This window comes from Burkholderia sp. ABCPW 11 (assembly GCF_001523445.1).
GTDB lineage: Bacteria > Pseudomonadota > Gammaproteobacteria > Burkholderiales > Burkholderiaceae > Burkholderia.
The window spans coordinates 171,378-219,599 of sequence record NZ_LOVM01000059.1 but is presented as its reverse complement, the minus strand read 5'-3'; the positions used below and the strand labels follow the sequence as shown (position 1 = coordinate 219,599).

Sequence of the window (48,222 nt, the reverse complement as noted above, 5' to 3'; positions counted from 1 at the left end):
AGGAGAAACTCATCCCCCATTGATGACTCGTTCTTTGTCGGCCCGACTACCTGTCAGATCAAGTCCCGGCTAATACAGATTAGTTAATGGGGTAAGCATCCCGATTCACGAGCCCGATGGCAACATCTTGCTCGTCAATCTCGCAAGCCCTTCACCGGAGATCAAGACAGAGGTCAATTTGCGGCTCGCAAGCCTCATTAGCGCATTGTTTCATCAAGAACTGAATCGATTGGCTCGCCCGCGCTGTGTCGGCCCCTTGCCCAAGCTATCCCCGCGCCAAAAAGAATGTCTTGCGTGGGTCGCGCGCGGCAAATCATCATGGGAGATCGCAGGCATTCTCGGTATATCGCCCCATACGGTTGACTACCACATCGACGAGGCAAAGAGGAGCCTGCGCATCAATAGCCGAACCGCCGCGGCCGTGTATGCGGCCGCCCGCGGATTGATTCTGGTCTGATCGGCAGTTCATTCGCCCGGCGCGCCGTATCATCTCACGCGCCATCTCGCGCATGCCTTACGCTGTCGGAATACCCGATGCCTCTCGCGCACACACGTCGCCGCGACACCTAACGTTCGCAATCCCGTGTGCGCACCCGCACGCGCATTTTGCGACCTGCACCCTCCCTATATCACTAGTTCCGTTCAGACTGCCTGCTTGCTAGCGTGACACGGTTTCTTGAGTGCGAGGGAAAAACCGTGCAATCGATCTTTGCAGGCAGGCTTGTCGATATACCCGCCCCGTTGCGCCATGGCCTTGGCGAGTTCCGATATGAAGTCTTCGTTAAGCGTCTCGGTTGGCAGTTGCCCAATGCCGATGCCCTCAGCGCCACCGAGTGGGACCACTTCGACCGAGGAGATACGATTCACGTCGTGTTACTGGATCCGATGGAACAAGTCTGCGGCTGCGCGAGGCTGATGCCAACGACCAAACCGTATTTGCTCCAGACGCTGCACGCACATTCACCGAATTGCGTATTGCCCGTCTCCCCGACCGTATGGGAGCTATCTCGGTTTGCCGCCAGCATCCGGCCCGTTCGGTCAATGGGTCGCTCGAACGGGATGCAGTTCTTCCCACCGGTCCTTGCGATCGCGGCTTCATTAGGAGCAACGCGCATTATCGGCGCGCTCTCTTACGCGATAGCGCGCCTTTACCGACGCGCCGGGCTTGAACTCGAAACCCTGCCAATCGCCGAACGTACGAATGCGGCGAACTATCTCGTCTGCGCCATCAATCTCCGCGCTTCGACGTTCGAGCGTTTGGGCTGCGATGCCAGCGCGTTGCTACGCCATGTGACCTGGCTCAGCCCGTGCTCTGTCGCCTCGTTTGCGAGCTCGGTCGGTCATACCCCATCCCCTGATCATTGAGCGTACAACCGTTCGCAAAGCGGCCAAACCCGTTGAACGTGGTGCTCGGTGTCGGCCTTAGCTTGTGCGGCCATTTTGCATCCGGAACGCGAGTCCGTGGCCGGCTCAGTGTCGCTGCCCGTGACGATGATGTCGGCGATCCGCGTCTTTGACCCAATCGGGACGAATTGCCGACGCGTATGCCTGGCCGCTTCGAGACGCTTCACCGTTAGTTTGAGCGGCCAGCCCCAGGCGCGCATCGATCGCATGCGCGACAGCAGAGGATTTGGGTAAGCGCTGAGGATCACAGTCAGCCCAGAATTCGAACATGCTATCGAACAACACGGACAGAATACTGGTTATATATGGCAGCTTTACAGTGATGAGACTATCCGACGAATCAACATTGACGAAGGCGTTGGAATTCGCTATTGCGCTGCCGCACACGCCTGTGCGCGCCGCGTCGAGCTCGCGTTGCAACCTTGTCTCAACATCACAATGAACAATCGAGAAATTGACGATAACCCGAGTCAACCTGTCAAGCTCCTGGGTCTTGAGCCCCAGGCAGTTTTGCAACCGGCCGATTTCCAGTTCCGCAAGCCGCAGCCGCTCGCGCAACACCGCGCATTCGTCAGTCGGCAGCGTGCACGCCACCTGCTCGTCGGATTGACACGTATTCTCACGTTGCTCCATGGATTTACCTCAATCTGAATGCGAACATTCTCGAGTCGGATCGGCACTCGCTCATCGCGTACCATTTCGCTCGAGACGGCCCGCGTGCGCCACATGCCCATTTGACTCTACTGCCGCCCGTCCATATCGCAGTCACCATCGAAAGTCGGGGGCTTGCCTCGGCATTGTTGGTTCGTGTATTGCGGATCGTCAACTACCAAACTCGGGAGGATAGAGGCGTTAGATCTTCGTGACAAAATGTCATTCGCACGTATCACACATCATTCTTGAAAACTTATTACAAAAATTTCGCTTGATATTTCTTAAATTGAAACGATTTCTTGATATTTTACGATGCCGTTGCAAATTTTTCATGTAGCACCGGCCGATACCGACTAATTCATGTGGGCAATTGAAATTTAAACTTATGTAGCCACATCGTATTGCTCGCGCTTCACGTTTTTGAGTGTGACATTACCGTCTATAGTCGCAGTACATCCAACAGGAGGAACTTCGATGGCAACGTATCTCGAGCTGAAAGCCCAAGCGGAACGACTGATGCAGCAAGCGGAGCAAGCACGACAAGCGGAGCTTGAAGCCGTCCTTCAGGAAGTGCGCGCCCGCGTGGCCGAATATGGGATAACGCCTGAGCAAGTCTTTGGGCGTCGCCGGGCGGCATCTGGCACACGTGCAGCTCAAAACAGCGTGTCACCCAAATATCGCGATCCAAAGACAGGCGCAACGTGGAGCGGTCGCGGACGCGAACCGGGCTGGATTAAGGGTAAAAGGCGTGAGCGGTTTCTGATCGAGCAGGAGTAAGCACGCGATGCATGCGTACGGTTCGCGCGGGTTGCCGACCACGTTGTTCCCCAACGCGAAAGGAGAACTCGGCGAATCGCATATGGGCGAGCTGACCGTCGCACGGCTGAAGGAGACCGTCACGCAACGTTTCGGGCCGTAACGTCCGCAACGGCGGAATCAGACTCGTCCGATAGGCTCTGCGATACACGGTCCGTACACTCGGGCGCATGATTTCGCTGATCCGGTCCTCCTTCGATACGGCGCGCGATGCCGTCGCACATGTCGCACGCCGCCCTTCGTTCCTGCGCAAGCTCGACATCGCGGTGCTCGCGCTCATCGTCGCGAGCGTGCTCGTCGTGATGGCCGACAGCGTGCACGACCTGCACGAACGATACGGCCACGCGCTCTACGCGGCCGAATGGGCGTTCACGCTGCTGTTTTCCGCCGAGTATCTGCTGCGCCTTTGCACCGCGAAGAAACCGGCCGCTTATGCGCGCAGCTTCTTCGGCATCGTCGATCTCGTCTCGGTGCTGCCCACCTATCTCGCGTTCTTCTTCCCCGGCCTGCACGCGCTGATCGACGTGCGGTTACTGCGTCTGCTGCGCGTGTTCCGCATCCTCGGGCTGTCGATCTATCTCGAGGAAGGGCAGATGCTGATCCGGGCGCTCACGCGTGCACGGCGCAAGATCTTCGTGTTCATCGGCGGGATGTTCGTGCTCGTCGTGATTCTCGGCACCGTGATCTTTCTGGTCGAAGGGCCGGAGCACGGGATCACGAGCATTCCGGTGGGCGTCTACTGGGCGGCGGTGACGATGAGCACGACCGGCTACGGGGACCTAACGCCCGTCACGCCGCTCGGCCGGTTGATCACGTCGTGCGCGATCCTGCTCGGCTACGGGATCATCGCGTTCCCGACCGGGATCATGGGCGCGGAACTGGTTGCATCGGCGCTGGAGCGCACCCGGGCGAACACGCGGCCCGCCGACGGCGACGGGCCGTGCTGCCCGCATTGCGGCGTCGCGCTCCCCGTGCAAGCGGCGCCGGATACCGACGCGCGCGGCCGCGTGCCCGCCGAAGGCCGACGCGACGCGCGATAGGCGCCGCAAGAATAAGCCCCGTCCTATTCAGCTTCCCTCCCGACTCGCCGACACTTGACGCATCGAGCAGTTCGGCCGCGACCGACCGCCTGGGCCGTCACCGCCCGCGCATCGGTCGCGATCGTCGGCGGTTTTCATGAAAGCTCGCATGAAGCCGCACGTGCGATGCCCCGCTCGCATCCCGTCATTTCATTGAGGAGTTCACATGATCATTCGCGCTACCCTGGCGACGCTCGTCGCCGCCACGCTGACGACCGCCGCTTCCGCGCAGGTGCTTCAGGAAAAAAACCTGCCGCTGAATCTCGCCACCGACATCGCGCAGCAGACGATCCAGGCCTGCTCGGCCAGCGGCTACAACGTGACGGTCACCGTGGTTGACCGCAGCGGTATCGAACGCGCGGTGCTGCGCGGCGACAACGCGGGGCTTCATACGGTGGACGCATCGAAGCGCAAGGCCTATACCGCGCTGTCGACGAAAACGCCGACCGCCACGCTGGCCGCGAACCTGCAGAAGAACCCGGCCGCCGCGCAGATGACGGCCATCGACGGCTTCCTGGTGCTCGGCGGCGGTGTGCCGATCAAGGTCGGCGACGAGGTGATCGGCGCCGTGGGTGTCGGCGGGGCGCCGGGCGGGCATCTCGACGAAGCCTGTGCGCTGCAGGGGATTGCGCGGGTACAGGCGAAGCTGCTGTAACGCGACGGGCCGCTCCTTGATGGAGCGGCTTTTTATCGAGCGCCGGCACGGGCCGCGACACGCCCGCCTGTCACCCCGCCTGCCCGCCCAGCATCTGCACGAACGCGGCCAATCCCGTCAGCATGATCTGCACGCCCACGCACAGCAGCAGGAACGCGGACACGCGCATCGCGACCTTGGTCCCTTCGCTGCCGAGATAGCGCGCGAGCGTGGTCGCGCGGCTGTAGATCTGCCAGATCGCGAACGCGACGAGCGCCGCAACCGCCACCGACACGACACCGGACAACAGGTAATCGCCCGCCGTATGCGCGCGATTGGCATGCAGCGCGATGCCGGCCGCGATCGAGCCGAGGCCGATCGTCAGCGGCACCGTCAGCGGAAAGAACGCGCGCGACATCAGCTTGTGCAGGCCGTCGCCGTGCACGGCGGCGTCGCCGCCGGCCGGTACGTCCGGCGCATTCAGCATCGACCAGCCGGCCACCGCCACCGCGAAGCCGCCGCCGATCCGTAGCGCTTCCATTGAGATCCCGAAGAAATTCAGCACCGGCGCGCCGGCGAAGAAAATCACGATCAGCGTGAAGAACACGTTCGTCGCGAGCCGTTTCGACAGGATCGCGCGTTCGGCTTCGGTCAGCGACTGCGTGCGCTCGAGGAACACGAACGCCATGCCGAACGGGTTGATGATGCCGATCAGGCCCGTGAAGCCGAACAGGATTTCAGGGATCAGGCGATCGATCTGCATCGCGGTCGTACTCTCCGGTAACGAACGGGAACAAAAAAGCGGCCAGTCGAGAAGACCGGCCGCGAAAAGGAGATATCTCCATGATCCGGCACGCGTTCGCGTACCGGGTCGCAGAAATCCCATTGTCACGAAAACGAATGGCGCTGAAAATCAGTCGCGTCCGATTCTGCGTGCCTGGTGTGCGCGGCATGCGGCGAGCGCCGTCGACCCTGCGCGGCGACCTGGCGCGACGTCGCGATTGCGTGCCGTCGGCCACACGATGCAGGCAAAAAAATGCGGCCGGTCTGAAGGAGCGGCCGCTCAAGCGAGGAGAATTTTTCGCACGTGATTCCGGCGCCGTCGCGCGCATGCGCGGCCTGCCGGGAATCGACGCGTCACTGCCCGGTCAACCGCGTATGACTCGGCAGCTCGACCGAGAGATCGGGGCCGCCCGCGACTGACCGCGACGTATCGCGCGTCGCGGCGAGCCATTGCGCGAACTCGGCGGCCGTCATGCCGACGGCCTGGGCGGAGCTGGATACCGGCGCGGCCGGCGGCGTATCGGCCGCTCGGGCGGCCGGCTGCGCATGCGGCGTCGCGGTCGACGCACGTTGCGCGACCGACGCATCCGCCAGGGCGCGACGCGCCGCCTTGCCGCGCGATGTCGCGATGGATTTCGCCGCCGGGCGCGCGGTCTCCGCAACCGGATCGCGCGCCGACGATCCACGCTCGACGCGCGGCGCGGCAGCTTCCGCGACGATGGCATTCGACGCGACGGCCATCGCGACCGCCACCGGTTCCTCCGCCGCCCCGCTACCCGCGACGCGCAACGCGCGCGCTTCCGCGGACGCGGTTTCCGCCACCACCGTCGCGGCAGCCGTCATCTGCGCCTGCGAGGGTGCCGCACGATCCGCCCGTACGATCGCGACTTGCGCCGGGTGGCCGGTCGCCCGCGCGACTTCCGTCGCCGCGACGGCCGCCGTCGGCGCGGCCGCGATCGCCGTCGAATGAGCTGCGTCGTGCTCCGCCGCGTGCTGGCGCTCGTCGACCAGATGCGTCGCGACGATGCACGTCGTGCCGAACAGCGCGCAGGCCATCAGCGTGAGCCGCCAGCGGCGGCGCAGCGGATGCGGGCGCACCCATGCGCGGTTGTCGGAACCGAAATCGGCAGCGCGAACGACCTTGACGGACCGTGCGGCCCTGGCGACGTTGCCGCCGTCCGCCGCGGGCGCCGGCACGCGGGGTGCGCCGTGGATATCGAACACGAGTTGCCGCGCCCGCCGGCTCGCCACGAACGGCCGGCGTCGCCGGCCGTACGGCGGCGGCACATCCGAGAACGGATGCGCGAGCGGAATCGCGTAATGCCCGGTGATGTCCTGCATGCTCATGATGTCGACGACGCATTGCGCGACATCCGCCGCAGCAATCCGTGCTCCCGTAGTTGAACGAATGACTTCGAGTATCGCCGCCGTACCCGTTCCGGTAAATCGGACGGCGTCACCTTTAGTCCGACCCGGCGGTCAGCCTGGTCCTATTGCTGACCGAGCGATCGAGCGGACGGCGCCCGCCGCGCGAGCGCTCTGTCGCCCCCGCGCCCCCGCGTCGCCCGTCGACCGTTCAACTGCCGCGATACGTCGATACGTACCACGGCGAACACAGCAGCGGCACGTGGTAGTGCTGCGCAGGGTGGGTCACCATGAAGCGCACCGGCACGACGTCCAGCAACGCATCTGCCTGCATGAAATACTCGCCGAGATGAAACCGCAGCTCGAAGTCGCCGCTGCGCGCGAGATCGCCATCGAGCATCGGCGCGTCGTTGCGGCCGTCCGCGTTGCTGGTCGCGCGCGCGACGAGCAGCGGCGGCGTCTCGCCCATGTCGTAAAGCTCGATGCGCACGCCGGTCAACGGTTTGCCGCTCGCGATATCGAGCACGTGCGTGCTGATGCCTGTCATGTCGTGTCGTGTCCTGTCGCGGTGGCGCGATCGCATGCGTCACGTGCCGCGATACACCGTGTAATTCCACGGCCCGAACTGCACCGGAAGATGCAGCCGTTCGTCGCCGCGCGCGATCCGGAAGCGGATCGGCACGACCGTGAGAAACGGCGACTGCACATTACGTGCGCGGAAGTACTCGCCGACATGCAGCATCAGCGTGTACGTGCCCGCGCGATAGGCGTCGCCGGCCAGCAGCGGCGCGCCGGTGCCGCCGCGCGCATCGACGACGGCGGTGCGCAGCGGCACGTCGTGCGCGCCGTCGGCGCGCGACAGCTCGACGCGCATCCCCTCGGCCGCGACGCCGTGCAGCATGTCGACGATCCGCACCGTCAGGTCGGGCGACGTCTCGCACCGCACGCCGGGCGCGCTGCCCGGCGCGGGTTGCGCGTCAGCCGCCCACGCGGGCACGGCGGCCAGCGCGGCCGTCGCCAGCACGAGCCTGCGCCGCCGCGAATCGATCGCATCCTTCATGCCATCAGCCTCCTCGCGCGAGCCGGCCGACGGCCCGCCCGTTCGCGCGTCCATCAGAACCGGCCACGCAGGCCGATGAACACTTCGTTCGACGACAGCTTCGACTTCAACTGTTCGTCGCGCGCGTTGATGCGGTTCGCGAACGTGTTGAAACCCGTCTCGATATTGCCCATGTCGACATAGCGATACCCGAGGTCGATCGAGAAGCGCTTGTTGATCGCGTAGCTGACGCCCGCGCCGGCCGAGTACGCGAGGTTGGTCTGCGTCTTCGACGCGAAGCGGCGCGTATCGTTGGTCTGCCAGCCGTCGGCCGACACGATCGCGACGCCGATGCCCAGCGTGCCGTATACGGAGAAGCCGCGGCCGAGGTCGAAGTCCTTGTAGCCGTTCAGCATCAGGCGCTGCGCGGACACGTGGAATTCGTTCGCGTTCGCGTCGAACGGCGCCCAGTAGCTGGTGAAGTTGTTGGTGCGCTTGAACACGTATTCGCCTTCCGCGCGCCAGCCGTTGCCGAACTGGTAGCCGAGGCCGAGCGAGCCGGTGACGTTCGAGCCGGTCTCCGGGCCGCCGACGCGGCTCGCGACGCGCGGGCTCGTCAGCTCCATGTTCACCGCGTTGTCGAAGGCGCCGATGACGCGGCCCGTCGCGTAGTAGCCGGCGTCACTCGCGTCGGCGGCCTTCTTCGTCTCCGGCACGGCGACGGTATCGGCAAAGGCGGCGCCCGAGAACAGCAGGGCAAGCGTGGACGGCAGGGCAAAGCGCTTGATCATGATGAATCGAATCCTTGACGATGAATGACTTGTCGGAGAAGCCGTCATCGTAGGAATCGCGCCGCGATCGTTGAACCCGTTCGGCTACGGGTTGCGCCTCCGTAGCGCTACGGAGGCGAGCCGCCCGCGAGCGCCGCGTAGTCGCGCACGAGCTCGACCAGCGACGCGGCCTGCAGCTTGTCGAACACGTTCGCGCGATAGGTCTCGACGGTGCGCGGCGACAACCCGAGTTCGCGCGCGATCGCCTTGTTGCTCCCGCCGCGCACGATCCCGTCCAGCACCTCGCGTTCGCGTGCGCTGAGCGTCGCGAGGCGGGCCGCGCGGGTCTGGTCGGCGTCGTCCTGGCCGCGCTGCGCGGCGTGCCGGCGCAGCGCCTGCTGCACCGCGGCGATCAGTTCGTCGTCGTCCACCGGCTTGCGCAGGAAATCGAGCGCGCCGCGCTTGAACGCGCGCCGGCACGCGTCGACGTTGCCGTGACCCGTCATCACGATCACCGGCAGCTCGCGCCGCGCACGCAGCACGTCGAGCGCATCGAGGCCGCTCATTCCCGGCATCCGGATGTCGAGCAGCACGCAGCCGAGCGCCGTGTCGTCCGTATCGGCGAGAAACGCCGACGCGTCCGCATAGCAGCGCGTCGCCACACCGACCGTGCGCAGCAGCAATGCGAGCCCGTCGCGCACGGCTTCGTCGTCGTCGACGATCGCGACAACGGACGCGTCGCAAGCCGCACGCGGTCGAAGCGAATCGTTCATGCGCCCTCCCCGGCCAGCGGCAGCAGCAACGTGGCCTCCACACCGCCCGACGGCAGATTGCGCACCGCCAGCGTGCCGTCCTGCCGCTGCGCGAGCGTGTCGCACAGCGGCAGCCCGAGACCGAGACCGCGCTCACGCGTCGTGAAGAACGGCTCGAACAGGCGCGGCAGCACGTCGTCCGGCACGCCGGGGCCGTTGTCGGTCACGGTGAATCGGTAATGCCGGCCGACGCGCACGCCGCTGATGCGGATCTCGCCGCGCGATGCGACCGTGCCGACTCCCGCGCCGGCCAGCGCGTCGCGCGCGTTCTGGATCAGGTTGTGCAGGATCTGCTCGACCGCGATCGGCTCGGCGAACGGCCGCTCGCGCGCCGCCGCGTTGTGCCAGCCGAGCGCGATGTGCTCGCGCGCGCAGTCGTCGCGATACAGGAACAGCAACGTGTTCACGATCGCATCGGGATCGAGTGGGCGACGCTCACCGCCATGCGCGGTGGTCACCGCTTCGCGCATGCGCTCCAGGATCGCCGCCGCGCGTTTCGCCTGCACGACGCTCGTCTGCAGCGCGCGGCGCACGCTGTCGCGCTCGGCCGGTTGATCGAGCATGCGTTCGGCCGCCCGCGTATGGCTGACGATCGCGGCCAGCGGCTGATTCAACTCGTGCGCGAGGCCGGCCGCCATTTCGCCGAAGGTGTCGAGCCGGCCGAAGCGATCCAGGCGCGCACGCGTATCCGCGCGCCGCCGCACCTCGCGCAGCCGCCACGCGCCCAGCGCGCCCGCCGCAAGGAGTGCTGCCACCGCGTTCCACAGCGCGATCGGCAGCCACGGCAAATCGGCGGCCGTCAGCGTGCGCGTGGTGCGCAGCACGAACGCTTGCGGCTGCGCGGGCAGATGTTTCTCGAGATGCATCGTCCACAACGGCGTCGCGCCGTCGGTCGCGCGCTGCAGCAGCTCGACGCGGCGGTCGCGCAATTCGAGCGCCGCCGACGAAATCGCCGTGGACCAGTCGCCCGGCTGCAGCATCTGGCCCGGATCGACGCGCACGGCCCAGCCGGTCCCGGCGATGAGCCAGTACGCGGCGGGCCCGTCGAACGCGAGCATGAACGGCTTGCCGGGCCGCTGCTGCGGCAACGCGTCGGGAACCGGCCCGCCGTCGGTCTGCCACCCTGCGCCGGGCCGCCAGTAAGCGAGCCCGCCGAGCTGCGGCATCCGCTCGCGCAGGTTGTCGAGCATGTGCGCGGGCGGCGCGGCCAGCGACGACGCGCCGAGCGTCGCGAGAATCGCCTCGTGCTGCGCGGCCTTCTGCGCGAGCAGCCGGATCGTGATGCTCGAATCCTGGAAGAAGCGGCCGTACGCGTCGGACACGGCGCGCGAGACGACGAACGCGGTGCCGGCGAGGCTCAGCGCGAGCCAGGCGGTCAGTGCGGCGATTCGGAAGGATGGTTTCATGTTCGATGGCAAGCCGGAAAGCGCGCCGGCGCACGACACGAAACGATTGCCGCACCCGGAGCGGGTTGCCGTCATTGTCGGCAAATCGACACGGCTCGTGGTCCGAATCCGGTCATGCCGGACGTCAGCCCAGTCCCAAACCGCTGCGGCTTCGATTGCGCGGCGCGAATTTCAGACTGGGCTGATGTTCTTCATGCTCCGAACCGCCCAGAATCGGCTTGCTTGTTCTCCGTTGCCTCCTGGAGTACAGGCTCCATAGTCGATACTTTTCCCGCCCTCCCCGGCGGGACTTTTTTTGGACGGCGTCACGCCGCTAGCTGCCCGGAACCTGTCCGGCCATGATCCCGCCTCATTTCGCCCGACCGCGTACGCACGCCGCACCCGCGCCGCACCGGCTTCGCCCGCCCGTATCGTGACCGACGCCCCTTCCACCGCCATCGCGATCCTGACGATCGACCATCCGAGCCGCGGCACGTTCGACGACCGGCTGCGTCGCGCCGGATACGGCTACGACCGGCTGCGCATCGACGACATCCTGCGCCGCGCCGGCTACCGGCCGTCGCGCTTCGAGTACCTGCCCGACCTGCTCGCGGCGTGCGACACGCGCGCGTTCGATCTGTTCGTCGTCCAGTGCGAAACGGCCTGCCGGCGCACGACGGACGCGATCCGTGCGCTGCGCGCGCGTTTCGCCGGCACCGTGGCGATCGTGTCGATCAGCCAGCGCGATACGGAGCTCGCGCGATCCGCGTGTTTCGTCGCCGGCGCGAACGAGCATCATCCGTACGTCGTGCCGCCGGACACGCTGATCGCCAGCATCGCGACCTGGCTGCGCTGGTCGCATCATCGTGCCACCCATCATCGCCACTGGCGCATCGGCGCGTTCGAATTCGATACGGCGACGCGCTGCGTGAACGTGGCCGGCCGCGAGCACGTGCTGACCGAGAAGCACTTCCAGATCGCGACCGCATTCTTCCTGAACATGGGCCGCGCGCTCGACCGCGCCCATGTGAGCCAGCTCGTGTGGGGCTCGCTCGTCGCCGCGTCCAGCCGGCGGCTCGACACGCACGTCGCGTATCTGCGCGACCGGCTCGAGCTCGACGGCCGGCATGGCGTGAAGATGATGACGATGTACGGCTTCGGCTATCGGCTCGTCACGTGCGAGCCGGGTGCGCCGCCCGACGACGACGAAGCGGCGCCGCGATAGCCGGCCCGATGGCGTGATCGCCGTGCCGCCGGACAGCCCGCCGGCACCCGGCAACCCTGACAGGCCCCATTGCGCGCCGATCGGACTCCATTATCATGGGGGCACCCTGGCCGACCGCCCCGCTCCCGATGGACCACCGCGCCGCACCCGATCCCTCCCGCTCCGTCGCCGCGCACGCGTCCGTCGCGCCGACCCGCGTCGGCCGTCGCCAGCGCGCGCTGCTGTATGCCGGCGGCGCGGCCGTGACGGTCGCGATCCTGCTCGCGAGCGGGCTGATGCTCTATACGATGGTGCGCGAGGCGATCCAGGCGCGCTATACGACCTTCGCGGTACGCCAGTTCCTCGTCCAGATCGAATTCAAGATGCGCACCGCGGGCATGGACACGCTCGTCACGCACGACGAAGCCGTGTGGAACACCCGTGCGACCGATCCGGCTCGCGTGGCCGCTCTCGCGGCCGGCCGCGGCCGGCTGATCATCCAGGGCAGCCCGGCCTTTCCGCCGACGCTCGTGCTGGCCGACCTGTCGCCCGCGCACCCGGCCGACAGCTACGCGCACGACTTGGCGATGGCGAGCGACATGAGCTATCGCGTCGGCGCGTACGTCGCGAAGCACGATGCCGATCGCGCGATCGCCGGCTATGCGTATCGCCCCGACCGCAGCTTTGCGGTCGTCATCCCGGAACCGGTGCCGGCCGATCCGCTCACCGCGTCGCCCGCCACTGATGCGGCCACGCTCGTCGCCCAGGTCGCCGCTGGCATCGCGACGCCGCCGCCCGGGCAATACGAATGGCATCCGCCCGTCTACGATCCCGTGCAGCGGCGCGACGTGTTCCGCATCGCCGGCGCCGTCTACGACATGCAGGTGCCGCGCGCGGTGTTCCTGTCGACGCTGCCCGTCGACGTGCTGCGCACGCGCCTGTCGACGGGCGACACGTCCGACGCCGCGATCGTCGTCGACTCGCATGGGCGCACGCTGCTGCGCGCGGACACCGCGGCCGGCGACGATGCCACCCGCGCGGCCGTCGAGCGGCTCGGCGCGCGCACGCGCGACGCCGTCCGCGGCGGCGGCCCGCGCACCGCGTTCGGCGACGGGCTGTTCTCGCTGAGCCAGCCGATTCCCGAAACCGGCTGGACGCTCGTGCAGGCGTTCACGCTGCGCTCGCTGCTCGCGACGATCGGCCTGCGTGCAGGCTGGTACGTCGCGATCATGCTCGCGGTGATCGCGCTCGTGTGGTGGCTGCTCGTGCGCTTCGACCGCCGCGTGCTGAAGCCTGACGACGCACGCACGCGCCGCGTGATCGACAGCGAGAACCTGAACCGGACGATCGTCGAAGCCGCGCCGTCCGGCATCGCGCTGCTGTCGCTCGCCGATGGCGCGGTGCTGCTGCAGAACGACACGATGCGCGACTACGATGCGCGCCGCGCGGGCGAACCTTCGTTGCCGGCGAGATTGCTCGAACGCTTCGACCGCTCGCCTGCCGCTGCCGCGTGGCAACCCGATCTGCACGTGACACTGCCCACCGCCGGCGGCGAAGCCGTCGACCTGCTCGTCAATCTGGTCCGAACGCGCTTTCGCGACACCGACGTCGTGCTGTGCAACTTCTCCGACATCACGTCGCAGAAGAACGTCGAGCGCCGGCTCGACGAAGCCGCGCGCGCGGCCGATGCGGCGAACAACGCGAAATCGGCGTTCCTGGCCACGATGAGCCACGAGATCCGCACGCCGCTGAACGCGATCCTCGGCAACCTCGAGCTGATCGGCCGCGAGCCGCTGGCCGACACGCAGCGCCAACGGCTGCACACCGTCGAAGGCGCGTCGTCGGTGCTGCTCGACCTGATCAACGACATCCTCGACCTGTCGAAGATCGAGGCCGGCCAGATGACGATCGAGGCGATTCCGTTCGACCTCGCGGACACGATCCGGCAGACCGGCGCGATGTTCGAACCGCTGGCCGCCGCCAAGGGCCTGCAGTTCGACGTGTTCGTCGACGATGCGCTGCCCGCGCGCCATCTCGGCGACCCGACGCGCATCCGGCAGATCGCCGCGAACCTGCTCGGCAACGCGATCAAGTTCACCAACCATGGCGAAGTCACGCTCGAGGTGTATCTGCGCGACGACACGAACCCCGATTCGCCGATCGCGATCGGCGTGAGCGATACCGGCATCGGGATGACCGACACGCAGCGTGCGGCGCTGTTCCGCCCGTTCACGCAGGCCGACACGTCGATCACGCGCCGCTACGGCGGCACGGGCCTCGGGCTCGCGCTGACGAAGCAGCTCACGCAGATGATGCACGGCACGGTCGACGTGAAGAGCGAGCCGGGCAAGGGCAGCACCTTCGTCGTCACGCTGCCGCTGCCGGCGGCCACCGACGCGCAGGTGGCCGAACACGCCGCCACGCAGGCCGACGATGCCGCGCTGCTGCCGGCCGTCACCGCGCGCGTGCTGGTGGTCGACGATCATCCGGTGAACCGCACGCTGCTGCAGGGGCAGCTCGTCACGCTCGGCTACGCGGCGGACGCGGCCGAGGAAGGCGCGGCGGCGCTGCGACGTTGCACGGATACGCGCTATGACCTCGTGATGACCGACCTGAACATGCCGGGGATGGACGGCTACACGCTCGCGCGGGTGCTGCGTGCGCAGTATCCGGCGCTGCCGGTCGTCGCCGTCACCGCGCACGCGAGCGCGGCCGAGCATGCGCGGTGCGCGGAAGCGGGAATCGTCGCGGTGCTGGTGAAGCCGGTGCTGCTCGACACGATCGACCGGACCGTGCGGCGGTATGCGCATGCCGTCGCCGGGCGGGCACCGGCGCGGCGCGCGCTCGTCGATCTCGCGGAAGGGCCGCTGCCGGCCGACGTGCATGCGCTGCTCGAAGCGAGCCTCGTGCAATCGATCGCGGCCACGCGCGACGCGATTGCGCACAACGACATCCCCGCGCTGCGTCACGAATTGCATTCGCTGCGCGGTGCATTCGCGACGATCCACGAGCAAGCGGTGGCCGACGCGGTCGGGGAACTGCAGGCCGTCGTGCACGGCGGCGACCTGACGTTGTTCGATGCGCGATTCGCCGAGGCGATCGCCCTCGCGCGCGCGGCGCTTCAACGACGCGCGACGCAGGCGCCGGCTGCCTGAATGCGATACGGTCGGCGCACTGCCGGCCAGCCTTCCCGACTCGTTTCGTTCTCCCTGCGGAGCATGCCCGCAGCGCGTCTTCGCGCGAGTAGGACTGGGCCTACACGTGCGCCATCTCGAATCAGTCCAGGACGACTGATTAGGACGAGGCCGATCCCTACCATCGGTTTGTGAACTGACAAACTGAAAGGAGTAGGACCATGAACAAGACTTATCGCAACGTTTGGAATGCGGCCACCAACACATGGGGGGCCGCATCGGAGTTGGCCAAGGGACGCAAGAAGAGCAGCAAAAGCGCAGTGACACTCGCTGTGGTCGCGCTGTTGGCACTCCCGGCAAGCGCAGTGTTTGCAGCCGATGATGCCGAAGAAGACAACTCTTTCGAGCCCAATATAGTCGTTCTTGATGCCGCCGGTGCAATTCGAACAATGGGCGTGATGAGTAGCGGCACAGCGGTCACGTCGGGCCCCGGCGACTATGTCGCGGGAGGAGGGTCGATCGACGGCAACGTCACTGGCGGCAACAACACCGCGATTGGCGCCAATTCGGTTATCACGCGGGGCGGCTACACCGGGGACGTTACCAACTCCGTCGCCATTGGCGGCGCTACGGTCAACAACGGCGGCGGCGCCGCGCCGATTTCGGGAACCATTGGCATCGGTGCCGGTGCAACCGCGTGGGGCAGTGGCACGATTGCCATTGGTCGGGGAGCGTCCAATAACAATAACAACGCAGTGGCCATCGGTACAAACAGCTACTCAGGTGGGGGTACGGGAACCGTCGCATTGGGTACCAACGCAAGCACAACCGCCAGCGGCGCAGTCGCGATCGGCATGTATAGCCGTACCACCGGCGCCAATTCCGCCTCGCTCGGTGCGAATACCGGGACGAGCCGGGTCAATGCATTCTCTGTTGGTAACGACATCACGACGGCGAACGCGGACGGATCAGCTCGCACGGCCTTCACGCGCCAGATCGTCAACGTGACCGCCGGTACAGCAGACAACGACGCGGTGAACGTGGCGCAGATGAACGCCGGCCTGTCGACCACGAATGCCGCAATCGCCGCGACGAATCTCAACGTCTCGAGCCTGAGCACCGGCTTGTCGACGACGAGCAGCACGGTTGCCGGTCTGAGCACCGGCCTCTCGTCGACCAACAGCACCGTTGCCGGCCTAAGCACCGGCCTGTCGTCGACCAAAAGCACCGTCGCTGGCCTGAGCACCGGTCTGTCCACGACCAACAGCACGGTTGCCGGCCTGAGTACCGGCTTGTCGTCGACGACCAGCACCGTCGCTGGCCATACCAAGCAGATCGGGGACCTCGACGACAAGCTGAGCAAGCTCGAGAGCGGAACCAGCGGTCTCGTCCAGCAAGCCAATCCGGGCGACGACATCACGGTCGGCGCAAACACCGGCGGTAACGCGGTGAACTTCACCGGCACGGCCGGTGCGCGCACGCTCACAGGTGTCGCGGCCGGCGACATTTCCGCCGCCAGTACCGACGCCGTCAACGGCGCGCAACTGCATGGCGTGTCGGACAGCGTCGCGTCGGCGATCGGCGGCGGCTCGACCGTGAATCCGGACGGCTCGATCTCCGCGCCTTCCTTCACCGTCGGCGACGGCAGCGGCGGCACGAAGATCGTCAACTCGGTCGGCGACGTCGTCACCAACCTCGACGGGCGCGTGACGACCAACGAAGGCGACATCAAGAAGCTGGCCGACGACATCGGCAGCGGCACGCTCGGCCTCGTCCAGCAAGCGACTCCCAACGACGACATCACGGTCGGCGCGAACACCGGCGGTAACGCGGTGAACTTCAGCAGCAAGACCGGTGCACGCAAGCTCACGGGTGTCGCGGCTGGCGACGTCTCGGATGCCAGCACCGATGCCGTCAACGGCTCTCAGTTGCACGGCGTCGCTGACAGTGTCGCGTCCGCGATCGGCGGCGGCTCGACCGTCAACCCCGACGGCTCGATCTCCGCGCCTTCCTTCACCGTCGGCGACGGCAGCGGCGGCACGAAGATCGTCAACTCGGTCGGCGACGTCGTCACCAACCTCGACGGGCGCGTGACGACCAACGAAGGCGACATCAAGAAGCTGGCCGACGACATCGGCAGCGGCACGCTCGGCCTCGTCCAGCAAGCGACTCCCAACGACGACATCACGGTCGGCGCGAACACCGGCGGTAACGCGGTGAACTTCAGCAGCAAGACCGGTGCACGCAAGCTCACGGGTGTCGCGGCTGGCGACGTCTCGGTTGCCAGCACCGATGCCGTCAACGGCTCTCAGTTGCACGGCGTCGCTGGCAGTGTCGCTTCCGCGATCGGCGGCGGCTCGACCGTCAACCTCGACGGCTCGATCTCCGCGCCTTCCTTCACCGTCGGGGACGGCAGCGGCGGCACGAAGATCGTCAACTCGGTCGGCGACGCCGTCACCAATCTCGACGGCCGCACGACGGCCAACGAAGGCGACATCAAGAAGCTTGCCAGCGACATCGGCAGCGGCACGCTCGGCCTCGTCCAGCAAACGAGCCCGGGCGGCGACATCACGGTCGGCGCAAACACCGGCGGCGCAGCCGTCGACTTCGGCGGCACCGCAGGCACGCGCAAGCTGACCGGCATCGCCAACGGCAGCGTGACCGCGGGCAGCACCGACGCGGTGACCGGCGACCAGTTGCATGCGACGAACCAGGACGTCGCAAAGAACGCGTCCGACCTCGCGAGCCTGGGCACGCAGGTCACGAGCATCGACGGCCGCGTGACGAGCATCGATGGCCGCGTGACGAGCAACGAAACGTCGATCACGCAGATCCGCAACGACATGAGCAGCGGCTCCATCGGTCTCGTCCGACAAGATCCGAGCTCGGGCGCGATCACGGTTGCCGCAGCGTCGGGCGGCGCATCGGTGAACTTCGCCGGCACCGGCGGCGCGCGCACGCTGTCCGGCATCGCGAACGGCGTGAACAACGATGACGCCGTGACGATCGCCCAGTTGAAGGCTACTGGCCTGATCGACTACACCGGCAAGGAAATCGGCGCCGTCACTTACGACGACGGCATCGAACTCGACTCCGTGACGTTCGGCGGGAAGTCGGGCACGACGCTGCACAACATCGCGCCGGGCCTGATTGCGGCCGGCAGCATGGACGGCGTCAACGGCGGTCAGTTGTATGCGATGCAACAGGAGTTCGCGAAGCAGTATGGCGACCTGAACAACCGGGTCGGCGATCTCAGCGGCCGTATCGGCGAACTCGAAGCGGGCGCCGGCGGCCCCGGCGACGGTGGCGGCACGCCGGGCTATGGGCCGGGCACCGGAACGGGCGGCGAAGGCTCGCTCGTCGTCGGTGGCGGCGCGGACGCATCCGGTTCGAACGGCACGGCGATCGGTCAGGGTGCGGGCGCGTCCGGCTCGAACGGCACGGCGCTCGGCCAGGGTTCGGTCGCGTCCGGCTCGAACGGCACGGCGCTCGGCCAGGGCGCGATCGCGTCGGGCGAGAACAGCACGGCGCTCGGTCAAGGCGCATCGGCCACCGGCAGCGGCTCGGTCGCGATCGGCCAAGGCTCGGTGGCGACGGAAGCCAACACGGTGTCGTTCGGCAACGGCACGGAAGAAGGCAACCGCCGGCTCGTCAACATCGCGGACGGCATCAACGCGTCCGACGCGGCGACGAAGGGCCAGCTCGACCGCGCGATGGAATCGGTCGACGCACGCTTCAACGACACGAACCGCGCGATCAACGACGTCGCGAAGAACGCGTACGCCGGTATCGCGGCGGCGATGGCGATGCCGAACATGACGCCGTCGCAGCCGGGCAAGACGGTGGTGGCCGTCGGCGCCGCGAACTTCAAGAGCGGCTCGGCGATTGCCGCCGGCGCCACCTACCGGTCGCGCAGCGGCAACTGGCTCGTTAACGGCGCGACGTCGATCACGTCGGTCGGCGACGTGGGCGTGCGCGCCCAGGTCGGCTACGAGTTCTGACCGGCGGCTCCGCGCAAGCGGAACATCGCCCGGAAGCGGGGGGAACACCCCCGCTTTTCGGCCGACGGTCAGTGGCAATTCGTGCGAGTTGCCACCGGCCGTCGGCGCGACAGGATCGCGCCTGCCACGCGTACCGCACGCGATCGTGCCCTTGCGCCGACTCCAATCCAGCCTCGAAGACGCGTACCGCGGCATGCCTCATCACTGCGCGACGCGCACCATCAACATGACCAGAACCTTCCCCATTCGCATCGCCATCGCCGACGACCATCCGGCGGTCGTCATCGGCGCCCGCTACGAGCTGGCGGCAACGAACACCGTGTCGGTCGTCGCGACCGCGCACAACTCGACGGAATTGATGGCAGCGCTCGCGAACCATCCGTGCGACGTGCTCGTGTCGGACTACGCGATGCCCGGCAACGAATACGGCGACGGCCTCGCGCTGTTTGCAGGCATCCTGAAGCGCTATCCCGGCCTGAAGATCGTCGTGATGACGATGATGGAGAACGCGGTGGCGCTACGCGCGCTGATCGATATCGGCATCGCATGCATCGTCAGCAAATCGGACATGCCGAATCATCTGACGATGGCGATCCACGCGGCTTACACGAACGGCCGCTATCTGTCGCCGTCGATGGACCGGATCCTGCGCAACACGGGCAGCGTCGGCGGCAAGGCGCCCACGCTGTCGGTGCGCGAAGTCGAGGTGATTCGCCTGTTTGCATCGGGGCTGTCGGTCAACGAGATCGCGGAGAAGCTGAATCGCAGCAAGAAGACGATCAGCACGCAGAAGAGCTCGGCGATGCAGAAGCTCGGCATCGAGCGCGACGTCGATCTGGTGCGCTACGCGATCGCGTGCGGGCTCGTGACCGACTACGGCTATGCGCCGCCCGCGCGTGGCGACGAAGCGGGCGAATGAAGCCGCGACCGTGAGCTGAAAGCAAAAAACCCCGGCAGCCGCGGGGCGCCGGGGTTTCGATGCGTCGGCATGGGCCGGCGCGCGCCCTTGCGTGATTGCCGCCATCCGGCGCGGCCGGCGCCGTCGCGCCTGCCTTCAGGCCGGATCGACGCTGCCTTGCGCCGATGCGTCGCCGCCGCGCCCTTCGCTGGCCGACGCGGCGACGATCCCGTGCTCGATCGCGTAGCGCAGCAGGTCGATGTCCTTCTCGATCCCAAGCTTTTCCATCGCGCGCGCCTTCTGCGTGCTGATCGTCTTCTTGCTGCGGCTCAGCTTGTCCGCGATCTCGTTGACCGTGAGGCCCGACGCATAGAGCCGCACGACCTCGAGCTCGCGGTCGCTGAGGCCGCGCTTCTGGTCGGTCGCGCGCGCGCTCGAATGCGATGTCAGCGTGCGCACGACCTTCTCGACCGACGGCGAGAAATACGAGCCGCCCGTGGCCGCTGCGTGAATCGCGGGAATCAGATGATCGATCGTGTCGGACTTGCTGACGATGCATTCGATGCCGAGCCGCGTCAGCGCGCCGATCACGGCCGGGTTGTCGAGCATGGTCAGCACGACCAGCTTCACGGCCGGATGATTGCGCTGGAGATAGGAGAACAGCGTGATGCCGTCGCCGTGCGCGCTGCCCGGCATCGCATAGTCGGACACCACGACGTCGCACCCGCCCGCCTCGACGAGCCGGATCAGTTCGGTCGAATTGACGGCCTTGCCGATCAACTGGATCGTCGGCACCGGCGACAGGCCGTGCTCGACACCGACCAGCATCGCCGGGTGATCGTCGGCCAGTACCACGCGTATCAGATAGCTTCCCATAGTCGTCCAGATTTGCGCGGCAATCGTCGCGGCCGGATCGCCGCCTGGCGGGCGGCGACGGCGCGCATCGCGGCGTCGTGGATCGTAATTGGGCGCTATCTTCGCATGAAACCGGGGGCATCAGCCATCGGCCCGGCCGGCGTGGGGCCCGAGCGTGGCGCATCGCCATGAAAAAACCGCCGGCTCGTGACGAGCGGGCGGTTCGGGGTACATGGCGGGCGGGGGAGCGTCCTTCCGTCGGCTCAGTGCCGGGTGGATTCCCGCGCGTCCGGTGGCGCGCCATCCGTCGCGCGTTACTTCGCGTCGATCCGGATCTCGACGCGGCGGTTCTGCGCACGGCCTTCCTCCGTCGCGTTGGACGCGACCGGATCGGCGGCGCCGAGGCCCTCGGAAACGAACGACTGCGCCTTCAGGCCGTTGCTGCGCAGGTAGTTCATCACGTTGCGGGCCCGCGAAGCCGACAGCGCCAGGTTGTGCGTCTTGCTGCCCGTCGAATCGGTGAAGCCCGTGATCGCCACGCGGCGGAACTCGATCCCGCTGTTGATCTGCACGAAACGGTCGAGCTGGCTGCGCGCCTCCGGCGTGAGCGCCGCGCTGTCGAACGCGAAGTTCGCGTCGCCCTGCAGCAGCACCTGGCGCTGCGGGACCGGCTGCGGAGCCGGTTGCGGAGCCGGTTGCGGCGGCGCGGCCTGCACGACCGGCTGCGGCTTGCCGCACATGAACGTGATCTCGCGCGGATCCTTCATCGGCGCGCGGCTGTACACGCGGTCGATCATCTCGAGCGGCGTGAAACCCTGCCCCTGGCAGAACTCTTCCGCCGCGCGGGCACAGGCGTTCGCACTGCCGAGCAGCCCGTCGCAGCTCACGCGGAACACGTTGTCCGGCTTGCCCGGCATCGACACCGCGCGGATGTCATAGGTGAGGCCCGAGTGCGTCGTGCACGCACCGAGCGCCATCGCGATTGCGCCGATCGACGCGGCGCGCAACAACAAGGTTTTCAGGGTCATGGTGAAACGTCCGCCGCGAAGGCGGGCGCGTGAAAAAGTTGAATGAGGGAAGTCGGGGCGGGGCAAGCTGCCCCGCCCCGCGCGTTACCACTGATACGAAGCGCCCACGCCGACCGTATTGCCGCCGCTCGACATACCCACGCCGGCCTTCATCTTCAGGTTCTGCGTGATGCGGGCTTCGCCGCCGAACGCCACGGCCTGATAGCCCTTGTAGGTCGCGCCGCCGATACCGAACGAGATCGTCTTGCCCGGATCGACGCCCGGAATCATCGTCAGCGCGGTGGCCGCGGCGATACCCGAGTACGCGTTACGCGACAGTTCGTTCACCTGGCCCTGCATGCCGCCTATGGCCCGGTCGAGCTGCCCCTTCGTCGCGACGTCGGTCGCGTTCACGCCATCCGAGACGTTCGAGATCGTGCGGGTCCGGTCGATCGAGCCGACCGACACCGTGTCGTCACCGTATGCCGTCGAGCCGGCACCCAACGCCACCGAGTTCGAACCCGACGCATTCGCGCCCGAGCCGATCGCCACCGACTGGCTGCCCGATGCATTCGAGCCGCTGCCGATCGCCGTGGCGCCTTCGGCCGCGCTCTTCGCGCCGGAGCCGATCGCGACACCGTTGCTCTGCGACGCGCCCGCGTTCGAGCCGATCACCGTGGCGTTGTTCGCGCCCGTGCCGATCGTCGCGCCCGACCCGGCGGCCGTGTTGCCCGTGCCCGCGCCAGCGTTGGCCGGCGTCGTGCCCGCCCCGCCGACGTCGGTGCCGGCGAAGTACTCGTTGCCCGAGCCACCGTCGCCCGGACCGCCGCTGCCCGGAGGCAACTGCTCGAGCGCGCCGACACGATCGTCGATCCCGCCGATACGGTCGCTCAGCTCGCTCAACTGGCCGAAGTTCACCGCGTCGTACCGGCTCGCGCCGTCCGCCACGTTCGTCAGTCGCACCGGCGCCGCGCCCGTGCCGCCCAGCGTCACCGAACCGTAGTTCGGCGTGCCGTCGCGATTCAGGTCGTAACGCACCGCGAGCGAATCGGTCGCGCCGTACTGCGCCGCGGCCTGCACGGCTTCGGCCACGGTCTTGTACTTGTTGCCGTTCACCTCGATCGACGTATCCGCGAGCTTGCCGTCGGCATCGACCGTCGTGCCGCCGCCGATTACGTCCGCCACGCTTTGCGCGGTGCCGTGCAGTTGCGAACCGTTGATCGCGTCGACGCTCGTCGCGCTCACCGCGCCCGCCGCCACGCCGGTCAGCACACGGTTGCCCGCCGTGCCCGCGAAGTTCACGGTCGTGCCGTCCGTGTCCTTCGCGACCGTGATGTCGCGCGTCGCATCGTCCTGCTGAACCAGGCCGATCGAGCCGTGGACGAGGCTGTTCGAGATGTTCTCGATCGCGTCGCCGACGTTGTCGAACGTCTTGTCGCTGACCTTGTACGACGGGTTCGTCACGTTGCCGTCCGCGTCGACGCTCGCGCCGCCGCCGAGCGACCGCGCGACGCTCTGCGACACGCCGTGCAACTGCGCGCCGTTCACCGCGTCGGTGCTGGTGGCCGATACCGCGCCCGCCTTCACGTTCGTGATCGTCGTGCCGTTGGCGCCGGCCAGCGTGACCTGGTCGAAGTTCGCCGAGCCGTCGGCGTTCTTGCCGTACGTCACTGCGAGCGAAGCCAGACCCGCGCCCGGGTTGGTCGGATCGACCGGCGCCACCAGGCCTGCGTCCTGCAACTGACCGAGGTTGATCGCGTCATGACGATCCGTGCCGTCCGCGACGTTCTTCAGCGCCACCGGAGCCGTTGCGCCCGCGCCGCCCAGCGTCACCGAACCGCGGTTCGGCGTGCCGTCAGCATTGCGGTCGTACGTCACCGCGGCGATCGACTGACCCGTCACCGGATCGACCAGACCCGAATCGCCCAGCTGCTTGTTGATCACGGTGATGTTTTCCGTGTTCGTCGACGTGCGGCCATCGAGGTTCGACAGAGCGTCGCCCACGTTGTTGTACGACTTCGACTTCGATGCGTCCGTCGGGTCGGCCAGCGAGTACGACGGGTTCGTCACCTTGCCGTCCGCGTCCACCGTCGAGCCGCCGCCCAGCGAATCGGCCACGCTTTGCGCCGTCGCGTGCAGCTGCGAACCGTTGATCGCGTCCGTGCTCGTGGCCGTCACCGCGCCCGCCTTCACGTTCGTGAGCGTCGTGCCGTCCGCGCCCTTCAGCGTGACCACGTCCTTCGCCACGCCGTCATACGCAACAGCCAGCGACGTCAGGCCCGCACCCGGGTTGGTCGGATCGACCGGTGCAACCAGGCCCGCGTCCTGCAGCTGACCAAGGTTGATCGCGTCATGGCGGTCCGTGCCGTCCGCAACGTTCTTCAGTGCGACCGGCGTCGTCGCGCCCGCACCGCCCAGCGTCACGCTGTCCTTCGCCGCACTGTCGTACGTCACCGCCATCGACGTCAGGTTGCCGGACGCGTCTTCGCCCACCAGGCCTGCGTTCTTCAACTGACCGAGGTTCAGCGCATCGCCGTCGTCCGTCGCGTCCGCGACGTTCTTCAGTTGCGTCGCGCCCGTGCCGTTGCCCAGCGTCACCGAACCGTAGTTCGGCGTACCGTCTGCGTTGCGGTCATACGTTACCGCCGCGATCGGCTTACCCGTCGACGGATCGATCAGGCCAGCGTCCTTCAGCTGCGATACGTTCACCGCGTCCATGTCGGCCACGCCGGCCTTCACGTTCGACAGCGTCGTGCCATTCGCGCCCTTCAACGTGACCGTGTCCTTGGTCGCGCCGTCGTATGCGACGGCCAGCGACGTCAGGCCCGCACCCGGGTTGGTCGGGTCGACCGGCGCCACCAGGCCCGCGTCCTGCAACTGGCCGACGTTGATCGCGTCGTGACGATCCGTGCCGTCCGCGACGTTCTTCAGCGCCACCGGAGCCGTCGCGCCCGCACCGCCCAGCGTCACCGAACCGAGGTTCGGCGTGCCGTCCGCATTACGGTCGTACGTCACCGCCGCGATCGACTGGCCCGTCACCGGATCGACCAGACCCGAGTCCGCCAGCTGCTTGTTGATCACGGTGATGTTTTCCGTGTTCGTCGACGTGCGGCCATCGAGGTTCGACAGGGCATCGCCCACGTTGTTGTACGACTTCGACTTCGATGCATCCGTCGGGTCGGCCAGAGAGTACGTCGGGTTCGTCACCTTGCCGTCCGCGTCCACCGCCGAGCCGCCGCCCAGCGAAGCGGCCACGCTCTGTGCCGTGCCGTGCAGTTGCGCACCGTTGATCGCATCCGTGCTGGTTGCCGTCACCGCGCCCGCCTTCACGTTCGTCAGCGTCGTGCCGTCCGCGCCCTTCAGCGTGACCACGTCCTTCGCCACACCGTCGTATGCGACGGCCAGCGACGTCAGGCCCGCGCCCGGGTTGGTCGGGTCGACCGGTGCAACCAGGCCCGCGTCCTGCAGCTGACCCAGGTTGATCGCGTCATGACGATCCGTGCCGTCGGCAACGTTCTTCAGTGCCACCGGAGCCGTTGCGCCCGTGCCACCCAGCGTCACCGTGTCCTTCGCCGCGCTGTCGTATGCCACGGCCAACGGATTGCCGGCGCTGTTCTTGTCGAGCGCATCGAGGGCGTCGCCCACGCTGTGGTAGTCCTGGCCGCCGACCGAGTAGGTCGGGTCCGTGATCGAACCGTCCGCGCCGACGCCCGCGCCGCCGCCGATCTTGTCCGCGACGCTCTTCGACACGGTGAACAACTGCGAGCCGTTGACCGCGTCGTTGCTCGTCGCGCTCACCGCACCGGCTGCGACGTTGTGGATCGCGACCGGCACGCCGGCGTTGCCCAGCGTCACGCTGTTCTTCGCGGCGCCGTCGTACACCACCGCCAGCGACTCGCCCGTCGTCGGATCGATCACGCCGCCCTTCTCCAGCGAATCCTTCAGGTCGCCGAGGTTCTGGTTCGTCGCGAACAGTTGCGAACCGTTCACCGCATCCTTGCTGTCCGCCGCGAGCACGCCGTCGGCCACGTTGTGCAGCGCGACCGGCGTGGTCGCACCCGCACCGCCCAGCGTCACGCTGTCCTTCGCTGCATCGTCGTACGTCACCGCCATCGACGTCAGGTTGCCCGACGCGTCTTCGCCGACCAGGCCTGCATCCTTCAGTTGGCCGAGGTTCAGCGCGTCGCCGTCGTCCTTCGCGTCCGCGACGTTCTTCAGTTGCGTCGGACCCGCGCCGTTGCCCAGCGTCACCGAACCGTAGTTCGGCGTGCCGTCCGCGTTACGGTCGTACGTCACCGCCGCAATCGACTTGCCCGTCGACGGATCGATCAGGCCCGCGTCCTTCAGTTGCGAAACGTTCACCGCGTCCATGTCGGCCACACCGGCCCTCACGTTCGACAGCGTCGTGCCGTCCGTGCCCTTCAGCGTGACGACATCCTTCGCCGTACCGTCATACGTCACTGCAAGCGACGTCAGACCTGCACCCGGGTTGGTCGGATCGACCGGCGCCACCAGGCCCGCGTCCTGCAGTTGGCCAAGGTTGATCGCATCGTGACGATCCGTGCCGTCGGCGACGTTCTTAAGCGCCACCGGAGCCGTGGCGCCCGCGCCGCCCAGCGTCACGCTGTCCTTCGTCGCGCCGTCGTACACCACCGCCAGCGATTCGCCCGTCGTCGGATCGATCACGCCGCCCTTCTCCAGCGAATCCTTCAGGTCGCCGAGATTCTGGTTCGTCGCGAACAATTGCGAACCGTTCACCGCATCCTTGCTATCCGCCGCGAGCACGCCGTCGGCCACGTTGTGCAGCGCGACCGGCGTGGTCGCACCCGCACCACCCAGCGTCACGCTGTCCTTCGCTGCATCGTCGTACGTCACGGCCAGCGACGTCAGGTTGCCCGAGCCGTCGTCGCCGACCAGGCCCGCGTTCTTCAGCTGCCCGAGGTTCAGCGCGTCGCCGTCGTCCTTCGCGTCCGCGACGTTCTTCAGCGCGACCGGCGTCGTTGCGCCCGCGCCGCCCAGCGTCACGGTGTCCTTCGCCGCGCTGTCGTACGCCACCGCATTCGGATCGCCGGCGCTGCGCGACGCGAGCGCGTCCAGCGCGTCGCCCACGTTGTGGTAGTTGCTGCCGTCGACCGTGTACGTCGGCTTCGTGATGCTGCCGTCCGCGCCAATCGCCGCGCCGCCGCCAAGCGAATCCGTCACACCCTTCAGCTGGCTGACGTTCACCGCATCGGTCGCTTGCGTGCCTGCCGCGACGTTGACGATCTGGCGTTCCGCGCCTGCACGGCCGATCGACAGCGCGTTCGCGCGATTCGCGAACGAATCCGCGCCGAGCGCAATGCTGTTGGCCGCGCCTGCGGTCGCGTTCGCGCCGAGCGCCATCGCACCTTCGACGCTGCGCGCGATGTTCGCCCCCGTACCGATCGCGATCGCGTTGGTCGCACCGGCACGCACGTTCGCGGCGTTACCGACCGCGATCGAGCTGTCGCCGATCGCCTGCGCGCCGTTGTTGCCGATCGCCAGCGCGTAATCACCGTTCGCCTGCGTGTTCGCACCCATCGCAACGGCTTGCGTCCCGTTCGTCTGGACATTCGAACCCACGGCGACCGAGTAGTCCTGCCCGGCACCGGTTCCTGCGAAACTGCCGATTGCGACCGAGTTGTTGGAACCCGCGATGTTCTGCAGGCCGACCGCCACCGCGTTGCCGCCGCTTGCCACCGACGACGTGCCGATCGCGGCCGCCGTGGCCGTCGCCGGGTCCGCGCCGTTCAGCGACGCCAGGTTGTTGCCCTGCAGGCCTTCGATCGCGACGAGCGGGTCGCTGACATCCATCGGCTGCATCGAGCGCGCGCTCACCTCCTCGATCGCGGCCTTCGTCTTCTTGTCGATCTCCGACGAGAAGCTGTCGATCGCCTGCTGCGTCTTCGAGGTCACCGACGTCGACAGATTGTTCAGCGCCGCATACAGCTGACCGCCGTTGACCGCGTCGGTGCTCTGGAACGCGACGTCCCCGTCCGCCACGTTGACGATCCGGCGTTCCTGGCCGGCCGCGCCGACGGACACGACGTTGTTCTGGTTCGCGACCGAGTTGTAGCCGATCGCGACCGAGCCGTTGCCGGACACGCGGGCGCCGCTGCCGAGCGCCAGCGAGTTGGCGCCCGCGCCCTGTGCGCCCGCGCCGATCGCGACGGCCAGCGCACCGGTGGCGATGGCCGGCGTGCCCGTCGTCGGGTCGGCATTGACCTTGACGAAGCGCAGGTTGCCGCCAGAAATTTCGTCGCGCAGATCAGACAGGCCCGTGTTCAATTGCTTGACGTTGACCGCGTCCAGATCGTCGACACCCGTCGCGACGTTCTTGAGCTGCGTCGGGCCTGCGCCGTTGCCCAGCGTCACCGTGCCGTAGTTCGGCGTGCCGTCCGCGTGACGGTCGTACGTCACCGCGGCGATCGCCTTGCCGTCGTCGCCGATCAGGCCCGAGCCCTTCAGTTGCGAGACGTTCACCGCGTCCATGTCCGCCACGCCGGCCTTCACGTTCGACAGCGTCGTGCCGCCCGCGCCCTGCAGCGTCACAGTGTCCTTTGCGTTGCTGTCGTACACCACCGCCAGCGATTCGCCCGTGATCGGGTCGATTACACCGCCCTTCGCGAGCGAATCCTCCAGATCGCCCACGCGCGTGTTCGTCGCGAACAGTTGCGAACCGTTTACCGCGTCCTTGCTGTCGGCGGCAAGTACGCCATCCGCTACGTTGTGGATCGCGACCTGCGCAGTCGCACCCGCGCCTCCCAGCGTCACGCTGTCCTTCGCCGCGCCGTCATACGTCACGGCGAGCGACGTCAGGTTGCCCGCGCCGTCGTCACCGACCAGACCCGTGTCCTTCAACTGGCCGAGGTTCAGCGCGTCGTGATCGTCCGTCGCATCAGCGACGTTCTTGAGCTGCGTCGGGCCTGCGCCGTTGCCCAGCGTCACCGTGCCGTAGTTCGGCGTGCCATCCGCGTGACGGTCGTACGTCACCGCGGCGATCGCCTTGCCGTCGTCGCCGATCAGGCCCGAGCCCTTCAGCTGCGAGACGTTCACCGCGTCCATGTCGGCCACGCCAGCCTTCACGTTCGACAGCGTCGTGCCATCGATGCCCGCCAGCGTGACCTTGTCGCGTGCCGCGTCGTCGTACGTCACGGCCATTGACGTCAGGTTGCCCGAACCGTCGTCACCGACCAGGCCCGCGTCCTTCAGCTGGCCGAGGTTCAGCGCGTCGTGATCGTCGGTTGCATCCGCGACATTCTTGATCTGCGTCGGGCCTGCGCCGTTGCCCAGCGTCACCGTGCCGTAGTTCGGCGTGCCGTCCGCGTTACGGTCGTACGTCACCGCGGCGATCGCCTTGCCGTCGTCGCCGATCAGGCCCGAACCCTTCAGTTGCGAAACGTTCACCGCGTCCATGTCGGCAACGCCCGCCTTCACGTTCGACAGCGTCGTGCCATCGATACCCGCCAGCGTGACCTTGTCGCGTGCCGCATCGTCGTACGTCACGGCCATCGACGTCAGGTTGCCCGAACCGTCGTCACCGACCAGGCCCGCGTTCTTCAACTGGCCGAGGTTCAGGGCGTCGTGATCGTCGGTTGCATCCGCGACATTCTTGATCTGCGTCGGGCCTGCGCCGTTGCCCAGCGTCACCGTGCCGTAGTTCGGCGTGCCGTCCGCGTTACGGTCGTACGTCACCGCGGCGATCGCCTTGCCGTCGTCGCCGATCAGGCCCGAACCCTTCAGTTGCGATACGTTCACCGCGTCCATGTCGGCCACACCAGCCTTCACGTTCGACAGCGTCGTGCCGTCCGCGCCCTTCAGCGTGACCGTGTCCTTCGTCGCACCGTCATAGGTCACGGCGTTCGGATCACTGCCGCCATTCGCAGCCAGTGCGTCGAGCGCATCGCCGACGTTGTGATAATCGGTTCCAGCCACCTTGTAGGTCGGCTGCGTAACGTTGCCGCTGCCGTCGACGGTCGCCCCGCCGCCGAGTGCCCTGGTCACACCGGACAGTTGGCCGACGTTGACTGCGTCGGCGGCTTGCGTGCCAGCGGCCACATTGGTGATCTGCCGTCGCAGCGTCGACGAGCCGACCGAGACGCTGTTATTGCGATCCGTTACCGAAGAAGCACCAATCGCCACCGATTCGGTATGGGTCGCTTGTGCATTGACGCCCAACGCGATGCCGTGATAACCGCTCGCGTTCGTACTCGATCCGATCGCGACGGCGGCGCTGCCGGCGCTGCTCGCCTGGAAGCCGAGTGTCGTGCTGTTGTCGCCGCTGGCCCGTGCACTGTTGCCCAAGGCCGTCGCGTAGGAACCGGCGGCACTCGTGTTCGTGCCGATGGCGAGTGCGCCCGAGCCAGCTTGCGCGGCGGCCGTTCCATTGCGCGTATCGATCCTGATGTACGTGTTGTCGACCTTCGTCGAAAGCGCCGTGTTCATCTGGCCGAGGTTGACGGCGTCCGTACTTTGCGTGCCGGCCGCGACGTTCACGATCTGGCGAGTAAACGTTCTCCCGTCCATATTGGGCACGGCGGCACCCACGGATACGGTGTTTGCCCGATCCGCAACCGTTCCGTAGCCCAGCGCAACGGCGTTGTCGGCGCTGGTACTGGCGGTGGTGCCGATTGCAACCGAGTTTGCGCCGGCCGCAACCGCCCCCCGGCCACTGCCGGTGGCGCCGCCGATCGCAACGCTATAGTTTCCGGTCGATGTCGAATTCCCGCCGAGCGCAACGGTTGCCGTGCCGGTCGATCTGGCCGAAGGGCCCACCGCACTCGAATAATTGCCCGCTGCGGACGCGTCGGATCCGATGGCCGCCGAGTTCGAATTCGCAACACGCGCGTTGATCCCGAGTGCGACAGCATTGTTTGCACCGCTGACGACGGCGGCCCCCTGACCGATCGCCGTCGAGCCCGAGCCGCCGGACGTCGTGTTCGCCCCGATCGCCACGGCGCCGGTATTCGTTGCGGACGAAGCGCGGCCGAGCGCCAACGCGTCGGCAGCCGTTGCCGACGCTTGATACCCCATCGCAACCGTGTACTGTCCCGAGGTCAGTGCGGCACTGCCGATCGCAATTTGCCTGTCGCTCGCATTGGCGTTCGTGGCACTCGCACCAAGTGCAATCGAATGAAGGCCATTGGCTGTCGTGCCCGAGCCCACTGCAACCGAGCTCGATCCGGCACTGGCCACGGTCTGACCGATGGCGACTGCATTGAGGCCTGATGCGGTAGCGCCAGCGCCGGTGCTGTTGATCCTCACGTATGGGTTGCTTGCCGTTGCCGCGGTGGCAATTGCAGCATTCAGCTGATTGACGTTGACCGCATCAGTGCCGGCAGTACCCGTTGCCAGCCCCGTGATGCGATGGTTCGTCATGTTGACGTTGGCGGAAAAATCGGCTGCTCCTATGACGTGAACCCCCGCCCCGCCAAGCAGGGTGAGGTGACCGTCTGTACTCCCCTGAATCCCTGCCTCCGTTCCGGGGCTCCCACGCGACCCCGTGGATGTGCCGTTCGCGGTAGCATTGTTGTACAACATGAACGAAGTAGCTCTGTTGTTGAATATGGGGTTCGCTCCGCATGCCCCCGCCGTCAATGCAGTGCCGGAGCTATTGCCGCCGCCAAAAGCCGTACCGACTCTCGATGACCCCGACGGTGAACACAAACCCAGCAGTCCATTGCCGTTCGCCGCCTGCGCATTCGCATCGGCCGACATCGCACCGCCGCCCACGCCCGCCATTACCGCCACCGCCGCCGTCACCGACGACCGCATCGTGGTATTCGACTTCGATTTCGTGCGCATGCGCGCCGTTTCGGCTGCTGCCGTCCATGTACCCGTCGTCGCGTTCCAGACGGTGCGATAGGTCTTGTTCACGTTGTGTGCCTCTGTAGAGAAAAAGGGGAAAAGGACGCTCCTCGTCCACAGATGGCAATGTATTGATCGCCTGTCCTTTCGATAATCAGACGGCCGGACGCGACCGCACTTATTTTCTAAGCCTGGTCCTAACATGACGTTGCTTGACAATCGACCATGCCACGCGCGACGCAACATGATGTTCTCGTGAACGATTCCGTTTGACACGATCGCATCACGGGCTTTATATACGCATCGCGCCGCCGATTGCACGAATAGGACTGGTCCTACCTGCGTCGCGCGAGTGTTTCGGACTGCCCTACATACAGGGCCGTCCGCTATCCCGATAATTTTCCCGTTCCCCGAGCCGGCGGCGCATCGCGTCGCCTTCATGCGGCTCGCGGATATCGTTCGCGTTCCGGCCCTGCCGCGGCGCGTCTCCCGATTAGCCCATTGATTCACCGGTCTTCGTCTCATGCCCATCCGCCATCTCTTCGCGTCCCAGACGGACGCCAGCGCACCGTTCGCGTCGATCGACGACGACGCGCGCGACCTGAGCCTGCTGAACCGGTATCAGCGCTTCACGCTGTACGGCGGGGCCGCCGTTCTGTCGCTCGTGATCCTGATCGCGGCGGGCATCCTGCTGGTCGGCTCGGTGCGCGACTACATCGCGGAGCGGCGCGACTTGTTCGCGACGCACAAGGCGCTCGTGCAGCTCGAAATGGATGCGAAGCAGGCGTCGATGCGCCGTGCGGTGATCAACGCCGAGTTGCTGTGGAACGGCCATCCGCCGCACGCGCGCGAGGCCTCGGACGCATTGCGGCGCGACGGGCACGTGCTGCTCGCGCCGATGCGCGACGTGAGCGAGATCTTCGTGGCGGCGTCGCCCGAAGCGCTTGCCGATCACGAAACCGATCGCTACGTACAGCTGATGGAACGCCAGACGATCTCCGTCGCCGCCGCCGAACGGCAGACGGGGCGCGCGGTGCGCGGCTACGCGTACAGCCCCGATCGTAACGTGATCGCGATCACGCCGCCGCCGTCGATGCCGTATCCGGACCTGCTCGCACGCATCGGCGTGCCGGACACGCATACGCTGATCCGGCACCTCGCCTTCGACGTGGCCGACTGGTCCGATCCGGCCATCGCGCGCTACTGGCGCCTGTCGCGCCGGATCGCGTGGCAGGCGCCGGCGATCGATCCGTTGACCGGCAAGACGGTCTTCCGGCTCGTCGAACCGGCGTTCGACGGCCAGCGGCATTTCATGACCTTCGTCAGCGACTTCGACGTCGACGTGATCGCCGACCGAATGCGACGCGCGCCGGACGACGCCGTCGCGATGCTGATCGACGAGAACGGCCGGGTGCTGCTGCATGCCGACCGCACCGACAACGCGGAGGACGGCGCGGCGCTGATGCAGCATGCGCTCGCCGAAGGCACGTGGCGGCGCGGCCTCGTGCATTTCGACGAAAGCTATCGGCACGGCGTGTTCACGATCAGCGACCGGATCTCGGACACCGGCTACGCGATCGTCTATGCGTATTCGTGGCACACGATCGCCTATGCGCTCTGGTCGACGATGCTGCGCGAACTCGGGACGACCGCGACCATCCTCATCGTGCTGTGGACGCTCGTGATCGCGTTCGACCTGCGGGTGTTCGCGCCGCTGTTCCGCCGCTCGCGCCGCGTGTTCGAAAGCGAGCGGACGAGCCGCACGATCGTCGCGACGGCGCCGTTCGGCATCGGCCTCGTGTCGCCCGACACGCGCCAGGTGCTGCTGCGCAACCGGATGCTCGAACTGTACGAGCACGAGACGAGCGATCCACCGCTGCACGAGCGGCTGCTGGCGCGCTACCGCGAGCACGCGCACGCGTCGCCGGTACAGCTCGACGTCGAATTGCCGGTGACGCTCGCCGACGGTCGCACGCGCGACCTGCTCGTCAATTTCGTGCGCGTGCGCTACAAGGGCAAGGACGCGCTGCTGTGCAGCTTCTCCGACATCACGACGCGCGCCGATGCCGAGCGCGCGCTCGACAGCGCGAACCGCGCGAAATCGACGTTCCTCGCGACGATCAGCCACGAGATCCGCACGCCGCTGAACGCGATGCTCGGCAATCTCGAACTGCTCGACAAGGCGCCCGACCCGAGCCGGCAGAAGCCGCGCCTGCATGCGGTCACGTCGGCCGCGCGGATGCTGCTCGACATGCTCAACAACGTGCTCGACATGACGAAGATCGAGGCCGACCGGATGACGCTCGAATCGACCGGTTTCCGGATCGACGAGCTGATGCGCGACGTGGCGGACCTGTTCGAGCCGGTGGCCGGCGCGAAGGGCATCGCGCTGCGCGTCGACGTCGATCCCGCGGTGACGCATCGGTATATCGGCGACCCGATGCGCGTGCGGCAGATCGTCGTCAACCTGATCAGCAACGCGATCAAGTTCACCGATCGCGGGACGGTGGCGCTGTCGGTCTCGGCGCCGTCGAGCGACGCGACGCCCGTGACGATCCGCGTCAGCGATTCCGGCATCGGCATGACGGCCGATCAGCTTGCGCACGTGTTCGAGCCGTTCGCGCAGGCCGACGAATCGATCGCGCGCCGCTTCGGCGGCACGGGCATCGGCCTCGCGCTGAGCTACAAGCTCGCGGAATCGATGGGCGGGCGCATCGAGGCGAACAGCGTACCGGGCGTCGGCTCGACCTTCGTCGTCACGTTGCCGCTGCCGCTCGACCGTCAGCCGGGGGCGGCGCACGCGGTGGCGGGCGAGGATGCACCGAACGTACGCGTGCTGTTCGTCGACGACAACCCGGTCAACCGTTCGCTCGTCCACGATCAGCTGGACGTACTCGGCTATCAGGCCGATATCGCGTCGAACGTCGCGGACGCGCTCGATCTGGTGGATCGCCACGACTACGCGGTCGTGCTGACCGATCTGAACATGCCCGGCCTCGACGGGTACGCGTTCGCGCGCGTGCTGCGCGAGCGCGGGCGCGTGCAGCCGATCCTGGCCGTGACCGCGCATGCGGAACCGGACGAGTTGCGGCTCGCGTGGGAAGCGGGTATCGACGAGATCGTCACGAAGCCGACGTCGCTGAAGTCGCTCGAACAGGCGATCGCGAAGTACGCGGGGACGTGGAGACGGCCGACGTATCCGCCCGCACCGGCGCGCGCGGCCGGCCCGTTGCCGAAAGACCTGCATACGGTGCTCGTCGACGCGACGCAGCGCTCGAGCGCGACCATCGCGCGGGCGTTGCAGGATGGCGACCTGAAGGTCGCGCGCTCGGAGATTCACAGCATGCGCGGTGCGTTCGCGATGATCGGCGAGCGCGAGATTTCGGGGCTCTGCGCGTCGATGGAAGCGCTGGCGCTGGCTGGGGATGCGGCGGCGTTCGCGCGGGAGTTCGAGCGCTACCGGCAGAGCGCGAACGAGATCCTCGCGCGGCGTGCGGCAGGCTGACCGAAGCCGTCGATTGAAACGATTTCCGGCATCGGGAATGAATCGACGAGGCAGCCAGTCGACGCGATCGCGTTGGATTCGTCATGCAGCACCGATGTATTTCCGCGACTGTTTTGCCTCCCCCGATCGTCTCTTCAATCCCGTCGTATCGTTCCGCACATCCGGTTCGCCGACAAGGCGCCGCCCGTCGTGCATCCGTGGATGGAACTGTCCGGTCGATGGATCGAGGCCGCGGCACTCGTCGAGATGGCGCGTCCGGCGGTCACGCCCGAGCGGCGCGAGCAGCTTCTGGACGTGACGCCGGATCGAACGGTGTCGACGCTGGCGTCGTTGGGCCAGCATGTGGAGATCGTGGCGCAGCCGGCGGGGAAATCCTGGCCTGGGGGGATCGCGATTTCGGTCCGACGGCCTGCGAGGCAGGCTGGAGAAATGTGTGGCGGCCGGAAACGCGTCGGCGCTCGCATGAGGCAGCGTTAGGAGTAGGTGCTATCAAACACATAGCATGACGACGGCCGGGCCCAACGGCCGCCGCCGAAGCGGCTCCGGCGCCACACTCGTTCAATTTAACGTGAACGATCGCAACAACCAATCGGACTCGGCTGATTCTGTGCGCGCCGAAGCATCGCTTACTGCCGAATCGTCGCCTGCCCGGCCAGCTTGTCCACCAGCGCCGTCATCGCACGCTGCTGCGCCTGCGCTTCCAGTTGCTGACGCAGCACGTTCTTCGCTGCCTCGAAGGTCGGCACGGTCGTCGCGCGCTTCTCGTCGAGTTTCACGATCGCGAACGCATTGCCGATCCGGATCGGGCCCGCTACGGCGCCGGGCTGCAACGACGTGATCGCCTGCGCGAGCGGCAACGGCAAACCACCCGTCTTCCCCTCGGCCACCGGCGTGCGCAACTCGACCCACTGCGCGACACCGCCGTTCGGCGTCGTGTTGTACTTCTTCGCCACCGCATCGAACGCGGCGCCCTGCTTCAGCTCCGCGACCATCGCGTTCACTTCGGCCGGATCGGCCACGGCGATCACGTCCGCACGATATTCGAACTGCGCGGCATTCGCGACGACGTCGTCGTAACGCGCCTTCACCTGCGCATCGGTCACCGCTTGCGGATGCAGGTTGTCGCGCAGGTAGAGATCCGTTGCCGCGACCGTGCGCGCACGCATCACGACACGGTTCACTTCGGGGCGGCTGCCGTAGTTGGCCTTTTCCGCCGCCTGCTCGACCAGTTGCTGGGCGATCAGCTCGCGCCTGGCCTTCTCCCGCAGCGCCGGGGTATCGGCCTGACCCCACTGGTGGATCAGGACGTCCACGTCGCTGCGCGCGATGGGTGTGTCGTTGACGACCGCTTCGACGCCCGACGGCAGCGGCGTTTCGGTTTTCGTGCCTGCGGCGCGTGCGACAGGGGCGCCGCAGGCGCACGCGAGTGCGATCAGTGTGGAAACAATGGAAAGGTGATGCTGCTTCATGACGATTCCTTCATCGATGGAGGGAGATGCCGCACGCGATGGCGGCCGGGAGGAGGTGCGGCAGCTTCGCCGCGGGCAGCCGAGCGCGTCGGTGCCTGACAGGCCGCGCGCGATCGCGCCACGGCCGGACCTGACGCGCGAACCGGTCGAAGCCGGCCGCGCGTTGCGGAGCAGAGTCGCCGCCGTCGGCGAGGCGCCGACGATCGACGGACAGAGAGACAAAGATGAATGCCCTGCGCTCGCATGAGGCAGCGTTGTCCCAACCTGCGACCCAAATGGTGCAGACGCGACCGAGCCCACCGGTCGCCGCAAGGCATTCACGTGTGTCCGTCCGGCTTCGCGGGTACCGAAGGCATCGTTCGCTCCGACCGCGCGCGGAGAAAAATACGCTGCCCGACGAACGGGCAGCGCGTCCAACGAAGCATGGCTTCGGATACGAGGTATCGGGCGCGTACCACGCAGCCGCCCGACCCTCGCATTGTCGAAGCGCATACGGCGTCCGCACAATCAGCCTGGTCCTATTCCGCACGACGTCACCGTTGAATCGTCGACGTCGCGCGCGCGTTCATCGTCACGGCGAGCGGCGGAAATGCGGCGACGCTGCGCATCGCGCCATAGAACTTGTTCATCGCGACGTCGATCCCGTAGTTCGGCAGCGTGCGGCCGAGCCCGTGCGAGAACAGCGTCTCCGGTTGCAGCGGAAAGCAACGGTCGAGCAAAAAACGTGCACCGGCCGGCGAGATCGTGTACGCGCAGATCCCGTAGAACTCGAGCAGATCCATCACGAGCACGGGGCCGCGGTCGGTACGGAAATCATCGACGGCCTGCGCGAGCGCCGCTTCGTCGAAGTGCATCGTCACCGGCGTGCGGCTGTTGAAGATCGCGCCGCGCAGGATCGAATCGAAGTTGTAGCCCCACGCGACGAAGTCGTAGCGGCCCGCGTGGGCGGCAAGGAATTGCATCGCCGTCTCGTCGAAGTCCGGGCGAAAGATCGCGTCGTCCTCGACGATCGTGACGAGTTCGTTTCCCGCTGCGATGTCGGTCCACAGGCGATGCGTGGTCATCGCGATGCCGATCGCGCCGCGCGTGTACGGCAGGGCCGGCGCGAACAGGCCGCTTCGTGCGATATCGTCATCCGACAGCGCCCGGCCGTCGATCGCATCGACGAATTCGAATGCGAGCGCCGCATTGTTCGCACGAAATGCATCGCGGCGGCCCCGCTCGCCCCTGAGCGAAATCACGCGAAGCGTCTTGCAGACGGACGGCACATCGATCGCGGGAGCGCACGCGGGCGCCATGGCCGCATCGGTCTGGTCGGTAACGGGCATCGACATCGTCACCACCCCGTCACGATCGAAATGCCGAACACGATGCCGACGACGATGCCGATCATCCGCCCCTGCAGCATCGGCTTCAGTGCCGACGGCTCGTAGAAAGGATCGACCACATCGTCGCGGTTGCGCCACGCGGTAACGAGCGGCGGCACGAGCAGCGACATCGCCATCAGCAATGCGGTAGCCATCGTCACGACCATGCCGCTCGACGACCAGCGCGTGCCGAACTCGACCGCCACGTGGACCATCCCGACCGTGGCCGCGCTCGCGACCATCCCGATCACGGTGCCTTTCACCAGAAAATCTGCTGCGCTCATCGTCAGTACTCCGTGTTTGATGAATGCCGAACGACGTCGGCCGGAATACTGCGTATTAGAAGGATCGCCGGGCGCGATCTCTATCAGACGGGTCTTATTGTCGGAAGCCGGCCCCGAAAATAGGACTGGGATTACACACGTGCCGAAGAACGCGTTGGGAATCGACGTCGTATCGCACAGCGCAATCGATTCGGACTGGTCTTATTCAGTTGCCGGGTACGGAGCCATAAAGTGGACGCCAAGCGGGCGCCATGCTGCTTGTGCCCATGCGTACAAGCCACCGGCGCCCCCCGGCAAACCCCGCTACCGGCCGCTGCCTCGACACGCGGCCGTCCCTCCGGAGCCCCGACATGCAGATCACGCCCGACGACACGCCCACGCTCGCCGATGCCGACGACACGATGTTCGCCACGCCGGCCGATGCCGCCTCGCTCGATATCGACGACGACGCCATCGCCACCGCCACGCAAACGCTGATCGATCGCGGTGAAACCGGGCGCGCCGCGCAACTGGCCGGTGCTCATTGGGACCTGCGTCCGGCATCACCTGCGGCGGCATTCAACTGCGGCTATGCGATGCAGATGGCTGGACGCCACGCGGACGCGATCGCGCCCTATCGCCGCACGCTCGAACTTGCGCCCGCGTGGCCGTCGCTGAAGAACAATCTCGCGCTCGCGATCCGGCTCACGGGCGGGGATCCCGAGGTGGAATTCGCGCTCATCGAAGGTGCGCTCGACGACGATCCCGACGACGCGCGTGCGTGGACCAACGCGGTCATCACGCGCATCGACCGCTTCGATCTCGACGGCGCGTTGCGCGCGGCCGCCCGTGCGGTCGCGCTCGCGCCCGACAGCGCGCTGGCCGTGAACAACGCGGCGACGGCGATGAAGGAAGCGCAATGGTGGGGGCAGGCCGAAGCGCACGCGCAACGCGCCGTCGAACTCGCGCCGCACAACCCGACGTATCGCCACAATCTGTCGCTGCTCCAGCTTGCGCGCGGCGACTTCGCGTCGGGCTGGCCGCATTACGAAGCGCGCTGGGAAGGCTCGGGCGAACTGCGCGGCAAACTGCCGGTGTTTCCCGGGCCGCGCTGGCGCGGCGAATCGTTGAAAGGCAAGACGTTGCTCGTGTGGGGCGAACAAGGTCTCGGCGACGCGCTGCAGTTCTGCCGCTACGTGCCGCTGCTCGCCGAACGCGTGCATCGCGAAGGCGGCCGGATCGTGTGGAATGCGTTTCCGGTGATGGGCGACCTGTTCGGGCGCAGCCTGGCAAAGCATGTCGACGTGTTCGATACGAGCACGCGCATCGAGGATCTGCCCGCGTTCGACGTCGAGCTGCCGCTGATGAGCATCCCGCGCATGCTCGGCCTCGACGGCGACGCGCTCGCCACGACGGCGCCGTACCTCCACGCCGATGCGGCGGCCACCGACGCGTGGCGCACGGCGCTCGCGAGCGAAAAGCGGCTGAAGGTCGGCCTCGCGTGGACGGGCAGTCTCTCGCACCAGCGCAACCGCTTTCGCCGCGTGGGGCTCGAACGTTATGCCGACGCATTCGGCCACCTGCAGCAGGACGTCGCGTTCTACTCGCTGCAACCGGGCGCACAGCACGACATCGAAGCCGCCCGCTCGGCCGGCTTCGTCGTGAACGACTGCACGCGCGAATGGCGAACGGTCGACGACACCGCCGCGTTCGTCGGCGCCCTCGATCTCGTGATCACCGTCTGCACGTCGGCCGCGCACCTGAGCGGCGCGCTCGGCCAGCGCACGTGGGTGCTGCTCGATGCGAATCCGCACTGGGTGTGGCAGCACGATCGCCGCGACGGCCTGTTCTACCCGAGTGCATCGCTGTATCGACAGAGCACGTTCGCGGACTGGCAGCCGGTCATGGAGGCAGTCACCGCCGATCTTCGCCACCTGGCCGGCTGACGGTCGCCATTCCGACGGGAGATTCGTCATGGACTACAACCTCTGCATCGTGCGCCCGCCCGGCTACGCGCACGCCGGCGCCTTCACCGAGCTCGCCGAAGCGATCGCTTACGGGCTCGACGATCTCGGCCACGCGGTTCACTTCACCGAGAACACCATGATGCCAGGCGCACGGAACATCCTGATCGGCTGCCATCTCGCCGATCCGCGCGCGACCGAGCACGTGCCGGACGATACGATCGTCGTCAACACCGAACAGCTGCACGTCGACGAACAGCCGTGGAACGAGGCCATCTATCGCTGGGCATCGCGCTACGAAACCTGGGATTACAGCGAGCGCAACCTCGCGAAGCTGCATGGCCTCGGCATCGCGCATGCGCGCTACCTGAAGCTCGGCTTCCATCCGAAGCTGCGTCGCATCCCCGACGACGTCGAGCAGGATATCGACGTGCTGTTCTACGGCACGATCGGCCCGCGCCGCGCGGCGATCCTCGACGCGCTGCAGGCGCGCGGGCTGAAGGTCGGGATCGTCAGCGGCGGCATCTACGGCGCCGAACGCGATGCCTTCATCGCGCGCGCGAAGGTCGTGCTGAATCTGCATCACTACGCGTCGCACATCTTCGAGGTCGTGCGCGCGTTCTATCTGATGACGAACGGCAAGGCGATCGTCGGCGAGGTGTCGCCGACGACGTCGGTCGATCCCGATTACGCCGACGGCTTTCGTGCGGCGCCGTATGACGCGCTGGTGGATGCCTGCGTCGAACTCGTCCGCGATCACGCGCAACGCCGCCGGCTCGAAGCCGACGCGCTGGCGACGATCGGCCGCCATCCGCAAGCCCGGTCGCTCGCGCCGCTGCTGGCCCCGCAGCCGGTGGCGGCATGACGACCCGACGTCGCGAGCCGTCGTCGTCGACGCTCTCGTCACAGCGTTCCGACAGCGTGTACTTGTTACCTGTCCACATGCGATTTGACAATCCCTGACGTCGTCGGGAACGAGTCCTAGCCCGTTGAGGCGCAGTCCGATCCACCTGCCCGCGCGGACCGCCCGCAGTCCGATGGTCTCGCCCCGTCATCGCTCCTAGACTCGCCGTACTGCCCGAAAGCACCGTGCAACGCGCCGGGCAGCCCACTGCGGAGCGTTGCACGAACGCGGGCGCACGGCCGTTCCGGGCGGTGCGCGACGGCAAGGATGGCAGATGAAATGAACAAGAAGCACGGGCCGCGCGGCGAGATCGTCGTCTGCATGGTCGATGTCGCGGCGATCGTCGCGATCGCGGTACTCACGCATCACGGTTCGCTGTGGAATCTCGACGCGCTCGCGACCGAATGGCTGCTGATCGGCGCCAGCGCGCTGCTCGCGACGTTCCTGCTCCGCCTGGCGGGCATCGGCCTCGACGGCCGGCCGCGCCCCGCGACGCGCTATGCGGTGCGCACGCTCGCGCTGTGGCTCGTCGTGCAGGGTTTCGTGTTCCTGAAGATGGTCGCGCTGACCGCCGCGACGGTGATGATGCTGACGTGGTTCTTCGACTGGACGGTGGAAGTCGGGATCGTGCTGGTCGTGTTCCGGATCGCGCTGAGCATCGCGCGCCGTCGCAGCCTGCGCGTGCCGGCGACGCCCGCCCGCATCGCGATCGTCGGCAGCGGCGAGCGCATCGCGCGGCTCGTCACGTCGCTCGATGCGGCCGGCGATACGCGCTACCGGCTCGTCAGCGCGTATTGCACGGCCGGTCGCGCCATGACGCTCGCGGGCGACGCGCTCGTCACGACCGATCTCGCGTCGTTCGCCGCCTGCGCGCGCCGGCAGCGCGCGGACGAAGTGTGGATCGCGCTGCCGCTCGCGGAAGACGCCGCGATCACGCGCGTGATCGACGAATTCCGCAACGACTTCGTCGAGCTGCGCCTGATGCCCGACGTGAGCCATCACGCGCTGTTCGGCAGCCAGGTCGACGAAATCCTCGGCGAGCCGGCGATCTCGCTTGCCGCCCCGCCGCTGTCGCGCGGCGCGCTGTGCGTGAAGGCCGTCTTCGATCGCGTGTTCGCGGCGGCCGTGCTGATCGTGTCGATGCCGCTGCTGCTGGTCATCGCCGCGGCGATCAAGCTGAGCTCGCCGGGCCCGGTGATGTTTACGCAGAAACGGCGCGGCGGCGACGGCCGCACGTTCGACATCTACAAGTTCCGCACGATGCGCGTGCACGTCGGGCAACCGGGCAAGGTCGAGCAGGCGACCCGCAACGACCCTCGCGTGACGAAGGTCGGTGCGTTCCTGCGCCGCACGAGCCTCGACGAACTGCCGCAGTTCATCAACGTGTTGTTCGGCGACATGTCGGTGGTCGGCCCGCGTCCGCACGCGGTGGAACACGACGCGCAATACCGCACGCTCGTCGACGGCTACATCCATCGCTACCGGATCAAGCCGGGCATTACCGGCTGGGCGCAGGTCAACGGGCTGCGGGGCGCGACCGAGCAGCTCGAAAGCATGCAGTCGCGCGTCGAGTACGACCTGTATTACCTGCGCAACTGGTCGTTCGCACTCGACCTGCGCATCATCGGCGCGACGGTGCTGAAAGGGATCGTGCATCCCAACGCGTACTGAGCGGCGCACGCCGCTCGCCGCCGCGGCCTCGCCGCGGCTTATTCGATTGACCCGGCGGCCGCTGCTTCGGCGGATCCGCTCCTGCGCCGCCGCCGTCGACCGACGCGGCGCAACTGGAAGGAACTCATGACACCCTCGATCGCATCGGCGGCCGCGAGCCGCCGCGGTGCGCTCGCGCTCGTCCTGGCGGCCTGCGTAGGGCTGTCCGGATGCGCGTTCGCGCCCGGCATGAAGATGAACACGTCGTATCTCGGCTGGCTCGCCGACGCGCCGGACGACGGCGCGCCCGCGCCGGCCGCGGCCGACTCGCGCGTGGCCGAAGCCCGCGCCGCGGCCGCGTCGACCGCGGCCGGCACGCCTGCTCGCGCGCAGCCCGGGAGCGTCGATTCCGTCGCCGCGCCGCCGATCGTCGACATCGACCCGTCGCTGATCGCGCGCCAGCGCGCGGCGCGCGATGCGGCCGCGGCATCGTTCGACACGCCGGCCGGATCGCGGACGCCGTCGGCCTACCGGATCGGCCCGGGCGACGTGCTGCAGATCACCGTCTGGGACCACCCGGAGCTTGCCGCCGCGCAAGGCGGCGCCCAGCAGACGCCGCCGCGCGCGGCCGACCCGGTTGCCGGCTTCGTCGTCGACGATCGCGGCAACCTGACGTTCCCGTATGCGGGCGTGCTGAAGGTCGCGGGGCTGACCGCCGCCGACGCGCAGGCGCGCGTGAAGCAGGCGCTCGGCAAGATCTACCGCGACCCGCAGGTCACGTTGCGCGTCGCGTCGTTCCGTTCGCAGCAGGTGTACGTCGACGGCGAGGTTCACACGCCGGGCGCGCTGCCCGTCAACGACGTGCCGATGACGCTCGCCGACGCGATCGCACGCGCCGGCGGCTTCACGCCGGGCGCCGATCAGAGCGACGTGACGATCGTGCGCGACGGCACGCCCGTGCGCATCGACCTGGCGCGCCTGATCGAGCGCCACTGCGATCCGTCGCGCATCGTGCTGCGCAGCGGCGACCTGCTGCGCATCGGCGCGCGCGACAGCAACGGCGTGTACGTGATGGGCGAGGTGAACCGGCCGATGCTCGCGCTGCCGAAGCGCGACGGCCGCCTCACGTTGAGCGACGCGCTGCTGCAGGCCGGCAGCATCAATTCCAATACGGCCGACGCCGCGCAGATGTTCGTGATCCGCGGCGCGCAGGGCCGCACGCCGACGGTATTCCATCTCGACGCGCGCTCGCCCGTCGCGATGGTGCTCGCGAACCAGTTCGAGCTGGAGCCGAAGGACATCGTCTACGTCGACGGCAACGGGCTCGTCCGCATCAGCCGCGTGCTGAGCTTGCTGCTGCCGAGCGTGAACACGGGCGTCGCCGCCGGGATCGCCACGAAATGATCATGAACACGCCCCCGTTCCTGCTCGTCGTCTGCGAAGGCAACGTGTGCCGCAGCCCGCTCGCGGCCGCCCTGCTCGCGGCGAAGCTGCCGCACGCGCACGTCGGATCGGCCGGCCTCGCGCCGCCGGCAGGGCGCCCTGCCGATCCGCTGGCCCGCGACATGGCCGCCGCACGCGGGCTGACCCTCGACGCGCACGCCGCCCGCCCGGTGACGGCCGCGTTATGCGCGCAGGCCGACCTGATCTTCGTGATGGACGGCGAGCAACGCCGCGTGCTCGAAGCCCGTCACCCGTTCCTGCGCGGTCGCGTGTTCCGTCTCGGCGAATACGCGCGGATCGCCGACGGTGCGCCGCTCGGCTTCGACATCCCCGACCCCTACCGCGGCACGCGCGACGACTTCGTGCGCTGCGCGGCGCTGATCGATCTCGCGGTCGGCAGCTGGCTGCCGCGGCTCGCCGCGCGCTGGCCGCACATCACCGCCTCTTTTTCCGAATCCCGATCATGACGAATTCCGCTTCCCCCGAACGCGAGATCGACCTGATCCGCGTGCTCGACGTGCTGCGCCACGCGCGCTGGACGATCGCGTCGATCACGGCGGCCTGCGTCGCCGCCGGCGCGCTGTATGCGTTCGTCGCGCCGCCGACCTACCAGGCCGACCTGATGATCCAGACCGACGACGCGACCGATGCCGCGTCGAAGAACCTGCTCGGCGACGCCGCATCGTTCTTCAACGTCGCGTCGCCCGCGTCGGCCGAGGCGCAGATCCTGTCGTCGCGGCTCGTCGTCACGCGCGCGGTGGAAGACCTGCGCGCCTACATCGTCGCGACGCCCGCACGTGTGCCGGTGATCGGCGCGTTCGTCGCGCGCTTCAACGATGGCGTGGTGAAGCCGGGCCTGTTCGGCTTCGGCGGCTATGCATGGGGGCAGGAGCGGATCGATGTCGTGCGCTTCGACGTGCCGATGCGCGCGGAGGGCGACACGTTCCACGTCGTGCGGCTCGACGCCACGCGCTACCGGCTCACCGGCGCCGACATGAAGGCCGACGCGATCGGCACGATCGGCCGCGCGGAAACCTTCGACACGCGTTACGGCCCGCTGCACGTCGACATCACCGGCTTCGACGCGCTGCCCGGCACGCGCTTCAAGCTGGTGCGTCAATCGCGCGCGGAAACGATCGACACGCTGCGCACCGCGCTCGACGTCCAGGAAAAGGTCAAGCAATCGGGCGTGCTCGTCGCGTCGTTGCGCGGCAACGATCCCGTCGACATCAGCGCGACGCTCAACGCGATCGCCAACCGTTACGTCGAACAGAACATCGCGCGCCGCACGGCCGAGGCCGCGCAATCGCTCGCGTTCCTGAACGAGCAGTTGCCGCTCGTGAAAGGTCAGCTCGAGCGCGCTGAGACGCGTTACGCGACCCTGCGCAGCCGCACCGGCTCGGTCGATCTCGAGGAGGAAGGCAAGGTCGTCCTGCAGCAAGGCGCCGACCTGCAGACGCGCCTGCTCGAATTGCAGCAAAAACGCGACGAGCTGTCGCGCCGCTTCCTGCCAACGCACCCCGACATGGCCGCGCTCGACGCGCAGCTCGCGACGTTGAAGCGCCAGCAGGGTGCGCTCGACTCGCGTATCGCGCGGCTGCCCGCGCAGCAGAGCGAGGAGATACGCGCCCGGCTCGACGTGAAGGTGAATGCGGACCTGTACACCGCGCTGCTGAACAACACCCAGCAACTCGAGCTCGTGCAGGCCGGCAGGACGGCGAGCGTGCGCGTGGTCGATGCGGCCGTCGCGCCCGCTGATCCGGTGCGCCCGAACCGGCCCGTCGTGATCGCCGCCGCCGCGCTGGCCGGGCTCGCGCTCGGGCTGATCGCCGCGTTCGCGCGCGAATTCCTGTACGGCGGGCTAACCGCCGTCGACGAGATCGAGCGCCACACGTCGCTACCGGTGCGCGCGGTGCTGCCGGCCGCCGCCGGCCAGCGCAAGCTGATGCGCGCGATCGAACGACACGACGCGGGCCTGCACGTGCTCGCGTACGACGACCCGTACGAACCGGCGATCGAAGGGCTGCGCAGCCTGCAGACGGCGCTGCACTTCGCGCTCGCCGATCGCGCGCATCCGCTCGTGCTGGTCACGGGCCCCGCGCCCGGCACCGGCAAGTCGTTCGTGTCGGTCAACCTCGCGGCCGTGCATGCGGCGAGCGGCCGGCGCGTGCTGCTGATCGACGGCGATCTGCGCAAGGGCTACCTGCATCAGTACTTCGGGCTCGAACGCGGCGCGGGCTTCGCGGCGCTGCTCGGCGGCCACGCGAGCGCCGACGACGTGATCCGGCGCAACGTCGCGCCGAACCTCGACGTCCTGCCGACCGGCGAACTGCCGCCCACGCCAACTGCGTTGCTGCAGCAGGCCGGCCTCGGCGTGCTGCTCGCGTCGCTGCGCGCGCGCTACGACCTCGTCATCGTCGATTCCGCCCCGCTGCTCGCCGCCACCGATTCGACCTGGCTCGGCGCCCATGCCGACGCGACGCTGCTCGTCGCACGGGCGGGCTCGACGCGAGCCGGCGAACTCGTCGAAGCCGCGAAACGCCTGCCGCAGCGGCCCGACGCACTGCCCGGCGTCGTGCTGAACGGCCTCGATCCGCGCTCGGGCGCCTCGGCCTTCGGCTCGAAATACGGCGGCTATCGCTACGAGGCCTACCGCTACACGTGCGACACGCAACGGTGTACGCATCTCGCCCGCCTGCGTGCGGCACTTCAACGTCTGCTGCGGAGGTCCGCATGAGCGACATCGCATTCGCGCCTTCACTCGACGAGCGCGCGACACATCGTCCCGACACGAACGAACCCGCGCCCCCGACGACCGCTGCGCCGCCGTTGCGCATCGCACTCGTCGTCGAAGCGGCCGGCGGCGGCGTCGCCGTGCACCTGACCGACCTGATCGCCGGGCTGCACGCACGCGGACACGCGGAAATCCACCTGATCGCGCCGCTCGGCGAGCGCTTCGACGACGCGATGCTGGCCGGTGCGGCCGCGCAGTGCAAGACGTTCCATCGGCTGCCGCTGCGGCGCGCGGTCGGCGCACACGACCTGCGCGGGGCACTCGCGCTGCGCCGGCTGTTGCGCAAGATCCGGCCCGACATCGTGCACAGCCACAGCTCGAAGGCCGGCGCGCTTGCGCGCCTGTGCCGCGGGCCGTGGAAACAGGTCTACACGCCGCACGCGGTCTATACGCTGAACCCGACGCTGCCGCCCGCGAAGCGCGCGTTCTACGGCGGCATCGAACGCGTGCTCGGCAACGCGTGCTCGGATGCGGTGATCGCCGTGTCTCGGGACGAAGCCGATCACCTGCATGCGCTCGGCATCGCGCGGGACCGCATCCGGCTCGTCGAGAACGGCGTCACGCCGCCGACGCTGCTCGACCGCCACGCAGCGCGCATCGCGCTCGGGCTGGCCGATCACCCGTTCGTCGTCGGATTCGTCGGGCGCTTCGATCACCAGAAGGGTGTCGACCGCCTCGTGCGGATCGCACGCGTGCTGGACGCGCGCTTTGGCAACCGCGTGCAGGTCGTCGCGATCGGCTCCGGCGATTTCGACCGTGCCGCGGGCGACGAAGCGCATGACCTGCCGGCAAACCTATGCATCGCGGGACGCGTCGACGCAGCGCGCCGCTACTTCTCCGCGTTCGACCTGCTCGCGCTGCCGAGCCGCTACGAAGGTTTTCCGTACGTGTGCCTCGAAGCCGTCGCCGCGCAGGTGCCGATCGTCGCCACGCAGGTGTCGGGCGCGACCGAACTGATCGCCGAACATCACGTCGGGCTGACGGTATCGAACAGAGACGATCCGGCCGCGTTCGCGTCGATGGTCGGCCGGCTCGTCGAGCATCCGGCCGCACACCGGCTGATGCGCGATCAGTGCGCCCGCGCCTACCCCCATTTCTCGGCGGACGCGATGGTCGATCGCACGCTCGCCGTCTATCGCGACCTGCTCCGGGAGAACGCATGATGAGCCACCCCGTTCACGTGGCGCTGCTGCACGCC

The 48,222-nt window shown here is 67.5% G+C and carries 34 protein-coding genes and 2 pseudogenes (1 of these 36 cut by a window edge); 21 read left to right on the top strand and 15 right to left on the bottom strand.

Going from position 1 to position 48,222, the window contains the following annotated elements; translation table 11 throughout:
- Positions 1-127: 127 nt before the first annotated feature.
- Together WS61_RS34070 and WS61_RS34065 are read left to right on the top strand one after the other, a co-directional pair.
- The gene (locus tag WS61_RS34070) at positions 128-457 is read left to right on the top strand and encodes a LuxR family transcriptional regulator (protein WP_257127339.1); all 330 of its coding nucleotides are present in this window, start codon (positions 128-130) and stop codon (positions 455-457) included.
- A 239-nt stretch (positions 458-696) separates the two neighbouring features.
- Positions 697-1,365, top strand: a complete 669-nt coding sequence (locus WS61_RS34065; RefSeq protein WP_095211816.1) for an acyl-homoserine-lactone synthase — start codon at positions 697-699, stop codon at positions 1,363-1,365.
- Positions 1,366-1,470: 105 nt separating this feature from the next.
- On the opposite strand, the gene WS61_RS23155 is transcribed toward WS61_RS34065, so the two are convergent.
- Entirely contained in the window at positions 1,471-2,037 is a 567-nt protein-coding gene (locus WS61_RS23155; RefSeq protein ID WP_059503831.1) for a hypothetical protein, read from the bottom strand.
- A 495-nt stretch (positions 2,038-2,532) separates the two neighbouring features.
- Here WS61_RS23155 and WS61_RS34060 point away from each other — a divergent pair, with 495 nt between their 5' ends.
- The 4 genes and pseudogenes from WS61_RS34060 to WS61_RS23145 all read left to right on the top strand — a co-directional run bounded on the left by WS61_RS34060 (position 2,533) and on the right by WS61_RS23145 (position 4,608).
- A complete protein-coding gene (locus tag WS61_RS34060; RefSeq protein ID WP_095211813.1) occupies positions 2,533-2,835 on the top strand; it encodes an H-NS histone family protein in 303 nt (100 codons plus the stop codon).
- A pseudogene (locus tag WS61_RS34055) lies at positions 2,831-2,977 on the top strand (TlpA family protein disulfide reductase); the annotation flags it as partial. The gene WS61_RS34060 and the pseudogene WS61_RS34055, both read left to right, overlap by 5 nt.
- A gap of 67 nt (positions 2,978-3,044) precedes the next feature.
- Entirely contained in the window at positions 3,045-3,914 is an 870-nt protein-coding gene (locus WS61_RS23150) for an ion transporter (protein ID WP_059503830.1), read from the top strand.
- A 205-nt stretch (positions 3,915-4,119) separates the two neighbouring features.
- Positions 4,120-4,608, top strand: a complete 489-nt coding sequence (locus WS61_RS23145; RefSeq protein WP_059503828.1) for a heme-binding protein — start codon at positions 4,120-4,122, stop codon at positions 4,606-4,608.
- A 70-nt stretch (positions 4,609-4,678) separates the two neighbouring features.
- Here the strand turns inward: WS61_RS23145 and WS61_RS23140 are convergent, their stop codons facing one another.
- The 7 genes from WS61_RS23140 to WS61_RS23110 form a co-directional block, all read right to left on the bottom strand.
- A complete protein-coding gene (locus tag WS61_RS23140) occupies positions 4,679-5,350 on the bottom strand; it encodes a MarC family protein (RefSeq protein WP_059503826.1) in 672 nt (223 codons plus the stop codon).
- A gap of 374 nt (positions 5,351-5,724) precedes the next feature.
- The gene (locus WS61_RS23135; RefSeq protein WP_257127338.1) at positions 5,725-6,711 is read right to left on the bottom strand and encodes a serine protease; all 987 of its coding nucleotides are present in this window, start codon (positions 6,709-6,711) and stop codon (positions 5,725-5,727) included.
- A 235-nt stretch (positions 6,712-6,946) separates the two neighbouring features.
- Complete coding sequence (gene uraH / locus WS61_RS23130) at positions 6,947-7,282, bottom strand: hydroxyisourate hydrolase (protein ID WP_059503822.1); 336 nt, start codon at positions 7,280-7,282, stop codon at positions 6,947-6,949.
- Positions 7,283-7,321: 39 nt separating this feature from the next.
- On the bottom strand, positions 7,322-7,795 hold the full coding sequence (locus WS61_RS23125) for a hydroxyisourate hydrolase (protein WP_095211815.1): 474 nt from the start codon (positions 7,793-7,795) through the stop codon (positions 7,322-7,324).
- Between the two features lie 53 nt (positions 7,796-7,848).
- Positions 7,849-8,565 carry an outer membrane protein gene (locus WS61_RS23120; RefSeq protein WP_059503818.1) on the bottom strand — a complete coding sequence of 239 codons (717 nt, stop codon included), beginning with the start codon at positions 8,563-8,565 and terminating at the stop codon, positions 7,849-7,851.
- Positions 8,566-8,672: 107 nt separating this feature from the next.
- On the bottom strand, positions 8,673-9,317 hold the full coding sequence (locus WS61_RS23115; protein ID WP_059503816.1) for a response regulator transcription factor: 645 nt from the start codon (positions 9,315-9,317) through the stop codon (positions 8,673-8,675).
- Positions 9,314-10,762 carry a sensor histidine kinase gene (locus tag WS61_RS23110; RefSeq protein WP_059503814.1) on the bottom strand — a complete coding sequence of 483 codons (1,449 nt, stop codon included), beginning with the start codon at positions 10,760-10,762 and terminating at the stop codon, positions 9,314-9,316. Before WS61_RS23110 ends, WS61_RS23115 begins: the two co-directional genes overlap by 4 nt.
- Positions 10,763-11,174: 412 nt before the next feature.
- Here WS61_RS23110 and WS61_RS23105 point away from each other — a divergent pair, with 412 nt between their 5' ends.
- The 5 genes and pseudogenes from WS61_RS23105 (at position 11,175) to WS61_RS23090 (ending at position 19,999) form a co-directional block, all read left to right on the top strand.
- The gene (locus tag WS61_RS23105) at positions 11,175-11,966 is read left to right on the top strand and encodes a response regulator transcription factor (RefSeq protein WP_257127337.1); all 792 of its coding nucleotides are present in this window, start codon (positions 11,175-11,177) and stop codon (positions 11,964-11,966) included.
- 95 nt (positions 11,967-12,061) lie between these two features.
- Positions 12,062-15,100: an ATP-binding protein gene (locus WS61_RS23100; protein ID WP_257127336.1), complete on the top strand. Its 3,039-nt coding sequence runs from the start codon at positions 12,062-12,064 to the stop codon at positions 15,098-15,100.
- Between the two features lie 200 nt (positions 15,101-15,300).
- Positions 15,301-15,933, top strand: a pseudogene (locus WS61_RS36100) (ESPR domain-containing protein); the annotation flags it as partial.
- On the top strand, positions 15,934-19,080 hold the full coding sequence (locus tag WS61_RS23095; RefSeq protein WP_373557133.1) for a YadA-like family protein: 3,147 nt from the start codon (positions 15,934-15,936) through the stop codon (positions 19,078-19,080). It begins immediately after the preceding pseudogene.
- A 226-nt stretch (positions 19,081-19,306) separates the two neighbouring features.
- Positions 19,307-19,999: a response regulator gene (locus WS61_RS23090; RefSeq protein WP_059503859.1), complete on the top strand. Its 693-nt coding sequence runs from the start codon at positions 19,307-19,309 to the stop codon at positions 19,997-19,999.
- Between the two features lie 135 nt (positions 20,000-20,134).
- Here the strand turns inward: WS61_RS23090 and WS61_RS23085 are convergent, their stop codons facing one another.
- The 3 genes from WS61_RS23085 to WS61_RS35420 all read right to left on the bottom strand — a co-directional run bounded on the left by WS61_RS23085 (position 20,135) and on the right by WS61_RS35420 (position 31,869).
- The gene (locus WS61_RS23085; protein ID WP_059503809.1) at positions 20,135-20,854 is read right to left on the bottom strand and encodes a response regulator transcription factor; all 720 of its coding nucleotides are present in this window, start codon (positions 20,852-20,854) and stop codon (positions 20,135-20,137) included.
- A 293-nt stretch (positions 20,855-21,147) separates the two neighbouring features.
- Positions 21,148-21,861 (bottom strand): OmpA family protein, encoded by a 714-nt coding sequence (locus WS61_RS23080; protein WP_059503806.1) that lies wholly within the window; start codon positions 21,859-21,861, stop codon positions 21,148-21,150.
- A gap of 84 nt (positions 21,862-21,945) precedes the next feature.
- Positions 21,946-31,869 (bottom strand): YadA-like family protein, encoded by a 9,924-nt coding sequence (locus tag WS61_RS35420; protein WP_373557131.1) that lies wholly within the window; start codon positions 31,867-31,869, stop codon positions 21,946-21,948.
- Between the two features lie 319 nt (positions 31,870-32,188).
- Between WS61_RS35420 and WS61_RS23065 the strand changes: the two genes are divergently transcribed.
- A complete protein-coding gene (locus WS61_RS23065; RefSeq protein ID WP_059503801.1) occupies positions 32,189-35,170 on the top strand; it encodes an ATP-binding protein in 2,982 nt (993 codons plus the stop codon).
- 81 nt (positions 35,171-35,251) lie between these two features.
- On the opposite strand, the gene WS61_RS35005 is transcribed toward WS61_RS23065, so the two are convergent.
- Positions 35,252-35,512 carry a hypothetical protein gene (locus tag WS61_RS35005; RefSeq protein WP_157692773.1) on the bottom strand — a complete coding sequence of 87 codons (261 nt, stop codon included), beginning with the start codon at positions 35,510-35,512 and terminating at the stop codon, positions 35,252-35,254.
- 284 nt (positions 35,513-35,796) lie between these two features.
- A complete protein-coding gene (locus WS61_RS23055) occupies positions 35,797-36,639 on the bottom strand; it encodes a peptidyl-prolyl cis-trans isomerase (protein ID WP_059503797.1) in 843 nt (280 codons plus the stop codon).
- Here WS61_RS23055 and WS61_RS23050 point away from each other — a divergent pair.
- Positions 36,638-36,886, top strand: coding sequence for a hypothetical protein (locus tag WS61_RS23050; RefSeq protein ID WP_157692772.1), 249 nt, complete (start codon positions 36,638-36,640; stop codon positions 36,884-36,886). The two genes, WS61_RS23055 and WS61_RS23050, sit on opposite strands and share 2 nt — an antisense overlap.
- Positions 36,887-37,172: 286 nt before the next feature.
- On the opposite strand, the gene WS61_RS23045 is transcribed toward WS61_RS23050, so the two are convergent.
- Complete coding sequence (locus tag WS61_RS23045) at positions 37,173-37,973, bottom strand: glycosyltransferase family 25 protein (protein ID WP_257127334.1); 801 nt, start codon at positions 37,971-37,973, stop codon at positions 37,173-37,175.
- 2 nt (positions 37,974-37,975) lie between these two features.
- Entirely contained in the window at positions 37,976-38,290 is a 315-nt protein-coding gene (locus WS61_RS23040) for a hypothetical protein (protein WP_059503792.1), read from the bottom strand.
- A 350-nt stretch (positions 38,291-38,640) separates the two neighbouring features.
- On the opposite strand from WS61_RS23040, the gene WS61_RS23035 reads away from it, so the two are divergent.
- From WS61_RS23035 to WS61_RS23000, 8 genes are all read left to right on the top strand, one after another.
- Positions 38,641-40,215: a hypothetical protein gene (locus tag WS61_RS23035; RefSeq protein ID WP_059503790.1), complete on the top strand. Its 1,575-nt coding sequence runs from the start codon at positions 38,641-38,643 to the stop codon at positions 40,213-40,215.
- A gap of 28 nt (positions 40,216-40,243) precedes the next feature.
- Positions 40,244-41,098 (top strand): hypothetical protein, encoded by an 855-nt coding sequence (locus tag WS61_RS23030; RefSeq protein WP_059503789.1) that lies wholly within the window; start codon positions 40,244-40,246, stop codon positions 41,096-41,098.
- A 318-nt stretch (positions 41,099-41,416) separates the two neighbouring features.
- Positions 41,417-42,808 carry an undecaprenyl-phosphate glucose phosphotransferase gene (locus tag WS61_RS23025; protein ID WP_059503787.1) on the top strand — a complete coding sequence of 464 codons (1,392 nt, stop codon included), beginning with the start codon at positions 41,417-41,419 and terminating at the stop codon, positions 42,806-42,808.
- Positions 42,809-42,934: 126 nt separating this feature from the next.
- Positions 42,935-44,191 (top strand): polysaccharide biosynthesis/export family protein, encoded by a 1,257-nt coding sequence (locus WS61_RS23020; RefSeq protein ID WP_059503785.1) that lies wholly within the window; start codon positions 42,935-42,937, stop codon positions 44,189-44,191.
- A gap of 2 nt (positions 44,192-44,193) precedes the next feature.
- The gene (locus WS61_RS23015; protein WP_059503856.1) at positions 44,194-44,697 is read left to right on the top strand and encodes a low molecular weight protein-tyrosine-phosphatase; all 504 of its coding nucleotides are present in this window, start codon (positions 44,194-44,196) and stop codon (positions 44,695-44,697) included.
- Positions 44,694-46,967 (top strand): polysaccharide biosynthesis tyrosine autokinase, encoded by a 2,274-nt coding sequence (locus WS61_RS23010; RefSeq protein WP_059503783.1) that lies wholly within the window; start codon positions 44,694-44,696, stop codon positions 46,965-46,967. Before WS61_RS23015 ends, WS61_RS23010 begins: the two co-directional genes overlap by 4 nt.
- Positions 46,964-48,187 carry a glycosyltransferase gene (locus tag WS61_RS23005; protein WP_059503780.1) on the top strand — a complete coding sequence of 408 codons (1,224 nt, stop codon included), beginning with the start codon at positions 46,964-46,966 and terminating at the stop codon, positions 48,185-48,187. Before WS61_RS23010 ends, WS61_RS23005 begins: the two co-directional genes overlap by 4 nt.
- On the top strand, positions 48,187-48,222 hold the 5' end (the start) of the coding sequence (locus WS61_RS23000; RefSeq protein ID WP_059503855.1) for a polysaccharide pyruvyl transferase family protein. It continues 1,128 nt past the right edge of the window; 36 of the gene's 1,164 nt are visible here — the first part of the coding sequence; the start codon lies at positions 48,187-48,189; its stop codon lies beyond the right edge, outside the window. Before WS61_RS23005 ends, WS61_RS23000 begins: the two co-directional genes overlap by 1 nt.

Excerpts from the sequence above, each read along its gene's own strand:
- WS61_RS23140 (WP_059503826.1), bottom strand. The coding sequence starts at position 5,350 with ATGCAGATCGATCGCCTGATCCCTGAAATCCTGTTCGGCTTCACGGGC.
- WS61_RS23100 (WP_257127336.1), top strand. The coding sequence starts at position 12,062 with ATGGGGGCACCCTGGCCGACCGCCCCGCTCCCGATGGACCACCGCGCC.
- WS61_RS23030 (WP_059503789.1), top strand. The coding sequence starts at position 40,244 with ATGGACTACAACCTCTGCATCGTGCGCCCGCCCGGCTACGCGCACGCC.
- WS61_RS23025 (WP_059503787.1), top strand. The coding sequence starts at position 41,417 with ATGAACAAGAAGCACGGGCCGCGCGGCGAGATCGTCGTCTGCATGGTC.
- WS61_RS23010 (WP_059503783.1), top strand. The coding sequence starts at position 44,694 with ATGACGAATTCCGCTTCCCCCGAACGCGAGATCGACCTGATCCGCGTG.
- WS61_RS23115 (WP_059503816.1), bottom strand. The coding sequence starts at position 9,317 with ATGAACGATTCGCTTCGACCGCGTGCGGCTTGCGACGCGTCCGTTGTC.
- WS61_RS23125 (WP_095211815.1), bottom strand. The coding sequence starts at position 7,795 with ATGAAGGATGCGATCGATTCGCGGCGGCGCAGGCTCGTGCTGGCGACG.
- WS61_RS23055 (WP_059503797.1), bottom strand. The coding sequence starts at position 36,639 with ATGAAGCAGCATCACCTTTCCATTGTTTCCACACTGATCGCACTCGCG.
- WS61_RS23005 (WP_059503780.1), top strand. The coding sequence starts at position 46,964 with ATGAGCGACATCGCATTCGCGCCTTCACTCGACGAGCGCGCGACACAT.
- WS61_RS23050 (WP_157692772.1), top strand. The coding sequence starts at position 36,638 with ATGACGATTCCTTCATCGATGGAGGGAGATGCCGCACGCGATGGCGGC.
- WS61_RS23020 (WP_059503785.1), top strand. The coding sequence starts at position 42,935 with ATGACACCCTCGATCGCATCGGCGGCCGCGAGCCGCCGCGGTGCGCTC.
- WS61_RS23015 (WP_059503856.1), top strand. The coding sequence starts at position 44,194 with ATGAACACGCCCCCGTTCCTGCTCGTCGTCTGCGAAGGCAACGTGTGC.
- WS61_RS23145 (WP_059503828.1), top strand. The coding sequence starts at position 4,120 with ATGATCATTCGCGCTACCCTGGCGACGCTCGTCGCCGCCACGCTGACG.
- WS61_RS35420 (WP_373557131.1), bottom strand. The coding sequence starts at position 31,869 with ATGTTAGGACCAGGCTTAGAAAATAAGTGCGGTCGCGTCCGGCCGTCT.
- WS61_RS23080 (WP_059503806.1), bottom strand. The coding sequence starts at position 21,861 with ATGACCCTGAAAACCTTGTTGTTGCGCGCCGCGTCGATCGGCGCAATC.
- WS61_RS34060 (WP_095211813.1), top strand. The coding sequence starts at position 2,533 with ATGGCAACGTATCTCGAGCTGAAAGCCCAAGCGGAACGACTGATGCAG.
- WS61_RS23090 (WP_059503859.1), top strand. The coding sequence starts at position 19,307 with ATGACCAGAACCTTCCCCATTCGCATCGCCATCGCCGACGACCATCCG.
- WS61_RS23120 (WP_059503818.1), bottom strand. The coding sequence starts at position 8,565 with ATGATCAAGCGCTTTGCCCTGCCGTCCACGCTTGCCCTGCTGTTCTCG.
- WS61_RS23155 (WP_059503831.1), bottom strand. The coding sequence starts at position 2,037 with ATGGAGCAACGTGAGAATACGTGTCAATCCGACGAGCAGGTGGCGTGC.
- WS61_RS23150 (WP_059503830.1), top strand. The coding sequence starts at position 3,045 with ATGATTTCGCTGATCCGGTCCTCCTTCGATACGGCGCGCGATGCCGTC.
- uraH (WP_059503822.1), bottom strand. The coding sequence starts at position 7,282 with ATGACAGGCATCAGCACGCACGTGCTCGATATCGCGAGCGGCAAACCG.
- WS61_RS23085 (WP_059503809.1), bottom strand. The coding sequence starts at position 20,854 with ATGGGAAGCTATCTGATACGCGTGGTACTGGCCGACGATCACCCGGCG.
- WS61_RS23135 (WP_257127338.1), bottom strand. The coding sequence starts at position 6,711 with ATGCAGGACATCACCGGGCATTACGCGATTCCGCTCGCGCATCCGTTC.
- WS61_RS23065 (WP_059503801.1), top strand. The coding sequence starts at position 32,189 with ATGCCCATCCGCCATCTCTTCGCGTCCCAGACGGACGCCAGCGCACCG.
- WS61_RS23045 (WP_257127334.1), bottom strand. The coding sequence starts at position 37,973 with ATGTCGATGCCCGTTACCGACCAGACCGATGCGGCCATGGCGCCCGCG.
- WS61_RS23095 (WP_373557133.1), top strand. The coding sequence starts at position 15,934 with ATGTATAGCCGTACCACCGGCGCCAATTCCGCCTCGCTCGGTGCGAAT.
- WS61_RS23110 (WP_059503814.1), bottom strand. The coding sequence starts at position 10,762 with ATGAAACCATCCTTCCGAATCGCCGCACTGACCGCCTGGCTCGCGCTG.
- WS61_RS35005 (WP_157692773.1), bottom strand. The coding sequence starts at position 35,512 with ATGCTGGCCCAACGACGCCAGCGTCGACACCGTTCGATCCGGCGTCAC.
- WS61_RS23040 (WP_059503792.1), bottom strand. The coding sequence starts at position 38,290 with ATGAGCGCAGCAGATTTTCTGGTGAAAGGCACCGTGATCGGGATGGTC.
- WS61_RS23035 (WP_059503790.1), top strand. The coding sequence starts at position 38,641 with ATGCAGATCACGCCCGACGACACGCCCACGCTCGCCGATGCCGACGAC.